The organism is Actinomyces sp. HMSC075C01, from assembly GCF_001812965.1.
GTDB lineage: Bacteria > Actinomycetota > Actinomycetes > Actinomycetales > Actinomycetaceae > Actinomyces > Actinomyces acetigenes.
The window spans coordinates 1-48,489 of sequence record NZ_KV810974.1; the positions used below are offsets into that span (position 1 = coordinate 1).

The window sequence follows — 48,489 nt, forward strand, 5'->3', positions numbered from 1 at the left end:
CGACCCACACCCCTTGGAATCAATCATCTAGGGGGCAGGGGCGGGCTCATGCGGCGAGATTGCCCACACTGATCTCGATCACATTACGTGAATTAATGCCACGATCGGTTGTTGTGCACTAGGCTGGGCGAGTCAGAGAGCAGCATGGGCCAGTTCGAAGCCGTCGACGCACGGTCTTGGTCGATGCTGTTCGCCCACAGCGGCTGCCGCGAGCAGCCCGGAGAAAGGAGTCTTATGGCCGAGCAGATGAAGGCTGAGGCCGGCGTCATTGATACGGCGGCCAAGACGGTGGATGATCATCGCGCCAATCAGAGGACGATCGCTATGCATGTCAAGAGTGCCGCTGATGAGTGCCAGGCCAGCTGGGTCGGGCAGGGCGCGGCCGCCGTCGCCCAGGTTATTGCGCAGTTCATGGAGGAGTCCCGCCGGATCGACCAGGCGCTGCTGAAGCTCTCGGATGGCCTGCGGAGTACCGGTACTGCGATGGCGAGCGCCGACTCGGAGGTTGCGGCTGGAGCCCAGCGCCTCGGCTCTGAGGCCGCCAGCAACTACCACAACCTCACCTGACGACCTTACTGTCCTTGACCCAACACACTTGATTTCACCGCAGGAGATAGTTATGACGAGTAATGAAGACCTTCTCGTTAGGCACAGTGGGCTGCAGACGCTTGCCGCTGAGATGCACCGGCGTTCTTCTGAATCCTCATCCGATCTGGATAGCATGGATGCTGAGCTTCGCCCCACCCAGAGTGGCTGGTCCGGTGAGGCGCAGCAGCAGTACACCATCGCTATGGCGCAGTGCCGTGACGCGATCAGCCGCCAGCAGATGCTGACCCAGCAGCTCGGCACCCACGTGAGTACCTCCCAGGGCGACTACCAATCTTGTGACCAGAAGTCTGCTACCTGCTTCACCTGATCTTTCGGTCGTTGTCCCGACATCCCCTTCGGTGCTCTGAGCCTTCAAGGCTCAGAGCACCGTCGGTTGTATGGAGGAACGCGCGGCCCGGTTGTCAGATCGTCTTCGGTCGGCGATCTCCGTGCTGCGCTGAGGACGGTCCGGTGGGGGCAGAGAAATCCGGTGCTCCAGAGACCGAAGGCGTCGGCGGGTACTGCCGCGAAGAGGGAGAGGCGGCGGAAGCGGCTGACGAGGGCGGTATCACCGGGAGCTGAGCGTTCTGTGGGCCAACCGGTCCACCGGGAGCATCCGGGGCGCCGCTGCGGATCCCGGGGGCAGCGGCGTGCGCTCCATTGGCCGCAGACGGAGCAGAACCCCCCGTTGGGGGCAGCGGGGATGCCGCCTGCTGCCGAGCCGGTCGAATCCGTGGCGGTAGCGACGGCGGTAGAGAATGGCTCGCCTGAGCTGGAGCCTGAGGGGCCGGGGCGCTGGGTGGTGCCGACGCAGCGTGCGAACCGGGCCCGGTGGGCATCGACGACGTCGGAGGACCGGAAGGGGCGGCGAACACTGACGGAGTGATCGGGGAGGAGTCGGGCGCCGCCGGGACGGAGGACGGAGGCAGGGAGGCCGGAGGCGGGGTCGGCGCCACGGGAGAGTGAGCCGTGGAAGGCGGTGGTGCGGGAGACGCCACCGGTGGCGCGAAGCGCGACCGAGCAGCACCTGAGCTGGAGGCGGCAACCGGTGTGGGGCCTGCCGGCACGCCAGCTCCGGCGAACCCTCCCGTGTAGGCCGGGCCGGCCAGATCGGGGCGCTCGTGCACAAGTGGCGCCGGCTGCGCCGGGGGCTGAAACGTGGGCGCGCCGGTGGCCACGGGGCCGGCGGAGGGGTGCCGTCGCCCGTCTTGCGCAGGTCCTCGGGTCATCACCTTGGGAGCCACGGTCGGCGTTGCAGCAGGCTTCGGGCTGCGCCTGCTACGACGCGGCTTGGTGTGAGTCCGTCCCGCAGCATCTGGCTGCGCCTGCTCCGGCATCGGTCGCCGTGTCACGGTCAAGGTCCCGGTGAGACGATCCAGAAGGCGTTCCCGGTCCTTGTCGAACTGACCCGCCGACCTGTGGGGGTTGATCTGGAAGGGGAGGAGGAAGGGCAGAAGCACTCTCACCAGGGCTCGCCCGATCCCCGGGGCGGCTCCCTGCTTCGGGACCACCACAGTGGCCGACACCGTTGCCAACCCGGCTGTTCTCCCGAAACGTGCAAGAACCAGGCTCTGAGCCACGATCACCTGAGCGAGCAGAATCCAGGGCAGTGCCTTGACGTTGAGTGCCAGCATCGGGACGAGAACGACGACGACCAGCAGGAGGACGTCGACGACGGCAGCGGCCACCGCCTCTCCGGTGGTAAGAGGACGCCAGTCGCTGCGAGTGCGCGCACGCTTCGCCGCACGTGCGACGGAGGTCGACATGATTCTCATAGCTGCCTCATAACGTCGATCAGTCCTGCTGCGATCACGGCCGAGGGGAGAATCCCCACAGCGGCGAGGGTCTGGAAGATGTCACCAAGTCGACCCCACCATGCCGACCGAACGGTACTGAGGAACATCCCTACCGCGAAAGTGCCCGCTGTTGTGAGGAAAATGATGAAAGCGACTACTTGGCTCCAGGTTCGTGTGATGACTCCCGCGCCGCCATCGATCCACAGCAGAACCAGCGCCAGGACGATCGCGACGGCGACGACCAGCCTTGGTGTGAGGCGCAACACTCGCGAGTGAGCGGTACGCGGGCGTAGCAGCAGAAGCAGCATGACGCACACGATCTCGACCCGAGCCCCCCAGGCCGTCACGCCGTCGGCCAACGCGGTCTGGATCGCCGTCGGCAGGCTGAGTAGCACCAGGCTCCCGAAGGCGATCTCCAGCGCGACCGAGGACACCGTTGTCTGAGCCACGGAGCGCGAGACGGAGCGAGGAGACACCTCTCTTGACGGGGGCATCGTGGGTTGGCGCACAGAACGCCCCATGACTCGCAGCTGAGTCATATCCAGCAGCTGCTGATTGGGGACTTGCACGGCGAAGCCCGGGATCAGCAGTCCGCCAACGGCTCCCACCGCCATGAGCACCATCAGGACGGGAACGTGCGAGATTCCCGTAGCCGGCACGATCGTCCCGACGGCGGCCAGGAAGAGCCAGGCGCCCGCTGAAACTGCTTCACTAGCCCCCCTGCGGGCGATCCACAGCAGCAGGGCCGCAGCCCCCGTGCCCCACATGGCGAGCAGCGCGACCAGTAACCGGGAGTCCGGGCTGGAGACGGGCGCCAGAAGAGCGCCTGCCGCTCCCCCCGCCAGGGGGACGGTTAGTGCGCCCAGGGCCTCTCGCACCGCCGATCGCTGTCTGGCGGGCCTGAAGGCCGCGGAGACCAGAAGAATGACCAGAAGGCAGGCTCCCGCGATCTGCAATGCCGTCGAGAGAAGCTGACCGTGCCCGATCAAGGGCGGCAGCCCCCCTAAGAAGAAGCAGAGAACGGACACCAGAACGAAGGCCGTCTCTCCGGCTGATGCGCGCAGAGCGCTCTCGAGGCCGGCGTCCGCGGTCCTATAGGTCCGTAGGTCGGCCCGAACCGGTGTGGTGACGAGGACGGTGCCCTCCAGGACGTCGGTTCCCACGGCTGCCTCGGCGTCCACCACTGTCCCGTCGGCTGTTGCGATGAGGAACCCGCTGGGCTGGTGCGCCTTCGGCGGAGGCACGAGCGCACCAATGGGTACTCCAGTGCGTGCCGCCATGTCGAGCCGCTCGCCCTCGTGGACGAGGGTGACGCGGGTGCTGGTCGCATTCATCCGAGGATCAGTACTCCGAGAGGGTTGGGGGAGAGAAGGTCAGCCGAGGTGCAGACAACCGTGACTCTATCGATACTATGACGTCAGCACCCGGCTGGGTGGGCTTCACCTCGGTCGGTTACTTCTCACGAAGTCGAACCTGTCGTCCCACGTGCAGTACACCCTTCCCACCCTCATGAACACCGAGGAGCAGAACGTGACCATCGACACTTCCGAAGCGTCGACCGAGACGATCGAGCTCAAGGCCCCGCCCAACGCCATCACACCGCAGGACGCCACCAGTTCGCTGACGATGGTGCTGCCGATGGCCGGCTCGATGGGCGTCATGGTGTTCATGGCCATCTCCAATAACAACAACACGCGAATGTTGCTCACGAGCGGCGGGATGGTTGTGGCCATGCTGTCGATGGCCGTGTTCAACGTGTACCGCCAGATCCGTCAGCACCGTAACAACGTCACGAACCAGCGCCGCGAGTACCTCGGCTACATCTCAGAGGTGCGCTCCGAGGTCCGGGAGGCGGCCAAGAACCAGCGCCGCACCGCTGTGAACCACCTGCCTGAGCCGGAGGCCCTTCCGTACCTGGTGCAGCACGGGGCCAGGGTGTGGGAACGGCGCCAGGGGCAGGACCACCTGCTCGTGAGGTTGGGGCGCTCCTCCCAGCCGCTGGCGGCGACCATCGAGGCTGAGGAAGTCGGCCCTCTGAGCACTCCGGACCCGGTGTGCCTGTCAGCGATGCACCGTTTCGTCACCACCCACACCGAGGTGGACGCCCTCCCCTTCGGCATCGAGCTGAGCGCCTTCTCCCACATCGAGGTGGTCGGCCCGCTGAGCGAGGCTCGCGCCCAGGTGCGGGCCATGCTCGCGCACATCCTGGCTCTGACCTCACCCGCCCTGGTGAGGCTGGCCGTCCTCACCTCCCAGGAGGCGGAACCCGAGTGGGACTGGGTGAAGTGGGCGCCCCATGCCTGGTCCGATTCCGTGGCGGACGCCGTCGGGCCATCACGGCTCATAGCGCACTCCCTGGACGAGCTCACGGACAAGCTGCCCGAGGACTTCAGTGCGCGGGGCACCTTCTCCTCCGCCGCGGGGGAGCCTCCGCTGCCTCACATCATCGTCCTGGTCGACGGTGGCACGCTCCCTCCCAGCTCCCCGCTGACAGCGGATCGCGGGCTCCAGGGCGTGACCGTCATCAGCTTCGCTCAGCGTGTGGAGCAGCCCCTGGTCCTGCCCAACCGCCTGCGCCTGGTCCTCAGCCCCTCCGACAGCCAGTCCGAGACCGTCTTGAGCGAGGCTCCCGACAAGGCAGCGGTCCCCATGAACGTCGAGCTCGCCGGGCAGGATCCCAGCCCGGCGCTGGCCGACTCCATCAGCATCAATGGCGCTGAGGCTGTCGCCCGCCGGCTGGTGGCGCGCTACCAGACGGTCGGGGAGGACGTCACCCCCTCAGCCCCAGTGGGAACCTCCGATCCCGAGCGTTCCGAGGACCTGCTGCGGCTCCTGCACCTGGGAGACGTGAGGGACTTCAACCCCGACACCCAGTGGGTCAAGCGCACTGGCGCTGAGCGCCTCAACGTGCCCTTCGCGGTGACGCCCGAGGGCGAGCCGGTGGCGCTCGACATCAAGGAGTCGGCGGAGAACGGTATGGGCCCCCATGGTCTGCTCGTGGGCGCCACTGGTTCAGGTAAGTCGGAGGTGCTGCGCACGCTCGTGCTGGCCCTGGCCCTCACTCACGGGCCGGACCAGCTCAACTTCGTCCTGGTCGACTTCAAGGGTGGAGCGACCTTCGCCGGAATGTCCGAGCTCCCGCACGTCTCGGCGATGATCTCGAACCTGGAGAGCGAGCTGGGGCTCGTCGACCGTATGGCTGAGGCGCTGCGCGGCGAGATGAATCGTCGTCAGCAGATGCTGCACGACGCCGGAAACTACGCCAACGTCATGGACTACGAGCAGGATCGGGTCAAGGGCAAGCACAACGGCGACCCGCTTCCGGCGCTGTTCATCATCCTGGACGAGTTCTCCGAGCTCCTGTCCGCCAAGCCGGACTTCATCGACACCTTCGTGGCCATTGGTCGACTGGGACGATCGCTGCAGATGCATCTGCTCCTGTCCTCTCAGCGACTGGAGGAGGGGCGCCTGCGCGGCCTGGACTCGCACTTGTCCTACCGCATTGGTCTGCGTACCTTCTCCGCCAGCGAGTCCCGTACGGTTCTGGGGTCCCCGGATGCCTATCACCTGCCTCCCCTGCCGGGAAGCGGCTATCTCAAGAGCGACACCGAGACGATGACTCGTTTCCGCGCCTCCTACGTCGCCGGCAAGCCTCCGGCCCGACGCACCTCGCGGGCGCTGCAGCTGCCGGGAGTCGCCAAGGCGGCCGACACGGCACGAAGTGCCGTCGAGATACTGCCGTTCACCGCCCAGGACGTCGAGGTGGAGATCCCCGACGAGGAAGTGACCGTCGAGGCCGAGGAAACCGCTGCGCCCGAGCCCGAGGCATTCCCGCAGGACGCGGTCTACGCCGACAGCACCACCATGGACATCGCCGTGGACCGGATGGCCGGCCACGGCATCCCGGCTCACCAGATCTGGTTGCCGCCGCTTGAGGTCAGCGAGACCTTTGACGCTCTCATGTCCGATCTGGTGGTTGACCAGAACCTGGGCCTGACCTCGCCGTCATGGCGGGCGAGGGGCGACCTCGTGGCGCCCCTGGGCGTCACGGATGTCCCCCTGGAACAGCGTCGCGAGACGCTCACCGTGGATCTGTCGGGTGCCGGTGGTCACGTCGCCGTCGTCGGCGGGCCCCTGTCCGGAAAGTCGACGACGATGCGTTCGCTCGTCATGTCGTTGGCTCTCACCCGCACGCCGGCCGAGGTGCAGTTCTATGTCATCGACCTCGGCGGCGGAACCTTCTCGACGATGCTGGACCTGCCCCACCTGTCCGGAATGGCCACGCGCGATGAGCCGGACATCGTGGCCCGGATCATGGCGGAGATCGCGTCCCTGCTCGACGATCGCGAACGCTACTTCCGGGCCAACCGAATCGACTCGATTCAGACGTATCGGCGTGAGCGGGCTGCGGGGCGTGTCGACGACGGGTACGGAGACATCTTCCTCGTCATTGACGGCTGGGCCACCCTCAGGACCGATTTCGAGGACATCTCCATGGAGGTGCAGGATCTGGCACCGCGCGCACTGGCGCTCGGTGTGCACTTCGTCCTGTCCTCCAACCGGTGGATGGACCTGCGAGCGGCGATTCGTGACGCCATCGGAACTCGGATCGAGCTGCGCCTGGGCGACCCCGCGGATTCAGAGATCAATCGGAAGATCGCCCGCCAGGTGCCTGAGGGCAGACCGGGGCGCGGCCTGGATCGACAGGCCCGCCACATGCTCGTGGCGCTGCCGCGTATTGACGGCAACCACGACGACTCCACCCTGGCACAGGGGATTCACCACGCCTGCCAGCAGCTCGCCAGTGCATGGAAGGGAGCGCCCGGTCCCAAGCTGCGCCTGCTGCCGACCCAGATCGACCTGGCTGAGCTCCAGGCCATGGTGCCCGCCGACGCCGGCCCCGTCATCGGTATCGACGAGGCCCGCCTGGAGCCGGTCACGCTGGCCATGGAGCAGGATCCCAACCTCATCGTGCTCGGTGACGCCAAGAAGGGGAAGACCACCTTCCTGCGCGCTCTGACCCGCGAGCTGATTCGCGGCAAGACGCCCGATGAGGTGCGGATTCTCGCCATCGACCTGCGCCGCAACCTGCTGGGGGAGATTCCCGAGGAGTTTCTGCTCGCCTACCTCTCAGTGCGCGACATGGCCGTCTCCGAGATCAACGACCTCTCGGGTTACCTTCAAGGGCGTCTGCCGGGCCCCGACGTCACGGCCGAGCAGCTGCGCAACCGCTCATGGTGGAGAGGGCCGGAGATCTACCTCCTCGTGGACGACTACGACCTGGTGGCGACGACTACCTCCAACCCGCTTGCACCTCTGCAGCCCCTGCTGGCGCAGGCTCAGGACATCGGTCTTCACCTCGTGCTCACACGCCGCATCGGTGGAACGACGCGTGCCATGTACGAGCCGATCATGCAGACACTCAGCGATCTGTCCACGCCGGGCATCATGCTGCCCGGCAACCCTGATGAGGGGCCGCTGCTGGGACGGCAGAAGCCGCAGCCCGGCCCGGCTGGGCGGGCTCGAATCATCAGCCGTGACGGGGTGCGCACTCTTCAGCTCGCGTGGACGCCGCCAACCATGTGAGTGGTACCCGTGCCTGCCGGCTCCTCTGGCCGTATGCAGGCGCGGGGCAGCGAGGATCTCTCCATACGGATGGGGTGAGCCCGTACCTGCGTAAGGTCAAGTGGGGTGCGTGGGGGTGCCTATTGGGCGTGGGGCCGGTAGCTCACATGCTGGGGTTGTTGTGTGCTTGTGGCCGCTGGTACGAACTGACGTGCCTTGTGCTTCATGGCGGACGCGCGTCGGCGTAGCAGCACGGTGATCCCGACGGCGATGGCTCCCAGCAGGATCGATGCAGCCCACGCTCGGAAGATGACATACGGCAACCGCTGGCCAGTACTGCTCAGCCCGAGACCTGAGGAGACGACAGCGCGGGATATGCCGAACGCGGAGAGAATATACATGTTGACCAGGGCTATGAGTGTTGGGGCGAGTCCAACGGTGTAGCGGAATACGCGACTGGTGGGAGATGAGACTCCCAGATAGAGGTTGATCGAGGCAATGACGGCTAAGATGATCGTGATGACTATCCCAACAGTGAGTGGTATTCCCCGATCATTCGGTCCGACTGCGGGGGTCATCCATAAATTGACCGTCTGGCTACTCATGGCTGATTGATAAAATTTTGCGTTGAGGAGCAGTTTTGTGATCCGGTGGAGCATTGATATGAGGAGGAACAGGTTCATCGCCATTCCAAGACTGACCAGCCAGTGTCGAGGAGGGTTGGCGGTCCTTCCCATCCGGGTTGTGAAGATCGCTGCGGAGCCAGTGGCCAGCAGACACAAAATGGGGAAGGGGTTGCCGATGGGGTCGTTGTTCAGTATTAATGCGTCAATGAAGAGTAGCTGAATTGCGGCCGCTGTTGTGATGGCGCTGGCCTGGTTTCTGATGATGTTGACGATGGAGATGGGGATAAGAATGAGCCACCAGGCGCCTAATGTTAGTGGGATGTACGTCAGTGCCTGGATGTAGTCGCGCGCCGTGGGGTTCTGTAAGGAAGGGAAGGCCTGGTTTGTGGACGTGTCATTGATTGTCCATATCACGTGAAATCCGACTGCTAACAGTGTCAGCGCGAGGGCGAGCAGTCGGTCGCGTCCCCAGGGGGTGGGTGAGGGGAAGGCGGTCTTGCGGGTGATGCCGAGTGGCGCGCTGGCCAGTGATGGCGGCACGAGCGGCTGCGGGGTCGCAGGAGCGGGGCCCGGGAGCGGGGCGGGGGCGAACCTGGGAAAGCTGGCGGTGGGCGCTGCCGAATAGGGGTCGATATCAGTCCCGTTGGTGACGATACTGCTGGCGGGCTGGCCGATGCTGGACAGGTGCGGGGCCACCGGTTGCGTCGGGGTGCTCCTCTGTCCCTGGAAAAGATAGGGGTAGTCGGCTTGCTGCCCGCCCTGGGGCCCGCGGTCCGGTGTGAGGGCCGCATGCGGTGGTGACGCAGTGGTGTGCGGCCCGTGTGGCATCACGCCGTATGGCGTGGCCGGGCCGTATCCATAAGCGTCCGACGGCGTCGGAGCAGGGCTGCTCTGAGGTGGAGGTGGCTGCCGCATAGTGGGCATTGTGCTCGACCTGTTGGTCGGTGTCGATAACCGAGGTGGTGGCGCGTGCCGACCTCGCGGTGGTGGGACCGGCTCAGTATCCGCCCGTCCATGGTGACTGGGACCGGTGATACCGGCTGAAGCGGTTTTGCATGCCCCGTGCTCCTCCAGTATGAAGTCCCTGCTGAGCTCCTCCGGTGGACTCCTCGTTGGTGAGGTGACGGGCGGCGGCCACCGTCGAACCGACGGTGACGATCCCCACGACGATGACTGCCAGCAGCATGAAACCGGTCTCGGACGGCGTATGACTGTGCCCGTCAGCCGAGGGCCCTCCGAAGACGGTGGAGACGAGGAGGCTGTCGAGGCTCAACAGGGATGCGCAAGTAATGGACGTGATCTTAAATGTCTTGCCATAAGATCCGCGGGCCGCCTGGATGACGCCGATACCCGACACAATGGCGATGAGGGCGGAGAATATCAGGCTGGGCACCAAGGGAATCCCGACTACGTCGGAGTCCGACCATACGAGCCAAAGATGTGAGGTGTAGTGAGTGATGCTCTGGCCGTTTGATATCGAGGCGTAGGCGACCCAGCCAAAATTCGCGAAACGGAGAATCGTGTTGAACAGGATGAACTGACAGGAGCCTACGGCGAGGGTCAGGATCCAGGATCGCGGCTCCTTCAGCCTCTGGTTAAGTCGTGTGGTCGCGACGGCTCCGACAGTTGCGACGAAGAAAGAGATAACAATGATGACGGCGTTGATATGAATCTGATGGGACTGGGCTGTTCCGGTTGGGAGCATGACTGTCACGAATCCGAACCACAGCGCCAATCCGGTCATCTCGGAGACGGGCTGGTTTCGGAAGAGGCGACGGAAGGCGAAGAAAAGCCACCACAGGTTCGGCGTGATGCTGATGTATATCATTGAGGCCGCCAGTCTGGAGAGGGAGAGCCAACTGTGCTTGCTCGTAATGTACGCATTCATCGACATAATGAAGTTCGCGGCCTCCAGGACGGCGAGTACGAGCAGTGCCGTGAGCGCCACGGCCTTCGCACCGCGCCACGGCACATGGTGTGGTGCGCCCACGGGTTGGGATGAGGTCGTTCCTGGGCGCGGGCTGCTCAGCTGTGGCGGTCTGGCGGAGGCGGAGTAGCCCGGTGCGGTCACCGCTCCGCTCAGGTACTCGAAACCAGTGTGTGAGCCCGCGCCTTGCTGGTACTGCTGCTGGTACGGCTGGTACGGCTGATACTGCGGTGCGGAGGCTTGTCCGGGCGCAGGCGGATAGGGCTGGCTCGGGAAGGCGGGGGCCCCGGGTGGGCGCACCACCGACTGTGTCGGAATTGCGCTTTGCGCGGGAGGCATGTACGCGCCGTGACCGGCCGGCGTCGGCGCCTGCCCGTATGTCGCCCCGCCCTGCGGAGCGCTCACCGGGGGCCGGCCATAGGCCGCCTGCGGCGGGTACTGCGGGCTCGATGGGCCGTTGTATCCCTGTGGCGGCCCCGGATAGGCGGGCGGGTAAGTCATGGCAACGTCCTGATGGTCGTGGCTCTCAGCTCCAGAGCTGCGCCTGGACCCCCGAGTCGTTCGGGGCTTGCGGCCCCAAGGGCGGCAGCTCAGCTGCGGGTGAAGTGTGAGATGAAGTTGCGGATGATCCGTCCGGCGTCGTGCGCCTCGGAGGACCGGGCCTGGGTGAGGATGTCCTCGCTCATGTCCGGGTCACCATAACCGGCCTCGTCGTAGATGCTGACGCGCCGCTCGAACCGGACGGCGTCGAGCTCGGGGTTGAACTGGCAGGCGTAGACGTTCCTGCCCACGCGCAGCATCTGGACCGGGCAGTCCGGTGAGCTCGCCAGCAGGGTCGCGTGCGCGGGCACCTCCCCGACGCCCTCGTAGTGGCCGGCGAAGACCGTGACCGCCTGGGGGAGCCCCGCCAGGACCGGGTCCTTACGGCCCTCCGCCGTCAGGAACAGGTCGACGGCCCCCAGCTCCTCACCGAATTCCTCCTGCGTCCCGGTGCCCAGGTAGGCGGCCAGCACCTGGAGCGCGACGCCGGTGGCCAGAAGGGGGATGCCCTCCTTGAGAATCACCCCGAGCAGCTCGCGGATCTGCTCCTCGACGTTGAGCTGACTGCGGGTCTTCTCGGCTGCCGGCGTGTCCGCGTTGTAGGGGCTGGCCCCGATGAGGACCCCGGAGACATCGGCCGCGGTGAAGGAGTCGAGGAAGTCGACCTCCTCCAGGGCGATGTGCTGCAGGTCGTCGCGCGACAGACCGCTCTGAGCCAGGAAGGACTCGTACTCGTCCTGCGCCGCCTCGTGCTCGGGGCGCGTGGTCACCATGATGAAAGGCTTCACGGGACCACTGTAGGGGACCGGTTGGCCCGGTGTGGCCGTCCGGTCCCTAGACCATGAACAGTATGAGGATGAGGAGGCAGGACCACAGGATGACGGAGACGCCTCCCAGAATGAGCCCCAACCAGGCCAGCCCCTCACCGGAGTTGTAGCTGTGGCGCAGGCGCCGCAGCGCGCTGATGCCCAGGATGATCGCGGCGACGCCGACGAAGGGGATGAAGCTGAGCAGTCCGCACACCAGGGCGGCCGTCGCCCCGGAGTCGCTGCGGGGGCGGGGCGCCGTGTAGCCGGGGCCGGAGAAGATTTCTGCCGGGTCGAGATTCTCGGTGCCGGGGAAGACGAATCCCGGAGGGAGCCCGTCGACGTACTGCTCCGAGCTCGGCGAGAAACGTGGTGCGCTCAGCCCTGGCGGGGAGGTTCCAGCGGTGCTCATGACCACATCATGCACCGCCGGCGCCCGGGAGAGGCATCCTTCCCGCGGACGAATCGGGCCCTGCCCGGCAGATGCCCGCGAGGGGCCCGGTCCGCGTGCCTGCCGGGTACCTGCGGGGGGCCCGGTCCGGTGCCCGCCGAGCAGGGGCTATGCTGAAGTCCCGGCAGACTCTGCCGGGTCCTGCCGAGCGTCCCGCGGGTCTCCCGCGAGTGGATTTCCCACGGGACACAGTCATTCCCCTCATTGCCCAGGCAGGAGCTCACTCGTGTCCTATTTCCCCTCTCGTGGCTGGCGCCTGCACGGCGATGGCCGGTCCATCGCCCCGGGTGAGGTCGTCGCCCCCGGTGAGCGCCTCACCTGGCCGCGCACCATCGGCATTGGTGTCCAGCACGTCATCGCCATGTTCGGCGCCACCTTCCTGGTGCCGCTGCTGACCGGCTTCGACCCGGCGACGACGCTGTTCTTCACCGGTGTGGGCACCCTGCTGTTCCTGGGCATCACCTCCGGGCGCCTGCCCAGCTACCTGGGCTCCTCCTTCGCCCTCCTCGCCCCCATTGGCGCCGTGACCGGCTATACGCGCGACAGCGGTCTCCCCCTTGACCCCCACAAGGCAGCTCTGGCGCAGGGCGGGATCATCTCGGTGGGACTGTGCCTGCTGGTGGTGGGCATCATCGTCCACCTGGTCGGCTCCGCCTGGATCGACCGTCTCATGCCGCCGATCGTCACCGGTGCGATCGTCGCCCTCATCGGCTTCAACCTGGCCCCCGCGGCCTGGGGCAATGTCACAAAGAGCCCCGTGACCGCGGTCGTCACGATCGTCTCGATCCTGGTCATCACCGTGATGTTCAAGGGCCTCATCGGGCGCCTGGCGATCCTCTTCGGCGTGCTCATCGGCTACGCCACCGCGGTGCTGCGCGGGGAGGTGCACTTCGACAAGGTGGCCAAGGCCCCTGTCCTGGGGCTGCCCGACTTCCACGCCCCGGCCTTCGACCTGCGCTACCTGGGCTTGTTCATCCCCGTGGTGCTCGTCCTGATCGCTGAGAACATCGGCCACGTCAAGTCCGTCTCGGCCATGACCGGAGAGGACCTCGACGACGTCACCGGCCGCGCCCTGTTCGCCGACGGGCTGTCCACCATGCTCGCCGGCAGCGGCGGCGGCTCGGGCACCACCACCTACGCGGAGAACATCGGCGTCATGGCCGCCACGCGCGTCTACTCCACCGCCGCCTACGTGGTGGCGGCGCTCAGCGCCCTGGGCCTGTCCCTCTTGCCGAAGTTCGGTCAGATCATCGCCACGATCCCGGCCGGCGTCCTGGGCGGGGCCGCCACGGTCCTCTACGGAATGATCGGCATGCTGGGGGTGCGCATCTGGGTGCAGAACCGCGTGGACTTCTCCGACCCGGTCAACCTCAACACGGCGGCCGTGTCCATGGTGGTGGCCATCGCCGACTACACCCTGGTCTGGGGCGACATGACCTTCAAGGGCATCGCCCTGGGCTCGGCCGCTGCCATCGGCGTCTACCACGCGATGCGCTGGATCTCGAAGCTGCGCGGCACCAACCTGGAGCAGGCCTCGCCGGCCTCGGCCCCCGCTGGCACCGAGCTGGAGGGCCCGGCCTACTCCAGCCGCGCCGCCCACTCGCCCGCGGCCGCGTCTGCGGCGGCTCCGACGTCGTCGAGCACCGATGGCGCTGAGAGCGCCGGTGAGAGCCGCGACTGAGGCGTCCCGCGGAAGTCGTCCGCCAAGCCTCTTACATGGGCCCGCTGTCGCCCCCGGCAAGACCGGCCCTGGAACCGCACCCGAGCCGGCGTCTCAGACGCCATGACGCTCTGAATCGGGAACTGCGTTTCCCGCCCAGAACGTACTTGTCCCCCAGATGACTGAGGCCGGACCTCAGTCGTCTGGGGGACAACGCAGTCCTCGTCGGAGAAGTACGTCCTCGATCGGGGCAGGAAACCATCGAGGCAGGGCGTCGTCGTCGGGACGCTCCCGCCCGGACCTGAGCGGCCCCGAATCAGCTGGGCTTCTTCGTGGCTGCCTTGTCCGCCGGGACGCAGTCGCTGGGGGCGGTGATGGGCTTGCCGGCGCCGAGAAGCTTGATCTCGTCCGACTTCAGCGCGTTCTGCAGGTACTCCTTGCCCAGGACCACCGAGACCGTGGTGTCGTCGTCGGACAGGCTCTTGTCGAGCTGCACCGTGGACTTGGGGAAGATCTGGGCCAGGGAGTAGGCGTTGGTCAGGCCGCCCTTGGAGGCCATGATCTGGACCTCGCCGTTGTAGATGCCTCCCGGCCAGTCATTCGCCGAGGTGACGGTCAGTCCCGCCTCCTCCAGCTCCTGCTGCACCGTGGCGGCCAGACCCACCGTCTCCGAGCCGTTGTAGACGTTGATCTTCTCGATCGTGGTGACGTCGACAGTCTTGGCGCCGTTGGGCGGGCAGGGCTGGGGCATGTAGGTCGCCGTGCTCTTGGGGTGCGAGAAGCCCGGGTTGTAGGCGGGCAGGATGCCCAGCGATACCAGGAGACTCACGGCGACCGCGACCACCATGACGGCCAGAATGGTGCCGATGACGGTGGCCTGACGGTGCTGCATGTGCCGCCGGTACTCGGCGCGCGGATCTGCGGGACTACTCACGCGATCCAGGGTAATGGACGACGACGCTCATCGGGTGGTGGTGGGCTCGATGTGACATGGGACCGAGCCGTGGACCGAGCCGTGGACTGGGGTGCCGGGCGGGTCGCCGAGTGCTGCCGGTGAGAGTCAGGCGCTCGGCGGCGCCGGGGCGAGCCGCGGCACCCCCTCCTCCGTGACCTCCAGGATGCGGGCGTGGATCGCGGTGCGCCCCTGCAGAGCGGCGCGCAGTGCCCGGTGCAACCCGGTCTCCAGGTAGAGGTCTCCCTTGAAGGAGACGACATGAGCGAACAGGTCGCCGTAGAAGGTGGAGTCGTCATCCAGGAGGCTGCGCAGATCGAGGGTCGCACGGGTGGTGGTGAGATCGGCCAGGCGGATCTGTCGAGGCGCGATGACGGCCCAATCGCGCTGAGTGGTGACCCCGTGGTCGGGGTAGGGGGGCCTCTCGCGTACTGCCTTGAAGATCACGGCAACATCCTAGTGAATGAAGCGGCCACAGGTGCGTGGGGGAAGCGTGGGTCGTCCAACATCAACGACCTCGACGGCCTCGACGACCTCGTCACCATCGCCTCCGGCCGGGGCCGGTCCGCTGGGGTGATCCTGTCCGGACCCTCCTGGGGGAGGGGAGACCTTTCCGTTATCTGTCTCACTAGTTGGAATGTGGCCGACAGGACGGTGATTCCGTCATCTCTCTGTGATTGGCGTTATCGCTGCGATATCTGGTGGTTTACTGGAAAGATGGGACGTCTGATGCCGGAAATCGGCGCGTCGCCTGACCTTCGGACTGTTCCTCTCTTCTTCGCGGCTCTAGTACCGTGTTGGCCGCACCGACCTCGACCGAAAGGATGCCGCAGCCATGACCATCGCGGTCCGCCGAAGCGGCTTCACCATTCCCCTGTCCCTCGTCGTTCTCACCTCAACCGCCATGCTTCTGGCCGGTTGTCAGTCCGGTGGTGCCTCCAACGCCAATCAGCAGGGCACCACGGGCTCATCGTCATCTGCGAAGACGCAGTCGTCGGCCAGTGCCAAGGCGACCTCCGGCCAGAAGCCGGCGCACGCCTCTCCTCGCATCCCCAGTCCCACCGGTAAGGGCCCCGCCGACTCCTCCGCGTCGCAGCCCTCCGGCTCCCAGTCCCGTCCTGCGAGCCCGCGGGCCAACGAGCCCCGTCCCGCCGCCAGCGGGAACGGCGCCCCCAAGACGTTGGCCTCCGGCAAGACGGACGCTCCGGGACAGCAGAACGGCGGCGCCTCCAAGGCCCCTCAGGCTCAGGGGAAGACCGACGACGCCGGTAAGTCCTACGCCGGGGCCACTCAGTCGCCACACTCCGTGGCCCCTGAGACTCAGAAGCGCTCGGAGCAGCCGGCGCCGGCTGAGAAGCCGGCTGACAAGCCCGCCGAGAAGCCGGCTGAGGTTCCGGCTGACAAGCCCGCTGACGCGCAGGCTGACAAGCCTGCTGAGAAGCCCGCCGAGAAGCCGGCTGAGCCGGCCGCCCCCGCCGACGAGCAGCCCGGCCAGGCCACGTCTTTCGTCCCGGACAACCTCGTCTCGGAGAAGACCGCCATGATCGTGTCGCCGTCGGGCAACATCGGCTGCGACCTGTCCGCCCACCACGCGGGCTGCGGCGTGCTGTCCTACCGCTCCGACGGCACCTACGGCAAGGATGAGGCGGGCTCGCCCAAGTGGTGGTTCGACCTCAGCTCCGGTGGGACTCCGCAGCTCGCCGGCCGTAGCGAGGGTGCCTTCTCGCTCGATGAGGCCTTCCGTGGTGGCGGATCCTCGCCCCAGGTGGTGGAGTACGGCCAGTCCGTCACCTTCGGCTCCTGGGTGTGCAGTTCTGAGGAGACTGGGATGACCTGCCGCAACACCGAGACCGGTCACGGCGTCTTCCTCAGCTCGGGGCGCTACGAGACCTTCTGAGCTGAACCCGAGGCATTCTCGGTACGTTTCTGTTCGCCCCGGTGACTCATCACCGGGGCGAACCGGTTCTTGCGCCCGGATGGTTCCGGGCGAGGACATGCAGCCGGTCTCTGTCCGAGAAGCCCTCACCTATGAGCCCGACGACTCACTCGGGCTACAGCCGGCCGGTGAGGTAGTGCTGGATCGTCGGTCCGACGACCTCCACGAGGTGGTCGATACTCGCTCCGGCGATGGGCTCCAGGCGTAGCACGTAACGGATCATGGCCAGCCCCACCAGCTGGGAGCCGGCCAGGGTGGCCCGTTCTCGCGCCGAGGTTCCCGACAGACCCGACTGCTGAAGAGCCTCGGCCATCGGGGTTGCGATCTGCTCAGTGGCGTAGTTCTGGATCGCCTCAGGGGCGCTGATATCCGTGGCCATCCACCGCAGCAGGGTGCGGAAGGTGACGCCGTCAGCGGCGTCGTCCCAGGCGGTCAGCGACAGCCGCACCAGCCGGGGGCCGGCTGAGCGTAGGTCTCCGCTGACTGCGGCGGCGATCTCCTCGCTCGCCCGCACCCGCAGGTTGACGGCCGCCCCGAACAGGTCCCCCTTGGAGCCGAAGTAGTACGACACGAGTGCCGGGTCGACTCCGGCTGTGCGAGCCACTGCCCGGATGGTCGTGCCCTCGTAGCCCTGGGCGAGGAACGACTCGCGGGCAGCGGTCAGGATGGCCTCGCGTGTGGGGGGCGGCTGGGTGCTGGCAGAGTCCGGCCGACGTCGAGGCCCACGACGGTGTGCGCGGCTGAGGAGGGTGGGCTCGGGTGTCTCCTCCTCGGGTAACGCCGTCGACGGCGGAGCGTTGGGGGCATCGCTGGTCACTCCTGGAGACTACGAGCGCGCCCGTCTCCTCTGGCTGTCAGTCCGACAGAAAATGGAGAAGCTCCGGGAAATGCAGCACTTGGTCGGGGTCGACGGCCTTGAGGATGTGTGACGAGCGTCGTATTTTTAGAAAAGTCTATCGGTGCGATATTCAACAGTGTTCAGAACTTCGGTGTGAGTCCTGGGTGCTCGTAGTGCTCTCTTGGCGTTATGACGCCAAGAGGCTCGGTGGGTGACGGCGGGGGAGGGTGGGTATTTCAACGCTGTTGAGGTCCGCGTGTCTCCTCGATACGGTGAGGGCTCAGCCCACATCGTCGTCGGCTCGCAGAGGGCCGGCACAGGCACTCGCCGAGGTGAAGCATGTCCGTTCCCGATCCGGTCTCCAGAGTACGGAGGCCCGAATCCGTCGCAGCCGCGAGGTCGGCTGCGCAGCCGGTGGCGTCCGGGGCCGACAGCACGCCGCCAGTCCTGCGGATGGGGTTGGACATCGGCTCGACCACCATCAAGCTCGTTCTCCTTCCCGAGCACTCGTCTGAGGCCCTTGCCGGTGCTAGGCCTGACCCGGCGTCGGTGTCTCCCGTGTCCCCCGTGTTTGCTGAGTACCGGCGCCACAACGCGGATGTGCGCGGCGAGCTGACCCGGCTGCTGGGGGAGGTCGCCCGGGCCTATCCGGGTGCCGTCGTGCGCGGGGCGGTCACCGGTAGTGCCGGGCTGTCCCTGGCCACCCTCATGGGCCTGCCCTTCGTCCAGGAGGTCATTGCCGAGACCGAGACGGTGCGCGTGTGCGATCCGCAGGCCGACGTCGTCATCGAGCTCGGTGGTGAGGACGCCAAGATCACCTACCTCCACCCCACCCCTGAGCAGCGCATGAACGGCACCTGCGCGGGCGGCACCGGAGCCTTCATCGATCAGATGGCCCAGCTCCTCCACACCGACGCCGCCGGCCTGGACGATATGGCCTCGCGCTACACGACGCTCTACCCCATCGCCTCGCGCTGCGGCGTCTTCGCCAAGTCCGACCTCCAGCCGCTCATCAACCAGGGTGCCGCCGGGGAGGACCTAGCCGCCTCCGTCCTCCAGGCCGTCGTCACCCAAACCATCGCGGGCCTGGCCTGCGGGCGCCCCATCCGCGGTCACGTCATGTTCCTGGGCGGGCCGCTGCACTTCCTGCCCCAGCTGCGCGCCGCCTTCGAGCGGACTCTGGCGGACCAGGTCGACTCCTTCACCTGCCCCGACAACGCCCAGCTCTACGTCGCCATCGGCGCCGCTCTGCTCTCCTCGGGTGAGCCGACGTCGATCTCGGAGCTGTCCACCCGTCTGGCCACCCGCAAGGCCCTGTCCCTGGGGACCTCACGGATGCGCCCGCTGTTCAAGGACACCGCCGAGCTGGAGGCCTTCCGCGAGCGTCACGCCCGCGCGCACATTGAGCGGGCCCACTGGCCGGTCCTCGAGGAACCCGCCGAGGAGAGCGGCCCTGAGCCGGACGGCCCGGACGATGAGCTCGACGGTATCGACGACGAGGGGCCTCATGCGGCGTCGGCGTCGGGCGGGGAGCTCCGGGACGGTGACTGCTTCCTGGGGATCGATGCCGGCTCGACGACGATCAAGGCCGTGGTCCTGGACGGGCGCGGGCGGATCGTGTGGGAGCACTACGCCGGAAACGAGGGCGATCCGGTGACTGCCGCCGTGGAGATCCTGCGTCGCATCCACCGCGAGATGCCCGATGGTGTGCGGATCGTGCGCTCCTGCGTCACCGGCTACGGGGAGTCCCTGGTCAAGGCGGCGCTGCGCATCGATGAGGGCGTCGTCGAGACGATGGCGCACTACCGGGCGGCGGCCTACCTCAATCCCGGGGTCACCTCGGTCATCGACATCGGCGGCCAGGACATGAAGTACCTGCGCATCAAGGGTGACGCCATCGACTCCATCAGCGTCAACGAGGCCTGCTCGGCCGGCTGCGGCTCCTTCCTGCAGACCTTCGCCCGGTCCATGGGTCTGGAGATCGGTGAGTTCGCCGAGGCCGCCCTGCACGCCGAGCGGCCGGTGGATCTGGGCAGCCGCTGCACCGTGTTCATGAACTCCTCGGTCAAGCAGGCCCAGCGCGAGTCGGCCACGGTGGGGGAGATCAGTGCGGGCCTGTCCTACTCGGTGGTGCGCAACGCCCTGTACAAGGTCATCAAGCTCAAGGACGCCGACCAGCTCGGCGAGCGGGTCTCGGTCCAGGGCGGTACCTTCCTCAATGACGCGGTGCTGCGGGCCTTCGAGCTGCTCACCGGACGGGAGGTGGTGCGTCCCGACGTCGCCGGTCTCATGGGCTGCTTCGGCGCGGCCCTGAGTGCCCGGGCCACCTACGACGGCGTGCCCTCCGGTCTCATGAGCCTGGGCGAGCTCTCCCGCTTCAGCCTGACCACCGAGACCGCCACCTGCAAGCTGTGCCAGAACCACTGCCAGCTGACCATCACCACCTTCAACGACGGACAGCGCCACATCTCCGGCAACCGCTGCGAGCGGGGCGCCACCCAGGAGCGGCGCGCCACCAAGTCCGACCTGCCCAACCTCTACGACTACAAGTACAAGCGGGCCTTCTCCTACCGGCGCCTGCTCGAGGGCGCGGCCACGCGCGGGGACATCGGTATCCCCAGGGTGCTGGGCATGTACGAGAACTACCCCCTGTGGTTCACGGTGCTCACCTCACTGGGCTTTCGCGTCATGATCTCGGGGCGCTCCAACCACGAGCTCTTCGAGTCCGGCATGGACACGATCCCCTCGGAGAACGTCTGCTACCCGGCCAAGCTCGCCCACGGGCACATCGAGGCCCTCATCGCCAAGGGCATCACGACGATCTGGTTCCCCTGCGTCTTCTACGAGCGCGAGCTGGTCCAGGGCGCCGCCGACCACTTCAACTGCCCGATCGTGGCCACCTACCCCGAGGTCATCCGCAACAACGTCGAGGCCGTGCGCGACGGGCAGCAGGAAGGACCCGACGGTGCCGAGGGGGGCACGGGTTCCGGGGGCTCGGGCGTGCGGATGCTCTCCCCCTTCCTCAACCTGGCCGACCCTGCGACGCTCGCCGAGCGGCTCGTCGAGGTCTTTGCCGACTGGGGCGTCACCCTGCCCGAGGCCCGCCGGGCCGTGGCCGCCGGCTTCGCCGAGGACGCCGCCTTCAAGGCCGACGTACGCGCTGAGGGCCGCCGCGCCCTGAGGTGGATGGAGGACAACGATCGCAAGGGAATCGTCCTGGCCGGACGGCCCTACCACATCGACCCCGAGATCAACCACGGCGTCCCCGACGTCATCAACACCCTGGGCCTGGCCGTCCTGTCCGAGGACTCCCTCCTGCCCGAGCCCGACGCCGCAGCCTCCGAGGTGCCGGAACCGGGCGCCTCCGAGGAGACAGAGGATGCCGGGAAGGCTGAGCCGGAAGGGCGCCCCGCCAGGCCGGCCAGACCCAAGAAGCCCAAGAAGACCGACTGGGCCGCCATCGCCCGCCAGGCCGGCTCGTCACCCGGCACGGACCAGACCCCCGACCCCGGCGACGGCGCCGAGCACGCCGTCGCCACCGGGGCGCTCAGCCGGGCCGTGGCCGCGCTGCGCCGTCGGGTGGACGAGCTCCGCCCCGACCCGCAGGCACCCGCCGACTGGTCCGACGTCACTGACGTCGGCCTGCCCACTCCCAAGCCCGTGGCCATCGAGGGCGTCACCGGGCGCCTGCGGGTGCGCGACCAGTGGGCCTACCACTCGCGCCTCTACCAGGCCGCCGAGCTCGTCACCACCCGCGACGACCTCGAGCTCGTCCAGCTCAACTCGTTTGGCTGCGGCGTCGACGCCCTGACTACCGACCAGGTCCAGGAGATCCTGGAGTCCGCCGGAGGGGTCTACACGAGCCTCAAGATCGACGAGGTCTCCAACCTCGGCGCCGCCACCATCCGCCTGCGCTCCCTGGCCGCCGCCTCCGAGGCCCGAGCCGCGGAGAGGGCCGCAGATAGGGCGGCTCACCTCGAGGAGATCTCCGACGAGACCGTCGATGACGTCGTCGAGATCGACACGACCATGTCCACTGATCGGTCTGCTGCGAAGACCGCCGGGAAGGCCGCCGACCGGCCGGCGGGCAAGGGTGCCGAAAGGACCGTCGGGTCTCGTGAGGCGGGCGGCGCCGTCGGAGGTCGGGAGCTGCCGGGGGCCACCACCCCGGTCTTCACCGAGGCCATGCGCGCCACCCACACCATCCTCATGCCCCAGATGAGCCCGGTCCACTTCCGGCCGCTGGAGCCGCTCATGCGGCGCCTGGGCTACAAGGTCGAGCTGTTGGAGTCGGCCAGCAGAGCGGACCTGGAGGTGGGACTGCGCTACGTCAACAACGACGCCTGCTTCCCGGCCATCATGGTCATCGGCCAGCTCATCGGCGCCTTCACCGACGGCAGCCACGACCCCGACTCCTGCGTGGTGGCCATCTCCCAGACCGGCGGCATGTGCCGCGCCACCAACTACGCGGCCATGCTGCGTAAGGGCCTGCGCGAGGCCGGCTACCCGCAGGTGCCGGTCCTGGCCATCTCGCTGCAGGGGCTGGAGGACAACCCCGGATTCGAGCTGACCGCTACGATGGGCCTCAAGATGCTCCAGGGCATCATCATCGGCGACACCCTCAACACCTGCCTGCTGCGCGTGCGCCCCTACGAGGTGGTCGAAGGCGCCACCCAGGAGCTCGTTGAGCGCTGGAACCGCATCATCGCCGAGTACTTTGAGCACAAGGGCCGATCGGCCACCTGGGGCGGACGCATCGGCTACCGCCGCCTTCTGCGTGAGATGGTCCGTGAGTTCAACGACCTGCCCCGGCGTGACATCCCCCGTAAGCCGCGCGTCGGCGTCGTCGGCGAGATCCTGGTGAAGTTCCAGCCCGACGCCAACAACCACGTCATCGACGTCATCGAGGCCGAGGGCTGCGAGGCCGTCGTCCCCGGCCTGCTCGCCTTCTTCCTCAACGGCCCGGCCACCGCCCAGTGGGAGGCGGACGCCTACGGCGTCGGCAGGGACACCGTGGCCAAGAAGAAGGCCGCCATCTGGTTCATGGAGCAGATGCAGGCCCCTGCCCGGGCCGCGCTCGCGGCCTGCGGCGGCACCTTCGATGTCGAGTCCTCCATCGCCGCCATGGCGCAGAAGGCCTCGAAGATCCTCAGCCTGGGCAACCAGGCGGGCGAGGGATGGCTGCTCGCGGCCGAGATGGTCGAGCTCATCGAGCACGGCGCCCCGAACATCGTGTGTTGCCAGCCCTTCGCCTGCCTGCCCAACCACGTGGTGGGCAAGGGCATGTTCCGCGAGGTCCGACGCCGCTACCCCCAGGCCAACATCGTCGCCATCGACTACGATCCCGGCGCCAGCGAGGTCAATCAGCTCAACCGCATCAAGCTCATGATCTCCACCGCGCTCATGGCGCAGGACGGCACCGAGCCGGGGGCGCCTGAGCGGGCAGACCGGCAACCGGACGACGTGCTCGGCAGCATGGTGGGTGAGGAGCTGCTGGCGGGACTCGGGCCGGTGCCCGATGGGACGCCGTCATCCCCGGATGTCGCCGGGGCGGAGCGGCATCGCCCACGGAGCCGGGTCCGCAGTCGCTGAGAAGCGCTGGTCTCGGCGAAGGACTACTTCTTGGAGTTCTTGGCCGAGCCCTTGACCTGCGACTTATCCCCCTGGGCGACGACGCAGCTGATCTTGCGGTCGCCCTGGGCCCAGGTGCCCTCGCCGGGCGTGAGGTACTCGACCTGGTAGCTGGTCTTGCTGGACTCGATCCCGACGTACTTGGTGAAGTCCTCGCCCAGGCAGAAGCCCTGGCCCAAGGACTTGACCGCATCCTTGTTAGGGAGCTGCTTGACGTCGTCGCCGAAGGTGGTCTGGGCGATGACCTCGTAGGTGTGCGCCTTGGAGCAGTCGACCACGGTGACCTCGCCGACCGCGTTCTCCCCGCCGGAGTCCTTGCTCACGGGGTTGTAGCACTGCCCGACCTCGAGGTCCTTGGTGGCGGTGGTGGTCTGCGAGGAGAACAGGCTGCAGGAGGTCAGCCCCATGGTGACAGCGGCGGCGACAGGAAGGGCGAGGAGCGTGGTCCGGGTGCGCATGGCTCGAACCGTAACAGTCGGAATGGCCGGATTGTGCCGGTTTTCTGCCAGCTCCTGGTCATGACCGGAGAGGTGGCTGAAAAAATCCGGGATAAGGACCGGGTGGCGACATGAGACGGAGAAACGGAGAGTCGCCACCCGGCCGGAGTGGGAGGCGGGACGGTGTTCGCGAGGCGCCGGAAGGGAGAAGTGGGTCTTCTCCATCAGTGGTGCGCCGTGCGCGGCCGTCCTGCTCGATGGGGACAGACTAGGAGTTCTTGATGGAATTATTCAATGGTGTGTTATCCCGGTTCTGGGCGAAGCAGACCAACGAGTGGTCCCCCTGGTCCCAGGAGGACTGCGAGGGGGTCAGGGCCACCGCCTGGTACTTCTTGGCCTTGGAGGGGGAGCCGACGTAGCTGTCCAGCAACGGTCCGCAGACGGCGGTGACCTCATCGGAGGTGTTCGCCTCGGCGTAGGTGGAGGCTGTGGACTGCCCCGTTCCGGTCACCTCGTACTGGTGGGGAGTGGAGCAGTCGACGAGCTTCGCGCCCGTGGCCTCCGTTCCGCCCTGCTCGGTCCCGTTGACCATCTCGGAGATGCAGTTGCCGGTCTTGAGGTCATGGATGTCCACGGTCTTGGCGCCGCCCTCCGCTTTGGCGCTCGAGCCGGGGGAGGCATCGGCCCGAGGCGTGGCCGAGGAATCGCCGTCGGAGTCCCGGGCGTCCTTGTCCTGGGGGGAGCCTGTGGGGGTGGCCTTGGCCGAGGAGGAGGGACCAGTGGAGGGGGTGCCCACCGCGTCCTCGTCGCAGGCACTGAGGCTCACGGCGAGAAGGAGCGCGGTTGGCAGGGCGATGAGGGATGAGGCTCTTGTGCGCATGGGGCCATCGTGGCAGGAGCGGGTGGCGGCGTCGATGGGGAGGGAACCTGATCGGATGCCCGCTGCGGGCGGCGGAGCGGAGGACGGAAAGACCCCGAAATCACGCGGATTCCGGGGTGGTGGCGGAGGATGGGGGATTCGAACCCCCGAGGGCTTGCACCCAACACGCTTTCCAAGCGTGCGCCATAGGCCACTAGGCGAATCCTCCAGGCGCTCCACGCGGCGACAACCGCGTGCAACGAGAAAGGAATATATCGGACCGCCCATCCCCGGGGCCAGCCCGGGGTGGTGGGATCTGTCACGCGAGGCCGGTTTCGCGGCGTCGACCCCGCCAGGACGCACCGTAGGTCTTCAGGGTGCACCTCCCAGGACCGTCCTCGGCCCCTACTGTCCCTTACTGTGCGTCCTCGAGCTCAGGGGAGGGGCGGGTTGTGGCGGAGCCGCATGCGGACGGTTCGCAACCCGGGGCCGGATCGGGTAGTCTCTCGCTCGGCCCCTCGTGCGGCGTCATCCAGTGAATCCCCCAGGACCGGAAGGTAGCAAGGGTAAGCAGGCTCTGGCGGGTGCGCGAGGGGTCCTTGCGTGCCCGGACAGCCCCAACCTCGCTCAGTGCCTCCGAGGCTCCTGAGACCCCCGAGGCCCCGGAGGATCAGGCCTGGGCGGCGTCAACCTCCGCCAGGCGACCGGTGGCCAGGTCCAGGACGAAGCCGCGCACGGCGTCGGTGTGGGGGATGAAGGGCGAGGCCTTGATATGGGCGATCGACTGGCGCACGCTGTCGGCCAGGTCGGTGAAGGCCCCCGGCGCCCAAGTCGGCCGCGCGCCGGCCTGAACCTCCAGGGTGGAGCACAGCTCCTCGTCGGTGAAGGAGAGCATGCCGCAGCCGGTGTGGTGGATGAGGAGGATCTCCTCGGTGCCCAACAGGTGCTGGCTGATCGTCAGGGAGCGGATCGTGTCCTCGGTGACCAGGCCGCCGGCGTTGCGGATGACGTGCGCCTCTCCCGGGGCGAGCCCCAGCGCCGCGAAGACGTCCACGCGCGAGTCCATGCAGGCCACGACCGCGACCTTCTGCGTCCCCTTGGCCGCCAGGCCGCCCCGGGCGAGAACCTCGGCGGAGTAGGCGGCGTTGCGGGAGACAAGAGCCTTAGTGACGGACATGGTTCCTCCCGTTCCTCCAGCCGGCGACGCGCCGGCTCCCCCATCGTGCCAGATGCTTGTGACCTCACGGCGGTATCCGGCTACCTTCGAGAACTGGCTCAGCAGATTGCTGTCGTTGGTGGCCGGTAACCTGATCACCATGAACCTTCTGGAACGTGCAGCCGCTCGACGTGAGATGTCTCTGGCAGGTCTGGACGCAGCCAGCCAAGCTGAGTTGGGGCAGTTCTTCACGCCTGTCGCTGTCGCTCGGATCATGGCGGATCTGGTGCGTCTGCCTGAGTCCGGTATGTTCCGAGTGCTGGATCCAGGGGCGGGATCGGGGGTGCTGACTGCTGCGGTGGTTGATCGCCTGAGACGGGAGCGGCCGGATCTTCAGGTGGTGCTGACTGCAGTTGAGGCGGATCGGACCCTGTGGCCCGTCCTGGCTGACACTCTTGCGGACTGTGAGATGGAGGCGAGGGTTGTTACTGCTCTAGTGAAGGGTGACTTTGTTGACTGGGCGCTGCGCACTGATGAGCGCTTCGATCTCGTGATTCAGAATCCGCCCTACCGAAAGATCCGTTCGGGGTCGGCCTTGGACAGGAATTTGCGTACTGTCGGGATTGGGGTTCCCAACATTTATGCGGGATTCATGGCACTTGGAACCATTTTGCTGGATGCTGATGGACAACAGGTTTCTATCACTCCGCGTTCTTGGATGAACGGCACCTATTTCAGGCAGTTCCGTCGAACTCTGCTGGATTCTTTCGGAATCGACGGTATCCATACCTTCCAGTCTCGTTCTGAGGTGTTCGGGGACCTTGGAGTACTCCAGGAGACGATTATCGTGTCTGTGACACGTGGGGTGCAGCCCCCAGTCGTCCGCCTGTCCTCGTCCGTGGATCACCGCGATATGCCGACGGTTCGAGACGTCCCGGCTTCTCAGGTCGTCACTGATGATTTTGTCTTCGTTCCTGCCTCGCGTGAGGATGCTGAGGCTGTTGAATGGATGCGGTGTGCTCACTACAGTTTGACTGATCTGGGACTCACTGTCTCAACTGGACGTGTGGTGGACTTTCGTTTGCGGGAACACCTCAGGAACAGTTGCGGCAATGATGTTGTGCCAATGGTCTACTCGGCCAACATTGTTGACAACGTGGTTCTTCATCCGCGTCCCTCGATCAAGAAACCTCAGTGGTTTCATGCTGAGGGGCCGTTGAGGTCGAAAGTGCTGGTGCCAGCGGGTACTTATGTTCTGGTGAAGAGGTTCTCCGCCAAGGAGGAGAGGCGTCGAATCGTGGCCGCAGTCTGGTCGGATGATGTGCGTCAGCCTGCTTTTGATAACAAGCTAAACTATATTCACTGTTCTGGGCGAGGGGTGGATCGTGAGTTGGCGCTTGGCCTGGCTGTCTGGCTGAACTCTAAGCAGGTAGATGACTTCTTTCGTGTGTTCTCTGGTCATACTCAAGTTAACGCCGGCGACCTGAGGAAGATGAAGTTCCCTAGTATTGAACGGCTACTTCTTCTGGGGCGGAGTGAGTTGGGGCCCGACGATGCTGTTCGTCAGGTGATGGCAGCTGAGCGCATGGAGGCGGCGTGAGTACCGTCCAGGAAGCCCAGGATATCCTTCGGGCGTTCGGATTCGATAGTAGGCGAACGAATGAGGCCTCGGCGCGCACGCTTTTGGCTCTCGCTGGGCTTGATGAGAACAATACGTGGGCCGACTCCACCAATGAACGTATGGGCGTGCGGGCCATCTTGGACTGGATGCGTGGCCCGCTGAGCCATCCCATCGCCGAGAACTCGCGTGAGACCATCCGCCGCTTCGTCCTCCATCAGTTTGTTGATGCGGGATTCTGTCTCTACAACGACGATAACCCGGGTCGACCAACCAACTCTTCGAAAAACAATTACCGTCTCAATCCGGAGGCCTTGTTGACGATCAGGCTCTATGGGACGCCTGACTTCGTCCCGGCTGTTGAGGAGTATCTGGCTGAGGTTGGGAGCCTTGAAGCGAAGTACAGGGCTGCCCGTGATCTCACGCGCATTCCGGTTACCACGCCGGATGGCGGGGTGTTCACGTTGAAGGGTGGGGGGCAGAACATCCTCATCAAAGCGATGGTGGAAGATTTCTGTGCCTACTTTGTCCCTGGTGGTGAGATTCTCTATGTGGGTGATGCTGACGAGAAGCTGGCGACCTTCGAGCGTGATCGCCTTGCTGAGCTGGGTGTTGTGGTCGATGAGCATGGAAAAATGCCGGACCTGGTGGTCTACCAGGCCAGCAAGAACTGGCTGTTTCTTATGGAAGCTGCCTCAACGCACGGTCCTGTGGACCACATTCGCTACAGCGAGTTGTCTCGTATGTTCGCTGGTTCGTCGGCTGGCGTCGTCTATGTCTCCTGTTTCCCCAACCGATCGATCATGAGGAGGTTTCTCGGTGATTTGGCCTGGGAGACCGAGGTGTGGTTGGCCTCGGATCCCACGCACATGATCCACCTGAACGGTGACAGGTTCCTCGGACCTCATCCTCGCTAACCGATGATCGAGGTGCCGTTCTGATGTCGAAGGCCGTCTCTCGGAGTCTCAGCCGAAGCGGGACGCCCAGACGGAACCCGACCCGCCCGGAGCCTCGCACGGGGTCGGCCCGGCCGATTAGGCTCGGGCCGTGACCACCGCTCTGTACCGCCGCTACCGCCCCGACACCTTCCAGGAGGTCATCGGGCAGGACCACGTCACCGCTCCGCTCATGGCGGCGCTGCGGGCCGACCGCGTCACCCACGCCTACCTCTTCTCCGGCCCGCGCGGCTGCGGCAAGACGACGTCGGCGCGCATCTTGGCCCGCTGCCTCAACTGCGCCCAGGCCCCCACCGACACCCCCTGCGGCACCTGCCCCTCCTGCCGGGACCTGGCCACCGGCGGCCCCGGCAGCCTCGACGTCGTCGAGATCGACGCCGCCAGCCACAACGGCGTCGACGACGCCCGCGACCTGCGCGAGCGTGCCGCCTTCGCTCCGGCCCGCGACCGCTACAAGATCTTCATCCTCGACGAGGCCCACATGGTCACCGCGCAGGGCTTCAACGCGCTGCTCAAGCTCGTCGAGGAGCCGCCGGCGCACGTGAAGTTCATCTTCGCCACCACCGAGCCGGAGAAGGTCATCGGCACCATCCGCTCGCGCACCCACCACTACCCCTTCCGCCTCGTCCCGCCTGACGTCCTCGAGGGCTACCTGGGCCACCTGTGCCAGGCCGAGGGCGTCGAGATCGGCCCCGGCGTCTTCCCCCTCGTGGTGCGTGCCGGTGGCGGCTCCGTGCGCGACACCCTCTCGGTCATGGACCAGCTCATCGGTGGGGCGCACGACGGCGGCGTCGACTACCAGCGGGCCGTCGCCCTGCTGGGCTACACCGACACCACCATGCTCGACCAGTGCGTTGACGCCATCGCGGCGGGCGACGGTGCCGGTGTCTTCCGGGTGGTGGACCGGGTTGTCTCCTCCGGGCACGACCCCCGCCGCTTCGTGGAGGACCTGCTGGCCCGGCTGCGCGACCTGCTCGTCATCGCCCTGGCCGGCTCCGAGGCCGGTGCGGCGCTCGGCTCTTTGCCGGTCGACGAGCTCGAACGCATGGACCTGCAGGCCCGCACCATGGGGGCCGCCGCCCTCTCGCGGGCCGCCGACACCACCGCCCAGGCCCTGACCGCCATGGTCGGCGCCACCTCCCCGCGCCTCCAGCTCGAGCTGCTCGTAGCCCGTCTACTCATCCCCGCCGGCGGCGCCGCCAGAGGCGGTGGCGTTGCGGCCGGGGGTGCGGCCGCGGGGGCCCCGGCCGGCGCGGCCGGGAGCGCCGGACCGATGGCCTCGCCCGCCCCCGGTGGCGCGGGCGCCGGAGCGGTCGGCAACGCCACCGGTGCAGTGCCGGCCGGGTCGGGACGCGAGATGGCCGCCCAGATCGCCCGCCAGGCTTCCGCGGACGCTGCCGGCCGGCGCGGGGGCCAGCGTCCCGAGAACGCCGGGGGACCGGGAGGAGTTGGGAGCGCGGCGCCCGCCGCCCCTCAGGCACCCCGCTCCGACGCCGGTTGGAGAGCGGCCCCTGCCGCGCCCTCAGCGCCCGCCGCGGGCCCGGGGCCCGCCGTCTGGGCGGCGTCGGCGACCTCCGCCTCACCGGGCCCCTCCGCACCCTCGGCCGCTGCGGCGCCGACTCCGCGACCGGCCGAACAGCCCTCACGCGCGGCCGAGCCGGCCAGCGCCCCGGCTGCCCCGAGTGCGCCCGCGGCCACCTCGGTCCCCGCCGGCCAGGGAAGCGCCGATTGGGGAGCGGCCCCTGCCGCGCCCTCAGCACCCGTCGCCCAGGCAGGCGCTGGCGGCCCGGGCGGGGGCGAGGCTGCCGACGCGGAGATGATCCGCACCCGCTGGGAGGAGGTCCTCGAGGCGGCCAAGCGCTCGCGGCGCGCCACCTGGGCGCTGGTGGGCCCCAACTCCCGGCCGGGCACCGTCTCCGGAGGCGTCTTCACGCTCCTGTTCACCGCCCCCGGCCTCGTGGGCGCCTTCGAGAACGGCGGACACGGCCCCATCTTCTCCGCAGCCCTCCACCAGGCCCTCGGCCTGCGCCTCGAGGTGCACGCCATCGTCGCCGGCGATGACGGACCCGGCGGGCCGGGCGGCTCCGGTGGCTCAGGAGGCCCACGTGGACCGCAAGGCATGGGCGCCCGCAGTGCTGCCTCCACCGGAGCCGAGGCGGCGCACGCTCCCGGCCCCGGCGTCGGTCACGGTGTCAGCCGCGATGCCGGTCACGGCGGACCGCAGGGTTCCTACGGTGACGGCGCCCCCGACGCAGGCCAGAGCGGCCCGGGACCACAGGCTGGCGCCTTCGACTCGGTGGGTTCGGCCGCCAGTGGCGGGGCGGAGGACGTCAACGGCGCCTGGACGCACGCCGGTGGCCAGGGGGCGGTCGAGGGAGCGGCCGCCCCGGTCACCGCCAGTGGTGCCGGCGGCGCTGACCACGGCGTCGCACGTGCGGTGCCGCGCGGCTCCACCAGTGCGCCAGTCGCCGCATCCGCTCCCGACCCCCGGACGCCCGCTGCTGCACCGGCGCAGCCCACCGACGTCGAGCCGGCCGGCCGCCCCGAGGAGCACCGGCCCGTCTCCACCACCTGGGACGACGGCTCCCCGATCCCCGAGCCCCCGCCCGAGGACGACTGGGGCGCCGATCCCTACGCCGAGGACTCCGGGTACCCCGGTGGGCCCCTCAGTGCCGACGAGCCCACTGGTCCCGCTCAGCCCACCGACCGCGCTGGGCACCACGTCGCCCCGGCTCCCGCCGCGCAAGAGACCGCGACCGCCCCCGAGCTGCAGCCGGCTCCGGCCGGCGCCGATCCCGCCGCCCCCACCGAGTTCCAAGCAGTCTCCCCAGCGTCCCCGGCCGCCCCCGCGGCCCCGTCGCCCACCGCCCCCGCGGCCCCCATGGCGTCGCCGACATCTCCGGCTCCCGTAAACCCCGCCGACCCCGACGACGGCTGGGGCCCGGTCGCCGTCCCCGGCGGCGGAACCGTGCCCACCCAGTCGGTGCCCGCCTCCGCGCCCTCGTCCCCGCCGCCCGGCGCCGCGCCCTCCTCAGGCACAGGCTCGGGAGTGCCTGCGTCCCCCGCGCCCACCGATCCCCAGTCCACCCCGGCCTCGACACCGGCGCCAGCGGCCTCAGCCTCACCCGCGCAGTCCCGCTCCGCCCCCGCCGCGCAGGCGCCCGACGAGGCGCCCCTGGCCACCGTCCACCGTCTGCGTGCCCTGCCGGAGATTCCCGGCGGGGCCGCGTCCGCTCCGGCGGCCCCCCAGTCCTTCCAGCAGACGCCCTCCTCCCCGTCCCCGCAGGCACCCGGGGCCGGCAGCGCGCCCGGGGTGCCCGGCGCCCCGGAGACCGCCGCCGGATCACCCGGCCTGGCCCCCGTCACCTGGGAGGGGACGCCGTCGAGCCCCTTCAGCCTGGGTCCACCTCCCGAGGAGCCCAGCGCCCCACCCGAGGACGAGTCCACCTGGGCGCCGTCGGGCATCGCCGGCTCGCGCCTGGCCGCCGCCATGGCCGCGGCCCGCGCCGCCGCCCAGGAGGCCGACACCGACTCCCTGGCCGACGACACCCCCAGTGAGGACGACCCCGACGCCGAGGACGCCGGCGTCGTCGGGCTCGAGGTCGTCAAACGGATCCTCGGCGCCCAGGTCATCGAAGAGGTCATCGTGACCCAGGAAGGACGCTGACATGCCCGCCGTCTACGAAGGCGCCGTCCAGGACCTCATCGACGAGTTCGGCGAGCTGCCCGGCATCGGCCCCAAGTCCGCCCAGCGCATGGCCTTCCACATCCTGGCCGCCGACTCGGCCGCCGTCGAGCGCCTCATCGAGGCCCTGCGCGCCGTCAAGGCCAAGGTCCGCTTCTGCGAGACCTGCGGCAACATCGCCGAGGCCCCCCAGTGCGCCATCTGCCGCGACCCCCGCCGCGACCAGCGTGTCATCTGCGTCGTCGAGGAGCCCAAGGACGTCGTCGCCATCGAGCGCACCCGCGAGTACCGGGGGCTCTACCACGTGCTCGGCGGCGCCATCGACCCCATCAACGGTGTCGGCCCCGACGACCTGCGCGTGCGCGAGCTCTTCGGACGCCTGGGAGACGGCGAGGTCGAGGAGGTCATCCTGGCCACCGACCCCGACGTCGTCGGCGAGGCGACGGCCGCCTACCTCACCCGCATGCTGCGCACCATGGCCGTGCCCGTCTCCCGGCTCGCCTCCGGCCTGCCCGTGGGCGCCGACCTGGAGTACGCCGACGAAGTCACCCTCGGGCGGGCCTTCGAGGGCCGACGCCGCGTGGAGGACTGATTCTCTGCGCCGAGCCGGGCATTTTTCGCGTAGCCCAACAGAAATTCTGTCGGGCTACGCGAAAAATGCCCGGCTCGATGGGAGGGATGGGAAGGTCAGGCCAGGCGCACGCCGCGTGGCAGCCTGCCGGCCGGCACGTGCAGACGTCTGCTGGCCGTCACCACGCCGCCGGCTCCCAGGGCCATGAGTACCACGAGGCTCGCGGGCCAGAAGGCCAGGTGCTTGGCCACAGGAGCCCCGTCGTCACGTCTGCTGGAAGGATCGTCGGAGGAGTCCTCCCAGTTCTCACAGTAGTTGCTGACGACCCGATCGGGCTTGGGGTCGCGCAGCTCGTCGGTCCACGAACCAGTGGCCTCCAGAAGGGAGTAGCTACTGCGGTGGCCTCCGCGGCCGAGCTGACGGGGCGCGTGGGCGGTGGCATCCGCCAGGGTCACGAAGGGGTTGGGAGCCAGCATCCACCAGATCCGATCGGTGTGGGTGACCTCCTCGACCGAGACCTCGGGGTCGGTCTTGCACACGCGCTTGCCCTCGGTGGAGTTGTCGTAATCCACCTCGTAGGTCACCACTGTCTGGTTGCTGACCGCCAGGGGCGCGCTGATGAGCATGAACAGTGGAGTCCCGACGACGAGGGCGGTCACCACGATGTAGGTCAGGACCGCCGAGGCCGAGGGTCGCGCTGCCAACGCCGAGAAGCCCAGGCCGATGGCGCACACCGACCCCAGTGTGAAGACGAGGATGACCAGGTGGGTCAGGAGGGCCTGCCAGTGCGAACCGCCTGCGAGCGTCAAGCCGATGAGAAAGGGTACCGCCACAGCCAGGAAGGCGATCGCCGCTGCCCAGGCCGCCAGCAGCTTGCCGACGACGATCTCCTGGCTGCGCAGCGCCGTGGCCTGCAGCAGTGCCAGGGTCGCGTCGGCCCGGTCACCATTGATGGAGGTCGCCGACAGCGTGGGGGCGACGATGAGCCCGATTCCCAGCACGAAGCAGACGACGATGTCGTAGAGCGTCAGAAGATAGTCGTTGGACGCCCCTGAGGAGCTCGTGGTCTCGATGGCGATCACCAGCCCACCGCACAGCAGGATGAGGACTGCCAGCCAGATCCCCAGCATGATGCGCCAGCGCGTGGCCCTCACCCGCTGACGCAGCTCGAGCACCATGATGGTGCGTACACCGGTCCAGGTCATCGGCGTTCTCCTTCCAGAGCCAGGTAGGTCTCCTCCAGGGTCCCGGACAGTGGGGCGAAGGAGACGACCTCCACCCCGGCCTCAACGGCCTCGCGCAGCAGACGGGCCGCTGCTGCGTCGTCGGCGACCGGGAGGCGCACAGCGCCGTCCTCCTCCGCGGTGGCGGACAGCTGCGTGGAGTGCGTCCACTCGCCCAGGCGCCCGGTGTCCAGGGCCCGCATGCGCCAGGTCCGCCCCACCGGGACCGGGGCTGGCGCGCCTGAGCCCGCCTGGCCGGGCGTCGGGCCCCACCCCGGCGGCGAGGCGACGGCGGTCCCGTGGGACATGAAGACGACGCCGTCGACCATCTCCTCCATCTCCGACAGGATGTGGCTGGAGAGCAGGATCGTGGTGCCGCCCGAGGCCAGGTCGCGCAGCAGGACGCGCAGGTCGGCGCGCGAACGCGGGTCCATGCCGGCGGCCGGCTCGTCCAGGAGCAGGACCTTGGGGGCGTGGATGAGGGCGCGGGCCAGGCCCAGGCGCTGCTTCTGGCCGCGGGAGAGGACCCGGGCCGGCGTGCGCGCCATCTCGTCGAGGTGGACCAGGGTGAGCATCTCAAGGGCTCGGGGGCGGGCGGTGGCGGCGTCCATGCCCTGGGCGGCGGCGAAGGTCAGGAGGATTTCGGTGCAGGTCAGGGAGTCCCAGGTGCCGAAGGCGTCGGGCATCCAGCCCACGGTGCGATGAACCTCGCGCGACTGGGTGACCGGGTCCAGGCCCGCCACCCGGATCGTCCCGGAGTCTGGGGCCAGGAGGGCCGCCAGCATGAGCAGCAGCGTGGTCTTACCGGCGCCGTTGGGGCCGACCAGGCCGGTGACTGCGCCGCTGGGCACCGACATGTCCAGCTGGCGCACCGCCGGCGCCCGACCGAAGAAGCGGGTGAGCTGGGAGACTTCAATGCTCATACGACCAGGCTATGTCGTTGACCGAGGCGGCGGACGGGATTCGGGCTCGCCACACTTCGACCAAATCTTCAAAATCGACGCGGCTCCGGGTCGTTTCTGAAGATTCTGTCGAAGTGTGGGCCTGCGGCTGTTAAGAGAACTTCGAGTAGCGTTCGAGTAGGTTGGCAGTAGCACCGTTCGAGGCGAGTCGTTCCTTGTCATTCCAACGCTCTGCAAGTTCACGTCGCTACTCTCAATATTTTAGAGTAGGTGTGAGTGGGTGGTTGGTGGCTGCTGCTGCGGGCAGTGAGGTGGCAGTGGTGGGGGTCAGGTGCCGGGTACGTACCATGTGGCTCGCGGGTCTCGAGGTGACTGCCCTCTTCGCTCCACCAGTCCCTCGTCGCGCAGCGTCTTGAGCCACCGCAGGACCGTAGGGCGGGATGCGTTGACGCCCGACACGATCTCTCCCGTACCTAATGGACCGGTGCTTCGCAGGAGCGTGACGACCTCGAGCGAGCCGTGAGGCAGTTTCTCAATGATGTCGCTCGAGATGGCCGACGTCGCATCCAGCCTCACGATGACGCTGGTTGAGGTCTGACGATAGTGAGGGTCCGCGAGACCGGCTCGGCGCATGTCGTCAACCATGCGCCGAATGCCCTCGCCGAGCTCCTGCGTGATCCCGAGGTCCGCGCACACCCTCGCGATGCGCGGGTTGCGTGCGTATCGCGCGATCTCGAGCGGGCGACTCGGATCGCTCATTCCGGGAAAACGGCCCGGACTGGAAACCTCGATGCGGTGGGGGAAGATCGACACGCGGATATGGTCTCCAGCCATCGAGTAAGAGCGGTGGACGACGGCGTTCACCACGGCTTCCAGCCAGGCGTCCCGGGGGATGATGTCCGTGGGGCCGAAGGTCCCCTCGTTCTTCAGGGCTCTGCGCTTGGGGGCCCACTGATCGATGAGCTCAGCCGCTCTGGCGATGACGTCCGGGATGGTGCCCTCGAGGCGCCGATCGCCGTCGGCCTCCATGGTTTGGCGCGCTCCGGTGCCTGTCTCGTCCTCTCGGTAGCGTAGGACGCGCACCAGTGCCTGCGGCAGAAGCTGCTCGGGTGCAGTGCCGAAGAGCAGGAGTGCGGCGATGGTGGGCTTGCCGTCCTGTGTCAGGAGGCTGCGGCTGCGTAAGACGTGGCTGTCGTCTCCGTGTGCGCCGATCTCCGCTCGTAGTCGATCGATTGCCTTTCCGCTCAGGTCAGCCATCGTGATACCGGCGGGCTGGGCCTCATATGTCTCGGCCTCCCGGTCGTAGACGAGCTCTTCCCACATCGGGCCGTCAAGCTTCACGGTGGAGTCACCCATGCGCAGGAAGGCTGTTCCGTCACTGCGTCGGTGTGCGTGTCGGCTGGGAGGTACCTGGGCGACGAGGAGATGGTCTTGCGTGCCGTCGTCGTTCATCACCGGGACCTCCCGGAAGTGGGCGCGCAGTGGTGGAGCCACCATGGTCATCGGTACCTGGCGAAGCCTGTTGGTTTGAGAGGGCGTGGAGTCGGTCCCCTCGACCCGCTTCTCGCTCAAGCCGACGACGACGGTTCCACCTTCCGCGTTCGCCATCCCGATGATGGCCTTGGCGAAGCTCTTCTGGTCAACACGGATGGATTTGCGTTCGAACCACTGGTTCTCCTGCGTCTGAGCCAGTCGCTCACCGCGTTCGTTGATGGGGAGGTTGAGTAGCGCATCGATGTCGTCGTGACCCACGGGTTCACTCTAACATTTTTAGAGTACTTAAGAGTGGGTGTGAGCGGGGTGGCTCTCGGGCTCGTCTCGCTTCGACACTTCGACCAAAACTTCAGAAACGACGCGGCTCCGGGTCGATTTTGAAGATTCGGTCGAAGTGTGGGCCGCGAGGTGTGCGTGAGGGGCGAGGGCTGGGGGCCGCGAAGTGTGGGCCGGGGAGCGCGTGATGTGTCGGCAACACGGCGCACCGTATGCTTGCCCCAGCCACGTCGTCGTGGGCGCCGCACGGCGACGGCTCCGTCCCCGGAAGCCCCTGCCAGGACGCCCGCACCGGCGCGGAGCACCTGATGCTAGACACGCACTGATTCCAGGACCCGAGGAGCGCCATATGGCACTGGTCGTCCAGAAGTACGGCGGCTCGTCCGTCAGCGACGTCGACGCGATGCGGCGCGTCGCCCGGCGCATCGTCGCCACCCGGCAGGCCGGCAACACGGTCGTTGTCGTCGTCTCTGCGATGGGGGACACGACCGACGAGCTCCTCGACCAGGCCGCCGCCCTGACCACCGACGCCCCTGCCCGCGAGATGGACATCCTGCTGTCCGCCGGTGAGCGCATCTCCGTGGCCCTGCTCGCCATGGCGGTCACCGAGCTCGGCGTCCCGGCGCGCGCCTACACCGGCGCCCAGGCCGGCGTCCTCACCGACTCCAAGTACGGCAGGGCCTCCATCGTCGGCGTGCTGCCCGAGCGCGTGGCCCGCTCCATCCAGACCGGCTCGGTCGCCATCGTCGCCGGCTTCCAGGGCATCAACGAGGTCGAGGACACCACCACCCTGGGGCGCGGCGGCTCCGACACGACCGCCGTCGCCCTGGCCGCCGCCCTCAACGCCGACGTCTGCGAGATTTACACCGACGTCGACGGCCTGTTCACCGCCGACCCCCGCATCGTCCCCACCGCCAAGCGCATCGAGTCCCTCTCCAGCGAGGAGACCCTGGAGCTGGCCGCCCACGGCGCCAAGATCCTCCACCTGCGCGCCGTGGAGTACGCCCGCCGCTTCGGGGTGCCCCTGCACGTGCGCTCCTCCTTCTCCGACAAGACCGGGACCTGGATCTACGACGGCCGCCGCAAGGGCGCCTTCGTGCCCTCGGTGGTGGCCGCCCAGCTCGACGACGTCGTCGCCGCCGACACCGACAGCGCGCCCAGTACCCCGAGTCCGGCAGCCCCGCAGGCCGCCGGCGAGGCCCAGGGAGCCGCCCCGGTAGCCCCGGCCTCTACGGCCGCTACGGCCTCGCCCTCAGACCCTGCCGGGCTCGACGAGGGGCCCTCGGCCGCCGTCGTCGACACCGCGCACCGCAACGCCATCGCCGCGCGGGCCCAGGCCCGCCCCCGCCCGTCCGCTAAGGAGGACCACGTGGAAGCCCCCGTCATCTCCGGAATCGCCCACGACCGCAGCCAGGACAAGATCACGCTCGTGGGCGTGCCCGACGTCCCCGGCGCCGCCGCCCACATTTTCGCGATCGTGGCCGGCACCGACGCCAACATCGACATGATCGTCCAGGACGTCTCCGCCGAGGGGACGGGCCTGACCAACATCTCCTTCACCTGCCCCGACGGCGACTCCGCCGCCGCCCGCGAGGCCCTGGAGGCCGCCCGCGAGGAGCTGGGCTTCCGAAGCCTGCACTTCAACCCCGACATCGGCATCCTGTCCCTGGTGGGGGCCGGGATGCGCTCCAACCCGGGGGTCTCGGCGCGCCTGTTCGGCTCGCTGAGCGAGGCCGGGGTCAACATCCACATGATCTCCACCTCCGAGATCCGCATCTCGGTGGTGGTCGACGACGCCGTACTCGACGAGGCCGTGCGCGCCGTCCACTCCGCTTTCGGCCTCGACGCTCAGGCCGCCGAGGCGGTCGTCTACGGAGGGACCGGACGATGAGCAGTCCTGTGAACACCTACACCGGAGTGGCCGACGGCGTCTGCGTCGCCGTCGTGGGGGCCACCGGCCAGGTCGGCCGTGTCATGCGCGCCATGCTGGCTGAGCGCGACTTCCCCGCCCGCTCGGTGCGCTTCTTCTCCTCGGCCCGCAGCGCCGGGACCGTCGTGGACTTCCGTGGTGCCCAGGTCGAGGTCGAGGACGTCGCCACCGCGGACTTCAGCGGCATCGACGTCGCCATCTTCTCCGCCGGGGGTGCGGCCTCGCGCGAGTACGCCCCCCGTTTCGCTGAGGCCGGGGCCGTCGTCGTCGACAACTCCTCGGCCTGGCGCAAGGACCCCGAGGTGCCGCTCGTGGTCAGCGAGGTCAACCCGCACGCGCTGCGCGAGCGCCCCAAGGGCATCATCGCCAACCCCAACTGCACCACCATGGCGGCCATGCCCGCCCTCAAGGTGCTGCACGAGGAGGCCGGGCTCATCCGCCTCATCGTCTCCACCTACCAGGCCGTCTCCGGCTCGGGGCGGGCCGGGGTGGCCGAGCTGGCCGGGCAGGTGCGCGCCGTCGTGAACGAGGACATGGAGGGCCTGGCCCTGGACGGGCGGGCCGTCGAGTTCCCCGCGCCGGAGGTCTACGTCGACACCATTGCCTTCAACGCCGTCGCCTGGGCCGGGAACGACGCCGGTGACGGCTCCGGTGAGACCGACGAGGAGCAGAAGCTGCGCAACGAGTCGCGCAAGATCCTCGAGATCCCCGACCTGCTGGTCTCCGGGACCTGCGTGCGTATCCCGGTGTTCTCCGGCCACGGGCTCAGCATCAATGCCGAGTTCGCCCGCGACATCAGCGTCGAGCGCGCCCGCGAACTGCTGGAGGCGGCGCCCGGCGTCACCTACCAGGACGTGCCCAGTCCCCTCAAGGGCGCCGGCCGCGACGGCACCTTCGTGGGGCGTCTGCGCGCCGACCAGGCCTTCGCGCCGGGCCACGGCCTGCAGTTCTTCGCCGTCGGGGACAACCTGCGCAAGGGCGCGGCCCTCAACGCCGTCGAGCTCGCCGAGCTGGTCGCCGCCGAGATCCGGGGCTGACCTCTCCTCACGCCGAGCCGGGCATTTTTCGCGGCCCCCAACAGAAATTCTGTAGAGCTACGCGAGAAATGACCGGCTCGGCGCTCGCGCGGTCAGTGCGGCCGCCGATCTTCCCAGGAGCCCGGTGTAGAGTCCCGTCCATCAGAGGAGAGGAGGTGTCCTGTGAGCAGACAAGTGAGTGTCACTCTGCCAACTCATCTGGCGGACGAGTTGGAGCAGCGCGTCGCCTCGGGTGCTTACACCGACCACAGCGAGGTCATCAGCGACGGACTCCGGGAGTTGTTCGCCCGCGAGGAGGCCGTTGATGCCTGGCTGCGCAACGATGTCGCATCCGCTTATGACGAGCTGAGGGCTGATCCCTCGTTGGCCCTGAATGCCTCGCAGGTGCGTGCCCACATCGCGGCCCATCACTCCCGCCGGACCTCCGAGGCGTGAGGGCGATCTGTGACCCGGCGTGTGGGATACTCTCCGCAGGCGCAGCGTCATCTGACCGATCTCTACGACTGGATCGCACACGAGTCGGGCTTCCCTGATCGCGCCGAGGCCTACGTGACCGCGCTGATGGACCGGTGTGATGCGTTGGCCGACTTCCCAATGGTTGGTCGCGCTCGCGACGACATCCGCCCCGGTCTGCGCACCATCGGGTTTCGCCGACGTGCTGTCATCGCTTTCGCCATCACCGATGAGATGATTGAGATCATCGGCGTCTACTACGGCGGGCGCGACTATGGTCCGCTTCTGCGTGCCGACGATGAATGACTGAGCTTGCGAATCTGTGTGCGGCGTAGCCCTCCGCGCCGAGCCGGGCATCTTTCGCGTAGCCGGGCAGAAATTCTGTTGTCCTCCGCGAGAGATGCCCGGCTCGGTGTCTGCGCGGTCAGTGGGGCCGACGTCGGACCGGGGGAGGCCCACCGTCAGCGTCCCAAGCCGCGTTCCTCCAGGAGCCGGTCGATGCGCTCACTGAGCTCGCTGACCTGCTGCTGCAGGGCTGCCACCTGCGCCTGCGTGGCGGCCTTCTGCTCGGCGTTCTCCTCCTCGACCAGTGAGACGATCCACGAGGCCAGGGTCGCTGTGACCACGCCGGCGAGTGCCACCCCACCGATCATGAGCAGCGCCGCGATGAAACGTCCCTGTGTGGAGGCCGGGAAGGTGTCGCCGTAGCCGACGGTGGTGATCGTCGTCAGCGCCCACCACAGGGCCTGGCCGAAGGACTGGATCGAGGAGCCCGGCTCATGACGTTCCGCATCCAGCGCGGCCAGTGCCGAGGTGAAGATGAGCAGGGTGGCGCTGCCGGCCGTGTACAGGGTGATGCGCCCGCGCAGCGCGGTGCCGGCGCTGCGCTGCATGATGCTCACGAGCGTCACCAGGCGCAGGAGCCTGAGTGGCCGCAGGATCGGCAGAACAATGATCGCCAGGTCGGGCAGGTGGTGGAGGAACCAGCGGCCCCGGCTCGGCGCCAGTACCAGGCGGACAAGATAGTCGACGCCGAACAGTGCCCACACGGCACCGATCACGAACTCGGCTGCCTCCTTGGCCGCGCCTTGCGCGTTAGTGAGTACCTCCCAGGCGTAGGTGCCCAGGAAGACGACGGCGGCGCCGGCCAGCGGCAACTCCGCGGCCCGCTCCCACGCCCGCAGCCGAGCGCCCGGGCTGAATTTAGACGGCATGCTCCGATAGTAGACGGCGCAGGGGATAGAGCCATGTTGCCCTCACCGGTGGGGCATTTCTGCGCGGCCGGGGCCGTCGACGCCGGTGTTGTCGGCCCCGGTGGCGGAATCCTCGGTCTCATGTGTGGCGCGTAGCTGCTGAAAAGAGATCTCATTCTTCATGGGTGTCCTCTTGGCGCGATGGGGTGTGAGATTCTGTGGTTTGGCTCGACGTGATCGGTCGTGGCTTCTTGTAGTGGTACATGGTGAGCAGCCCGGCTGTGGCGGAGACGGCGAGAAGAGGGATAGGAAGAACCTCGATCAGGTAGGTCCTCGCCGCCTCTGCGTCATCGAAGGTGTAGTAGCGGCCGAGAGTGATAGCCAGATAGATCCACGAGATGAAGGGCACCATACCGGCGAGCGCGGTCATTGCGAAACCGCAAAGGAAAGCAGTGACGGCTGCTCCGAGCTGTCCAGAGGAAACCCATAAACGTGGATACGATGAGCTGGCAAGGGGAGCAGATGCCAGGAGGCAGGAAAGTGTCGCTACTGAAATCTTGTCAAAGTTCAGGTCCTTGATGCCGAGAGATGAGCGAAGCTTGCTCATCTGATTGACGGTGGCGCACGTCGCTACGGCGGAGCCGCACATGACGCCGGACATCACCCACAAGGTCGGAGAGATTCCCGCCAGCTCGTCATGCCCATACTCACTGCTCCCCGGTATTCTCTCACCAATGAGGGCGGTGATAGTGAATACTCCGCTAGCGGCCCCCTGTGCTTGCGGAGAGTTCCATGAGGCCGCTCCCACGGAGATCGTCCAGAAAATAATGGAGACAATGACAGTCGATAGGTCAAAAGAAGCAGAGTCGGGGTCGAGCTCGCGCATCTCGGTGAGTGCAATGACGGCGAAGGCGCTGACGGTGATTGCCGCCGGTACCTGGAGAGGTTGGAACGGTTTGATCTCATTCATGTGGCGATGCTGCTCTTCTTGAGAGGTGAGGAGTGGGTGTGTTGCCTGAAGGAGACCTCGCTATTGATGGTGACCTTTTGGTGTGGTGAGTGTGAGGGTCTGCGGGTCAGCTCGACTTGCGTGACCATGGACTTTTGAAGCTGTACATGGTGAAGAGGCTGGCGGTTGCCGCTATTGCGATCAGTGGGAAAGAGATCACTTCAATGCTGACATCTCGATTCTGCTCCGAGCCGTGTGTGATGTGAATCCATGCCAGTGTGATTGCCAGGAAGGCGGCTGGGGCTATGGGTGAGATGACTGCGAGCGCAGTCAGGGAGAACCCCGAGAGGAACATCAGTATCACAGTTCCCGCATTGATTGTGTGGGTGCCTGAGTGGTGGGAGCTCGAAGCTATCAGCCCCATGAGTGGGAAGACGCAGGCCAGTGTGGCGCCGATGATTCTATCGGGCTGGAAGATGCTGTCGATCTCGTCTGGGGTTCGATCGGCGTGATGGGACAAGGTCCATGCGGTAGCGAATGTTGCTCCGCACATAATTCCGGAAAGCATCCATAGGGTTGGTCCGATCGAACCGAAATCGCTGTACTCGATGTTCGGCGCGGCCCCGGATTCTCGTTGCATCTGTCTTGCTTCGAAGGCTGTCAAGGCGAATTCTGATTGCAGCCGAGTTGCGAAGAAGGCCGTCAATGTGAACGTTACGCTTGAGGTTGCTTGAGCTTGTGGAGATTTCCATGCTGCGACGGTGATGCATAGCGCCCAGAAAATGATGGAGAAGACATAGAACTTAAGGTTCGTCCTATTGGGGTCGGCGTCGGCGTCATGTACGTTTGTGATGGCGAATACGATGAAAATACTGAGGGCTGCCGTGACTGGAGCCCGAAGTGACTGAAGAGGATTGCTGTCGCTCATGTCGTGTCTCTCGGTTTTCTTATGGAGGTGCGCAGGTGCGGGCCTTGGGGACAGGGGTGCATGTGCAGCTGCGTCCGTGGTTCCCGTGTGCCGCCGTCGAGAATTGTAGTGAAGAAACTCCTCCGCGTCGGCGGTTGTGTCCACCGGATCGCGGAATGCGGCGACACCAGGGCGGTTGTCCGCGCCGACGCAGGAGGTCCGAGGTTCCTTGGGACGTGAGGTCGGGTGCCGAAAGCTTGCGGATCAAGGAGAATCCATCGGCGACATCGGGGACGGTCGACGCCGTCGGGGACATTTCTGTGCAGCCGGGGGCATTCGACGCCGTTGGGGACCGGAATCTTGTCCCCGGACGCGCAGGGTGTCCCCCTCTGGAGCGGCGCGCACCCGGCCGCGTGAAATGTCCCCGTCCGCAAGAGGCGGGAGGTTGGACGGTGCCGGCAGAAGTGTGGGCGGCGATGGTGGGGTCAAGCGATGGGTGCACCACTCATGGGAGGAGGGTCTCTGTCTGGGACGGGTCGTGACCGGGGTCCGCGTCCTGATGTGGTGGCTGGTGAGCCGGATTCGTCTCAGCCTCCGATGTCGGGGCGTCGGCCGTCTCCTCCTGCTCGACTGAGGCTCGTATCAGCTGTGCAGCCCGCCAGACCTCGTCGAGCCGGGTCTCGACCCGGGAGCGGGCGTCGTCGAGCCGTGAGGGTCTCACCGTCAGGCCGAGCCGCAGGATGATGACCGGTCGGCCCGGCTCGGCACCTCCGGCGGGTGGGGCGTAGACGGCTTGGACCTTCACGCGACCCAAGTGCGCCGGGACCTCTTGGATACTGAGGTCGCCACGGCTGGAAGGCAGGGGGAGGGAGAAGGACTTCGGGTCCGCGACCGCCATGCCGTACGTTCTCAGGCGTACCGCGCTTGCCCGCCGGCGTGCGGCAGCGCGTTTCAGTGCCACGAACAGGCCGATGTGGGCCAGGCCGAGAATCCAGGTGGCCCCCACGGCCAGATCTTGAGTGAAATCGCTGTAGATCAGGGAGTGCGGGATAGACATCATGGTGAACGGGGAGGCCGTCACCAGCATGCCCGCGAGCATCGCCCACAGCATGCCCACGGCGCGGCTATTGGGGTCCCGGGCGACATGGAGGAACCGTGCCGACGCGATATCGCGATAAGTCACTGTCGCGTCCTTGGGGAGCCACCGGTCCGTGCCCGTGAAGCAGGAGGTTGCTCCAAAGATGACGGAGGTCAGCACGAAGCTGAAAATGAGTGGTGTCGCGCCTACCGCAGTCGCGGCATTGGCTATCGATTCGTTGTCCTCCGGGTAGGCGACGGCCTCGTCCAGGGCGCCTAGGGCAAAGGCGGTCATGAGCAGGATCAACGGGTAGAGAAGCGCGATGCCGGCGGCGGCCAGGGCGCCCAGGCACCCGAGCACCCTGGTTTTCGTGGTGGGGTAGGTGCGGAGGTAGATCGCCATGGGGTGCCCTCCTGAAAACTGATAGCAGGTCAGTTGCAGCATAGTTGGATTGGTGGGGGCGTTCGACGTCGTCGGGGACAGCAATCCTGTCGGTGGGGTCAAGCGGTGGATGCGTCACTCATGGGAGAGGGGTCTCTGCCTGGGGCTGGTCGTGTCCGGGGTCTGTATCTTGATGTGGTGGCTGGTATGCCAGCTTCGGCTCGGCCTCCGAGGGCGGTGCGTCGGCCGTCTCCTCCTGCTCGATTGAGGCTCGTATCAGCTGAGCGGCCCGCCAGACCTCGTCGAGCCGGGCGTCGACCCGGGATCGGGCGTCGTCGAGCCGCGAGGGCTTTACCGTCAGGCCGAGCCGCGGGATGATGACTGGCCACCTTTGCTCGGTGTTTCCGGCGGGTGGGGTGTAGACGGCTCGGACTGTCATGCGACCCCAGTGCGCCGGGACCTCCTGGATACTGAGGTTGCCACGGCTGGAAGGCAGGGGGAGGCCGGATGGAAACGGTTTGACGACCGCCATGCCCTGCGGCGTCATACACACCGAGCTCATTCGCCGGCGCGTGCCAGCCCATGCCAATGTCAATGCCACGATTAGAACCATGACAAGGGCAGCCACACCCAAAAAGGTGCTCTTCTCCAGTTCCGGGGTGGAATTGTTGGGGATCAGGAGGAGTGGGATGAGTGGTACGTCAACTGGGGAGGTCGCTAGCAGTATGCTTGCGAGTGTCCACTGCAGCCTGCCCGTGGCGCGTCTGCTTGGACTCTGGGCGATATGGAGGAACTGTGCCGACGTGATATCGCGGTGGATCGCTGTCGTGTCCTGGGGCAGCCGCCGGTCCGTGCCTTTGAGGCAGGAGTTCATCCCGAAGTAGAAACCGGTCAGTGCGGCGCCGAAGACGGTCGGGATGCCGATGAGGACGAATAATGACTGCAGTTCCAGATCCCTGTCATTGTTGGCGATAGCCGTTTCAAGGGAGGTCAGGGCAGAGCCGAGCGGAAATGCGGCGAGGATGTAGAGGTTTATGGCCCCGATGGTGGCCAGTGCACACAGGTACCCGAGTACCTTGGTCTTGGTGGTGGGGCGGGTGCGGATGTAGATCGCCATGGGTCACCCTCCTGAAAATTGATAGCAGGTCAGTTGCAGCATAGTTGGATTGTTGGGGGCGTTCGGCGCCGTCGGGGACCGGAGTCCTGTCCCCGGACGCGCAGGATGTCCCCGCCCGCGGCGGTGTGCACCCGGCCGCGTGGGATGTCCCCGGCCGCAAGAGGTGGGGCGGGCTCAGGCGAGGAGGACCTTCAGGACGGCAGGGGCGGCGAAGCGGCGAGGCTGCGAGCCGGTCTCGACGACGTCGAGCACCCCGATGTCGGTCAGCTGGGCAACCAGGCTGTTGGCTCGCCCATACGAGATGCCGAGGGCCGCCTCGACCTTGCGCACCGTGAAGCTCGGATTCGCGACCGCGAAGTCGACGAGGTCGAGGGCGTGCGCGGACCGCAGGCTGGAGGAGCGCACCGTCTCCTTGAGGCTCTGGTGTGCAGCGGCCAGAGCGAGCATCTGATGACGCGTGCTGGTGGCCGCCGCGGCCAGTCCCTGGGAGAAGAAGGCCAGGAAGGTGTCCCAGTCGCCGTGGGTGCTGACTCGCAGCAACGCGTCGTAGTACTCGGCGCGACGCTCCTCGAACCACGGCGAGACCGTCAGCGTGGGTTCGCTGAGAACACCCGAGCTCAGGAGAGTGAGCACGATGAGGAACCGCCCCAGGCGACCGTTGCCGTCCTGGAAGGGGTGAAGGGTCTCGAACTGGTAGTGGGCCATGCCCGCGGCGATGATCGGGTCGATGTCTCCCGTGTGGTCCTGATGCAGCCAGTCGACAAGGGCTCGAACGCCGGCGCGAAGATGGTCCCCAGGAGGTGCGGGAACGAACCGGGATGCATGGATGGGGGCCGTGCTGTGCGCACCGGGCCGGCGGCCGATCATGACCTGGGTGTCGCGCAGGCGACCTGAGGCTGACTCAAGCGGAGTGCCCCTCATGAGCTCGCCCTGAAGGTCCTCGACGAGCGACAGGGTGATGGGACGCCCGTCCTGCGCCCACAGGAAACCGCTGTTGGCCATGCGGACGTAGTTGAGGATCTCCGTCATCTCGGCGGTCGCGGGGGCGTCGTCGTCGGCGGTGAGCACCTCGCGCAGGGGGGCGTATGTGCCCTCCAGGGCCGACGTCGACTGAGCCTCGCGCCGCAGGGAGGGAGTTCGCAGCAGGTAGGGGTTCGGCAGCTGCTGAGCCGTGGCGTCGAGGGCGGCCAGTGCGCGGCCGGCTGCTGCCACCATTCGGTAGGTGCCTCCGTTGAGGGGTGGCTCGTTGGAGCCGAGTGGGGTAGGGATGAAGGCCTTGTGCTGCCAGCTGCCGGTCACCGGGTCGGAGCCGGTGATGTCGACCAGCTCCCCCATGGTGCCGTCAACGAACATGCTCACGTCCATGATGTCATCCTAGCGGTGGTTGTGTGACATCTAAAGAGGGTGGATTGCACACATTGGCGACTTGTCGAACATCTCGGGTGGGTGTGTGTCTGGAAGCGGGCATGTGTGGGGCTGTGCGCCGGTGACTGCCGCCGTGGGGTTCCGTTGTGGACGGGGCCTTCGACGCCGTCGGGGACAATTCTGTGCGGTCGGGGGCCTTCGACGCCGTCGGGGACTGGAATCCTGTCCCCGGACGCTTGGGGTGTCCCCCGCCGGGGCGGCGTGCACCCGGCCGCGTGGAATGTCCCCGGCCGCCCTGTGCAGGGCTGGGTCAAGTGGTGGAGCCACCACTCGTGGGAGGGGTATTGCCTGTCTGGGGCTGGTCGTGGTCAGCGGCTGCGTCGGGCGCCGACGGCGGGGTCAAGCGATGGGTGCACCACTCAAGGGAGAGGGTTCTCTGCCTGGGACTGGACGTGCTCAGGGGCTGCATCGTGGTGCGGTGGTGCGGGTGATGACTGGTGAGTCGGATTCGGCTCGGCCTCGGATGTCGGTGCGGGGGCCGCCTCCTCCTGCTCGATTGAGGCTCGTATCAGCTGTGCGGCCCGCCAGACCTCGTCGAGCCGGGCCTCGACCCGGGAGCGGGCGTCGTCGAGCCGTGAGGGTCTCACCGTCAGACTGAGCCGCGGGATGACGACCGGTCGCCCCGGCTCGGCACCTCCGGTGGGTGGAGCGTAGATGGCCTGCACTTTCACGCGACCCAATCGTGCCGGAACCTCCTGGATGCTGAAGTTGTTGCGCCCGAAAGGCAGGGGGAGGCTGAAGGACTTCGGGTCCGCAACCGCCATGCCGTACGTTCTCAGGCGTACTGCGCTTGCCCGCCGGCGTACGGCAGCGCGTTTCAGTGCCACGAACAGGACGATGACAAGGACGATCACGACCAAGACAGTTTTATCCTCCAGCCCTTGGGCGAGTCTGCTGCCGATCAGGGGGCGTGGGGCGGCCAGCACGATGACTGGGGAGGCCGCCAGCAGCATGCCTGCGAGCACCGCCTCCACCATGCCGATGACTCGCTTGATGAGACTCTGCGGGACATGAAGGAACTGCGCTGATGCGACATCGCGATGCATCACCGTCGCGTTCTTAGGCAATCGCCGGTCAATGCCTTTGAAGCAGGAGGTCACCCCGAAGGAAAAGCCGGTCAGTGCGGCGCCGAAGACGATTGTGATGCCGATCAGGACGGATAGGGACTGCAACGCCAGATTCCCGTCATTGTTGGCGATGGCTTCATCCAGAGAACCCAGGGCGAAAGCGGCCAGGAGTAGAGCGGTTGGGTAGAGGGTCGCGATGCCGGCGGCGGCAAGAGCGAGCAGGCACCCAAGAACCTTGGTCTCGATGGTGGGGTGTGAACGGATGTGGATCGCCATAGGCGCTCTCCTGACCACTGATGGCAGGTCAGTTAGGGGCTCGTCGGCTCGGTGGTGCGGGTGATGACTGGTGAGCCGGCTTCGGCTCGGTCTCCGAGGGTGGTGCGTCGGCCGTCTCCTCCTGCTCGGGTGGGGGGCGCACCAGTTGGGCGGCCCGCCAGACCTCGTCGAGCCGGGCGTCGA

The 48,489-nt window shown here is 67.2% G+C and carries 35 protein-coding genes, 1 tRNA gene and 1 other RNA gene; 15 read left to right on the top strand and 22 right to left on the bottom strand.

The window, feature by feature from the left end; all coding sequences use genetic code 11:
- The first annotated feature begins 234 nt into the window (after positions 1–234).
- Both HMPREF2883_RS04090 and HMPREF2883_RS04095 read left to right on the top strand, forming a co-directional pair.
- Positions 235–567, top strand: coding sequence for a WXG100 family type VII secretion target (locus HMPREF2883_RS04090; protein ID WP_070659105.1), 333 nt, complete (start codon positions 235–237; stop codon positions 565–567).
- 52 nt (positions 568–619) lie between these two features.
- A complete protein-coding gene (locus tag HMPREF2883_RS04095; protein ID WP_070659106.1) occupies positions 620–916 on the top strand; it encodes a WXG100 family type VII secretion target in 297 nt (98 codons plus the stop codon).
- Between the two features lie 1,443 nt (positions 917–2,359).
- Here HMPREF2883_RS04095 and HMPREF2883_RS04100 read toward each other — a convergent pair.
- Positions 2,360–3,718, bottom strand: a complete 1,359-nt coding sequence (locus tag HMPREF2883_RS04100) for a hypothetical protein (protein WP_070659107.1) — start codon at positions 3,716–3,718, stop codon at positions 2,360–2,362.
- Between the two features lie 175 nt (positions 3,719–3,893).
- Here HMPREF2883_RS04100 and eccCa point away from each other — a divergent pair, with 175 nt between their 5' ends.
- Positions 3,894–7,970 carry a type VII secretion protein EccCa gene (gene eccCa / locus HMPREF2883_RS04105; protein WP_070659144.1) on the top strand — a complete coding sequence of 1,359 codons (4,077 nt, stop codon included), beginning with the start codon at positions 3,894–3,896 and terminating at the stop codon, positions 7,968–7,970.
- Between the two features lie 119 nt (positions 7,971–8,089).
- On the opposite strand, the gene HMPREF2883_RS04110 is transcribed toward eccCa, so the two are convergent.
- The 4 genes from HMPREF2883_RS04110 to HMPREF2883_RS04125 all read right to left on the bottom strand — a co-directional run bounded on the left by HMPREF2883_RS04110 (position 8,090) and on the right by HMPREF2883_RS04125 (position 12,260).
- On the bottom strand, positions 8,090–9,115 hold the full coding sequence (locus HMPREF2883_RS04110; protein WP_256277317.1) for a hypothetical protein: 1,026 nt from the start codon (positions 9,113–9,115) through the stop codon (positions 8,090–8,092).
- A 457-nt stretch (positions 9,116–9,572) separates the two neighbouring features.
- On the bottom strand, positions 9,573–11,003 hold the full coding sequence (locus HMPREF2883_RS04115; RefSeq protein WP_070659109.1) for a hypothetical protein: 1,431 nt from the start codon (positions 11,001–11,003) through the stop codon (positions 9,573–9,575).
- A gap of 89 nt (positions 11,004–11,092) precedes the next feature.
- Entirely contained in the window at positions 11,093–11,830 is a 738-nt protein-coding gene (locus HMPREF2883_RS04120) for a glutamine amidotransferase-related protein (RefSeq protein ID WP_070659110.1), read from the bottom strand.
- Positions 11,831–11,876: 46 nt separating this feature from the next.
- Positions 11,877–12,260 carry a DUF4190 domain-containing protein gene (locus tag HMPREF2883_RS04125; RefSeq protein ID WP_081381329.1) on the bottom strand — a complete coding sequence of 128 codons (384 nt, stop codon included), beginning with the start codon at positions 12,258–12,260 and terminating at the stop codon, positions 11,877–11,879.
- Positions 12,261–12,525: 265 nt separating this feature from the next.
- On the opposite strand from HMPREF2883_RS04125, the gene HMPREF2883_RS04130 reads away from it, so the two are divergent.
- Positions 12,526–13,980: a uracil-xanthine permease family protein gene (locus HMPREF2883_RS04130; protein WP_070659111.1), complete on the top strand. Its 1,455-nt coding sequence runs from the start codon at positions 12,526–12,528 to the stop codon at positions 13,978–13,980.
- A gap of 295 nt (positions 13,981–14,275) precedes the next feature.
- On the opposite strand, the gene HMPREF2883_RS04135 is transcribed toward HMPREF2883_RS04130, so the two are convergent.
- Together HMPREF2883_RS04135 and HMPREF2883_RS04140 are read right to left on the bottom strand one after the other, a co-directional pair.
- On the bottom strand, positions 14,276–14,851 hold the full coding sequence (locus tag HMPREF2883_RS04135; protein ID WP_081381330.1) for a LytR C-terminal domain-containing protein: 576 nt from the start codon (positions 14,849–14,851) through the stop codon (positions 14,276–14,278).
- A gap of 168 nt (positions 14,852–15,019) precedes the next feature.
- A complete protein-coding gene (locus tag HMPREF2883_RS04140) occupies positions 15,020–15,358 on the bottom strand; it encodes a hypothetical protein (protein WP_003788121.1) in 339 nt (112 codons plus the stop codon).
- A gap of 388 nt (positions 15,359–15,746) precedes the next feature.
- On the opposite strand from HMPREF2883_RS04140, the gene HMPREF2883_RS04145 reads away from it, so the two are divergent.
- On the top strand, positions 15,747–16,808 hold the full coding sequence (locus tag HMPREF2883_RS04145) for a hypothetical protein (RefSeq protein WP_070659113.1): 1,062 nt from the start codon (positions 15,747–15,749) through the stop codon (positions 16,806–16,808).
- Between the two features lie 154 nt (positions 16,809–16,962).
- Here HMPREF2883_RS04145 and HMPREF2883_RS04150 read toward each other — a convergent pair whose 3' ends face one another.
- Positions 16,963–17,664, bottom strand: coding sequence for a TetR/AcrR family transcriptional regulator (locus HMPREF2883_RS04150; protein WP_070659114.1), 702 nt, complete (start codon positions 17,662–17,664; stop codon positions 16,963–16,965).
- 474 nt (positions 17,665–18,138) lie between these two features.
- Here HMPREF2883_RS04150 and HMPREF2883_RS04155 point away from each other — a divergent pair, with 474 nt between their 5' ends.
- On the top strand, positions 18,139–23,277 hold the full coding sequence (locus HMPREF2883_RS04155) for an acyl-CoA dehydratase activase-related protein (RefSeq protein WP_075371110.1): 5,139 nt from the start codon (positions 18,139–18,141) through the stop codon (positions 23,275–23,277).
- A 23-nt stretch (positions 23,278–23,300) separates the two neighbouring features.
- Here HMPREF2883_RS04155 and HMPREF2883_RS04160 read toward each other — a convergent pair whose 3' ends face one another.
- From HMPREF2883_RS04160 to HMPREF2883_RS04170, 3 genes are all read right to left on the bottom strand, one after another.
- A complete protein-coding gene (locus HMPREF2883_RS04160) occupies positions 23,301–23,774 on the bottom strand; it encodes a septum formation family protein (protein WP_070659116.1) in 474 nt (157 codons plus the stop codon).
- 247 nt (positions 23,775–24,021) lie between these two features.
- Positions 24,022–24,633 carry a septum formation family protein gene (locus tag HMPREF2883_RS04165; protein ID WP_070659117.1) on the bottom strand — a complete coding sequence of 204 codons (612 nt, stop codon included), beginning with the start codon at positions 24,631–24,633 and terminating at the stop codon, positions 24,022–24,024.
- 120 nt (positions 24,634–24,753) lie between these two features.
- A tRNA-Ser gene (locus HMPREF2883_RS04170) sits at positions 24,754–24,841 on the bottom strand.
- Between the two features lie 280 nt (positions 24,842–25,121).
- Between HMPREF2883_RS04170 and ffs the strand changes: the two genes are divergently transcribed.
- Positions 25,122–25,216, top strand: an RNA gene (gene ffs, locus HMPREF2883_RS04175) — signal recognition particle sRNA small type.
- 66 nt (positions 25,217–25,282) lie between these two features.
- Here the strand turns inward: ffs and HMPREF2883_RS04180 are convergent.
- Positions 25,283–25,789 (bottom strand): beta-class carbonic anhydrase, encoded by a 507-nt coding sequence (locus HMPREF2883_RS04180; protein ID WP_070659118.1) that lies wholly within the window; start codon positions 25,787–25,789, stop codon positions 25,283–25,285.
- Between the two features lie 139 nt (positions 25,790–25,928).
- Between HMPREF2883_RS04180 and HMPREF2883_RS04185 the strand changes: the two genes are divergently transcribed.
- The 4 genes from HMPREF2883_RS04185 (at position 25,929) to recR (ending at position 32,619) form a co-directional block, all read left to right on the top strand.
- Positions 25,929–27,368, top strand: a complete 1,440-nt coding sequence (locus HMPREF2883_RS04185; RefSeq protein WP_070659146.1) for an Eco57I restriction-modification methylase domain-containing protein — start codon at positions 25,929–25,931, stop codon at positions 27,366–27,368.
- Positions 27,365–28,303, top strand: coding sequence for a BsuBI/PstI family type II restriction endonuclease (locus HMPREF2883_RS04190; RefSeq protein WP_070659119.1), 939 nt, complete (start codon positions 27,365–27,367; stop codon positions 28,301–28,303). Before HMPREF2883_RS04185 ends, HMPREF2883_RS04190 begins: the two co-directional genes overlap by 4 nt.
- Before the next feature lie 130 nt (positions 28,304–28,433).
- A complete protein-coding gene (locus HMPREF2883_RS15405; RefSeq protein ID WP_070659120.1) occupies positions 28,434–32,009 on the top strand; it encodes a DNA polymerase III subunit gamma and tau in 3,576 nt (1,191 codons plus the stop codon).
- 1 nt (position 32,010) lies between these two features.
- On the top strand, positions 32,011–32,619 hold the full coding sequence (gene recR / locus HMPREF2883_RS04200) for a recombination mediator RecR (RefSeq protein WP_070659121.1): 609 nt from the start codon (positions 32,011–32,013) through the stop codon (positions 32,617–32,619).
- Between the two features lie 95 nt (positions 32,620–32,714).
- Here recR and HMPREF2883_RS04205 read toward each other — a convergent pair whose 3' ends face one another.
- The 3 genes from HMPREF2883_RS04205 to HMPREF2883_RS04215 all read right to left on the bottom strand — a co-directional run bounded on the left by HMPREF2883_RS04205 (position 32,715) and on the right by HMPREF2883_RS04215 (position 36,475).
- On the bottom strand, positions 32,715–33,803 hold the full coding sequence (locus tag HMPREF2883_RS04205; protein WP_070659122.1) for an ABC transporter permease: 1,089 nt from the start codon (positions 33,801–33,803) through the stop codon (positions 32,715–32,717).
- Positions 33,800–34,744, bottom strand: coding sequence for an ABC transporter ATP-binding protein (locus HMPREF2883_RS04210; protein ID WP_070659123.1), 945 nt, complete (start codon positions 34,742–34,744; stop codon positions 33,800–33,802). The genes HMPREF2883_RS04205 and HMPREF2883_RS04210 overlap by 4 nt, the downstream gene beginning before the upstream one ends.
- Before the next feature lie 306 nt (positions 34,745–35,050).
- A complete protein-coding gene (locus HMPREF2883_RS04215; protein WP_081381332.1) occupies positions 35,051–36,475 on the bottom strand; it encodes an ATP-binding protein in 1,425 nt (474 codons plus the stop codon).
- Between the two features lie 367 nt (positions 36,476–36,842).
- Between HMPREF2883_RS04215 and HMPREF2883_RS14030 the strand changes: the two genes are divergently transcribed.
- The 4 genes from HMPREF2883_RS14030 (at position 36,843) to HMPREF2883_RS04235 (ending at position 40,219) form a co-directional block, all read left to right on the top strand.
- A complete protein-coding gene (locus HMPREF2883_RS14030; protein ID WP_075371026.1) occupies positions 36,843–38,384 on the top strand; it encodes an aspartate kinase in 1,542 nt (513 codons plus the stop codon).
- On the top strand, positions 38,381–39,460 hold the full coding sequence (locus tag HMPREF2883_RS04225) for an aspartate-semialdehyde dehydrogenase (RefSeq protein WP_070659124.1): 1,080 nt from the start codon (positions 38,381–38,383) through the stop codon (positions 39,458–39,460). Before HMPREF2883_RS14030 ends, HMPREF2883_RS04225 begins: the two co-directional genes overlap by 4 nt.
- Positions 39,461–39,622: 162 nt before the next feature.
- Complete coding sequence (locus HMPREF2883_RS04230) at positions 39,623–39,895, top strand: ribbon-helix-helix domain-containing protein (RefSeq protein ID WP_070659125.1); 273 nt, start codon at positions 39,623–39,625, stop codon at positions 39,893–39,895.
- A 21-nt stretch (positions 39,896–39,916) separates the two neighbouring features.
- The gene (locus HMPREF2883_RS04235) at positions 39,917–40,219 is read left to right on the top strand and encodes a type II toxin-antitoxin system RelE/ParE family toxin (protein WP_232211353.1); all 303 of its coding nucleotides are present in this window, start codon (positions 39,917–39,919) and stop codon (positions 40,217–40,219) included.
- A gap of 155 nt (positions 40,220–40,374) precedes the next feature.
- Here the strand turns inward: HMPREF2883_RS04235 and HMPREF2883_RS04240 are convergent, their stop codons facing one another.
- The 7 genes from HMPREF2883_RS04240 to HMPREF2883_RS04270 all read right to left on the bottom strand — a co-directional run bounded on the left by HMPREF2883_RS04240 (position 40,375) and on the right by HMPREF2883_RS04270 (position 48,306).
- Positions 40,375–41,127 carry a potassium channel family protein gene (locus HMPREF2883_RS04240; RefSeq protein WP_070659126.1) on the bottom strand — a complete coding sequence of 251 codons (753 nt, stop codon included), beginning with the start codon at positions 41,125–41,127 and terminating at the stop codon, positions 40,375–40,377.
- A 151-nt stretch (positions 41,128–41,278) separates the two neighbouring features.
- Positions 41,279–42,076, bottom strand: coding sequence for a hypothetical protein (locus tag HMPREF2883_RS04245; protein WP_070659127.1), 798 nt, complete (start codon positions 42,074–42,076; stop codon positions 41,279–41,281).
- A gap of 106 nt (positions 42,077–42,182) precedes the next feature.
- Positions 42,183–42,983 carry a hypothetical protein gene (locus tag HMPREF2883_RS14655; protein WP_141759025.1) on the bottom strand — a complete coding sequence of 267 codons (801 nt, stop codon included), beginning with the start codon at positions 42,981–42,983 and terminating at the stop codon, positions 42,183–42,185.
- 484 nt (positions 42,984–43,467) lie between these two features.
- Positions 43,468–44,442 carry a hypothetical protein gene (locus HMPREF2883_RS04255; protein WP_070659129.1) on the bottom strand — a complete coding sequence of 325 codons (975 nt, stop codon included), beginning with the start codon at positions 44,440–44,442 and terminating at the stop codon, positions 43,468–43,470.
- A 118-nt stretch (positions 44,443–44,560) separates the two neighbouring features.
- Positions 44,561–45,538: a hypothetical protein gene (locus tag HMPREF2883_RS04260; RefSeq protein WP_070659130.1), complete on the bottom strand. Its 978-nt coding sequence runs from the start codon at positions 45,536–45,538 to the stop codon at positions 44,561–44,563.
- Between the two features lie 174 nt (positions 45,539–45,712).
- Entirely contained in the window at positions 45,713–46,903 is a 1,191-nt protein-coding gene (locus HMPREF2883_RS04265; protein ID WP_070659131.1) for a Fic family protein, read from the bottom strand.
- Positions 46,904–47,322: 419 nt separating this feature from the next.
- The gene (locus HMPREF2883_RS04270; protein WP_070659132.1) at positions 47,323–48,306 is read right to left on the bottom strand and encodes a hypothetical protein; all 984 of its coding nucleotides are present in this window, start codon (positions 48,304–48,306) and stop codon (positions 47,323–47,325) included.
- Positions 48,307–48,489 lie beyond the last annotated feature (183 nt).

Coding starts and splice junctions, on each gene's coding strand:
- HMPREF2883_RS04255 (WP_070659129.1), bottom strand. CDS start 44,442: ATGGCGATCTACCTCCGCACCTACCCCACCACGAAAACCAGGGTGCTC.
- HMPREF2883_RS04145 (WP_070659113.1), top strand. CDS start 15,747: ATGACCATCGCGGTCCGCCGAAGCGGCTTCACCATTCCCCTGTCCCTC.
- HMPREF2883_RS04095 (WP_070659106.1), top strand. CDS start 620: ATGACGAGTAATGAAGACCTTCTCGTTAGGCACAGTGGGCTGCAGACG.
- HMPREF2883_RS04090 (WP_070659105.1), top strand. CDS start 235: ATGGCCGAGCAGATGAAGGCTGAGGCCGGCGTCATTGATACGGCGGCC.
- HMPREF2883_RS04225 (WP_070659124.1), top strand. CDS start 38,381: ATGAGCAGTCCTGTGAACACCTACACCGGAGTGGCCGACGGCGTCTGC.
- HMPREF2883_RS04245 (WP_070659127.1), bottom strand. CDS start 42,076: ATGAATGAGATCAAACCGTTCCAACCTCTCCAGGTACCGGCGGCAATC.
- HMPREF2883_RS14655 (WP_141759025.1), bottom strand. CDS start 42,983: ATGAGCGACAGCAATCCTCTTCAGTCACTTCGGGCTCCAGTCACGGCA.
- eccCa (WP_070659144.1), top strand. CDS start 3,894: ATGAACACCGAGGAGCAGAACGTGACCATCGACACTTCCGAAGCGTCG.
- HMPREF2883_RS04205 (WP_070659122.1), bottom strand. CDS start 33,803: ATGACCTGGACCGGTGTACGCACCATCATGGTGCTCGAGCTGCGTCAG.
- HMPREF2883_RS04260 (WP_070659130.1), bottom strand. CDS start 45,538: ATGGCGATCTACATCCGCACCCGCCCCACCACCAAGACCAAGGTACTC.
- HMPREF2883_RS04100 (WP_070659107.1), bottom strand. CDS start 3,718: ATGAATGCGACCAGCACCCGCGTCACCCTCGTCCACGAGGGCGAGCGG.
- HMPREF2883_RS04155 (WP_075371110.1), top strand. CDS start 18,139: ATGGGGTTGGACATCGGCTCGACCACCATCAAGCTCGTTCTCCTTCCC.
- HMPREF2883_RS04180 (WP_070659118.1), bottom strand. CDS start 25,789: ATGTCCGTCACTAAGGCTCTTGTCTCCCGCAACGCCGCCTACTCCGCC.
- HMPREF2883_RS04270 (WP_070659132.1), bottom strand. CDS start 48,306: ATGGCGATCCACATCCGTTCACACCCCACCATCGAGACCAAGGTTCTT.
- HMPREF2883_RS04185 (WP_070659146.1), top strand. CDS start 25,929: ATGAACCTTCTGGAACGTGCAGCCGCTCGACGTGAGATGTCTCTGGCA.
- HMPREF2883_RS04165 (WP_070659117.1), bottom strand. CDS start 24,633: ATGCGCACAAGAGCCTCATCCCTCATCGCCCTGCCAACCGCGCTCCTT.
- HMPREF2883_RS04125 (WP_081381329.1), bottom strand. CDS start 12,260: ATGAGCACCGCTGGAACCTCCCCGCCAGGGCTGAGCGCACCACGTTTC.
- recR (WP_070659121.1), top strand. CDS start 32,011: ATGCCCGCCGTCTACGAAGGCGCCGTCCAGGACCTCATCGACGAGTTC.
- HMPREF2883_RS04135 (WP_081381330.1), bottom strand. CDS start 14,851: ATGCAGCACCGTCAGGCCACCGTCATCGGCACCATTCTGGCCGTCATG.
- HMPREF2883_RS14030 (WP_075371026.1), top strand. CDS start 36,843: ATGGCACTGGTCGTCCAGAAGTACGGCGGCTCGTCCGTCAGCGACGTC.
- HMPREF2883_RS04240 (WP_070659126.1), bottom strand. CDS start 41,127: ATGCCGTCTAAATTCAGCCCGGGCGCTCGGCTGCGGGCGTGGGAGCGG.
- HMPREF2883_RS04210 (WP_070659123.1), bottom strand. CDS start 34,744: ATGAGCATTGAAGTCTCCCAGCTCACCCGCTTCTTCGGTCGGGCGCCG.
- HMPREF2883_RS04265 (WP_070659131.1), bottom strand. CDS start 46,903: ATGGACGTGAGCATGTTCGTTGACGGCACCATGGGGGAGCTGGTCGAC.
- HMPREF2883_RS04160 (WP_070659116.1), bottom strand. CDS start 23,774: ATGCGCACCCGGACCACGCTCCTCGCCCTTCCTGTCGCCGCCGCTGTC.
- HMPREF2883_RS04115 (WP_070659109.1), bottom strand. CDS start 11,003: ATGACTTACCCGCCCGCCTATCCGGGGCCGCCACAGGGATACAACGGC.